Here is a 50,410-nt window from a genome sequence, read left to right as displayed (position 1 = left end):
GCTCAATCCGCTGCTGCTCGCCTACCACGACCGCTCCGACGGGGGCCTGTTCGCGGCGGCGTGCGAGATGGCCTTTGCCGGCCGTTGCGGGGTCACGCTGAACCTCGACGCAATCGCCTTCGACGCCGCGGCGGACGACGTGGACGCGTTCAAGCGCAATTCCGACGAGCAGCTCGCGGGCCGCATGAAGGACCTCGCGCTCGGGGCGCTGTTCTCCGAGGAGCTCGGCGCGCTGCTGCAGGTCCGCGCCGCCGACCGGGACAAGGCGATGGCGCTCCTGCGGGGGGCCGGGCTGGGCGACCATTCGCATGTCATCGGCAGCGTCAACGCGAGCGACGAGATCCGGCTCGTGCGCAATGCGCGGGCCGTGTACGCCAAGCCGAGGGTCGAGCTGCAGCGGGCGTGGAGCGAGACGACCTGGCGCATGCAGTCGCTGCGCGACAACCCCGAGAGCGCGCAGCAGGAATACGACCGCATCCTCGACGTCAAGGATCCTGGATTGTCGGTGTCGCTCTCCTTTTCCCCCTCATCTGTTCTTATTGGAAAAGGCGCGCGACCACGCGTCGCCATCCTGCGGGAGCAGGGCGTCAACGGCCAGGTGGAAATGGCGGCGGCCTTCGACCGCGCCGGCTTCACCGCGGTGGACGTGCACATGTCCGACCTCATCGCTGGCCGCGTGCGGCTGGACGGCTTCAAGGGCCTGGCGGCCTGCGGTGGCTTCAGCTACGGCGACGTGCTGGGCGCGGGCCGCGGCTGGGCCACGTCCATCCTCGAGCGGCCGGACCTGCGCGAGCAGTTCGCGCGCTTCTTCGAGCGCAGCGACAGCTTCAGCCTCGGCGTCTGCAACGGCTGCCAGATGCTGGCGCAGCTCAAGGGCCTGGTGCCCGGCGCCGAGCACTGGCCGCGCTTCCTGCGCAACCGCAGCGAGCAGTACGAAGCCCGCCTGGCCCAGGTCGAGGTGCAGGACTCGCCCTCGATCCTGTTCGCCGGCATGGCCGGCTCGCGGATCCCGGTGGTGGTGGCGCACGGCGAAGGCCAGGCGCGCTTCGACGCGCCGGAGCACGCCGGCCTGGCCCAGGTCGCGCTGCGCTTCGTCGATGGCCATGGCCAGCCGACCGAAGCCTACCCGGCCAACCCGAACGGCTCGCCCGCCGGCATCACCGGCCTGACCAGCCGCGACGGCCGCGCCACCCTGATGATGCCGCACCCCGAGCGCGTGTTCCGCAGCCTGCAGATGAGCTGGCATCCGGCCGGCTGGGGCGAGGATTCGCCGTGGATGCGGATCTTCCGCAACGCCCGGGCCTGGGTGGCCTGAGCCGGAACGGGGTGCGCCTTGCGCGCACCCCGTGCCGCGATCAGCTGAAGTCGGCGTCCAGCACGATCCGGTAGCGCGCCTTCCCAGCGCGCAGGTGGTCCAGCGCCTCGTTCACGCGACGCATCGGGAAGTGCTCGGTCTTGGGCAGCACGCCGTGCAGGTCGGCGAAGCGGAGCATCGTGTCGATCGCCGCGCGCGAGCCGGTGGGCGAGCCCGACACCGATTTCTGCCCCATGATCAGCGAGAAGGCCGGCACCGGGATCGGCTCCAGCACGGCACCAACCACATGCAGCCGCCCCTCGGGGGCCAGCGCCGCCAGCAGGCCGTTCCAGTCCAGCGACGCGTTCACGGTGTCGATGATCAGATCGAACTGGCCGGCCAGCTTTGCCAGCGCGTCGGCATCGCCGGTGGACACCACCCGGTGCGCGCCGAACGCGCGCGCTTCCTCGGCCTTGGAGGCGCTGGTGGTGAAGGCCGTGACCTCGCAGCCCCAGGCCTTGCAGAACTTCAGCGCCAGGTGGCCCAGCCCGCCGATGCCGACCACGCCGACCCGCGCCGTCGGCGCGATCTTCAGTTCGTGCAGCGGCGCGAAGACCGTGATGCCGCCGCACAGCAGCGGGCCGGCCTCGCGCGGGTCCAGCCCGGCCGGCAGCGGCATCACCCAGACCCAATGGGCGCGCACTCGGTCGGCGAAGGCGCCGTGCCGGCCGGCCAGGGTCGGCTGCACCGACACGCACAGGTTGTGGCGCCCGGCCAGGCACTGCGGGCAGTGCAGGCAGCTGCGGGCGTTCCAGCCAAGGCCGACGCGCTGGCCGATCGCCACGCCCTTCGCCTGCGGGCCCATCGCCACCACGCGGCCCACGGCCTCGTGGCCGGGCACGAACGGGTACTGGGTGAAGCCCCACGCGTTGTCCAGCAGGGACAGGTCGGAGTGGCAGATGCCGCAGTGCTCCACGGCGATCTCGACGTCCTCGGGCCCGAGCGGGCCGGGATCGTACTCGAGGGGCTGCAGCGGGGCGCCGGCGGTGGGCGCGGCCCAGGCACGGATCAGGGTCATGGCGGATCCTCGGGAGGGACAGGGTCGTTCACGATACGCCGGCCCGCGTGAGGGGCGCGCCGGGGCGCCCCGACCTGCTAAATTCCGGGGGCAGTCCTGCATGGAGGCGCCGTGGCATCGGTCATCAACGAAACGACGGAAACCGCCGACACCCGCATCGCCGCGGCCCTGTCCGCCCGCGGCCGGCTGAAGGAAGCCGACCTCGCCCGCGCCCAGCGCCTGCAGGCCGAGGCCGGCGGTTCGCTGGCCGCGCTGCTGGTGCGCCTGGGCATGGTGTCCGAGCGCGACATGGCGGAAGCCGCCGCCGAGGTGATGGGCCTGCCGCTGCTGGCCGCCAAGGATTGCCCCGACGCGCCGCCCCCGGGCGTGGCGCTGTCGCTGCGCTTCCTCAAGCAGCTGGCGGTGTGCCCGGTGGGCGAGGGCGAGGACTACGTCGAGCTGCTGGTCGCCGACCCGCAGGATCCCTACGCCGCCGAGGCCGTGGCGCTCGCCACCGGCCGCGCGGTGCGGGTGAAGGTCGGCCTGCGCGCCGAGATCGCCGACCTGGTCGAGCGCTACTACGGCTCCGGCCGCTCGGCCATGGGCACGATCGTCGAGAACCTCGGCGATGAATCGGGCGGCGACGAAGCCGACGTCGAGCAGCTGCGCGACCTGGCCTCCGAAGCGCCCGTCATCCGGCTCGTCAACCTGGTGATCCAGCGTGCGGTGGAACTGCGCGCCTCCGACATCCACATCGAGCCCTTCGAGAACCGCCTGAAGGTGCGCTACCGCGTCGACGGCGTGCTCGAGGAGTCCGAATCGCCGCCGGCCAACCTCACCGCCGCGGTGATCTCGCGCATCAAGATCATGGCCAAGCTCAACATCGCCGAGCGCCGGCTGCCGCAGGACGGCCGCATCATGGTGCGCGTGCAGGGCAAGGAGCTCGACCTGCGCGTGAGCACGGTGCCCACCGCGCACGGCGAGTCGGTGGTGATGCGCCTGCTCGACCGCGAATCCGTGGTGCTCGACTTCAAGGCGCTGGGCTTCACCGACGAATTCCTCGGCCAGTTCATGAAGGTGCTCGAGCAGCCGCACGGCATCCTGCTGGTCACCGGCCCCACCGGCTCGGGCAAGACCACAACGCTGTACGCGGCGCTCAGCCAGCTCAACACGCCCGACGTGAAGATCATCACCGTCGAGGACCCGGTCGAATACCAGATCGAGGGCATCAACCAGATCCAGGCCAAGCCGCAGATCGGCCTCGACTTCGCCCACGCGCTGCGCAGCATCGTCCGCCAGGACCCCGACATCATCATGATCGGCGAGATGCGCGACCTGGAAACCTCGCGCATCGCGATCCAGTCGGCGCTCACCGGCCACCTGGTGCTGAGCACGCTGCACACCAACAACGCCGCCGGCGGCATCACCCGCATGATGGACATGGGCGTCGAGGACTACCTGCTCACCTCCACCGTGAACGGCATCCTGGCCCAGCGCCTGGTGCGCCGTATCGAGCCCACCCACGCCGAGAAATACGAAGCGCTGCCGGAAGTGGTGGAGGAGTTCGGCCTGCGTCGGTTCCAGCCCGAGGGCACGATCTACCTCTACCGCCCGAAGCCTTCGGCGCTCACGCCCACCGGCTACCTCGGCCGCACCACCATCATGGAATTCCTGGTGATGGACGACACCCTGCGCCGGCTGGTGATGAAGCACGCCGGCATGGGCGAGCTGGAGGACGCGGCGCGCGAGCGCGGCATGCGCACCATGTACGAGGACGGCCTGGTGAAGGCGATGCAGGGCCTGACCACGATCGAAGAGGTCCTGCGCGTCACGCAGGAGGGCTAGGGCGATGGCGCTGTTCCGCTACAAGGCCCTGTCGGCCGCCGGCGAATCGCTCGACGGCCAGATGGAGGCGGCCAGCGCCGAGGAAGTGATCGTGCGCCTGCAGGACCAGGGCCACCTGCCGGTGGAGGCGCGCCGCGCCGACGCCGGCGGCGGCGAGGGCCTGGACGCGCTGTTCAAGCGCAAGGAATTCGGCGAGCCGCAGGTGCTGCAGTTCACCCAGCAGCTGGCGACGCTGCTGGGTGCCGGCCAGCCGCTCGACCGCGCGCTCGGCATCCTGCTCGAGCTGCCCGATTCGCCCGAGGCGCGCCGCGTGGTCGAGCGCGTGCGCGAGGCGGTGCGCGGCGGTGCGCCGCTGTCCACCGCGCTCGAGCAGCAGCACGGCATCTTCTCGCGCCTGTACGTGAACCTGGTGCGTGCCGGCGAGGCCGGCGGCAACCTGCACGAAAGCCTGCGCCGCCTCGCCGACTACCTCGAGCGGAGCGCCGCGCTGCGCGCGCGCGTGCTCAACGCGATGATCTACCCGGCCATCCTCACGGTGCTGGTGTTCGCCTCCATCGCCTTCCTGATGGCCTTCGTGGTGCCGCAGTTCCAGGCCCTGTTCGAAAGCATGAACGCCGACCTGCCCTGGTACTCGCTGGCGGTGCTCAAGACCAGCCTGTTCATCCGCGCCTGGTGGTGGGCCCTGCTGCTGGTCGCGCTGGGCGCGGCGGGCTGGGGCGCGATCAAGTTCGGCGACCCGGCCGTGCGCCGCGCGATCGATGCGCGCGTGCTGCGCCACAAGTTCCCCGGCGACCTGGTCGCCAAGCTCGACACCGCGCGGCTGGCGCGCACGCTGGGCACGCTGGTGCGCAACGGCGTGCCGCTGCTGGGCGCGCTGAACCTCTCGCGCCCGGTGCTGTCCAACCGGGTGCTGGCCGAGGCGGTGGAAGCCGCGGCCGAGGACGTGAAGACCGGCAGCGGTCTGGGCTACGCGCTGGGCCGCCAGAAGGTGTTCCCGCGCCTCGCCGTGCACATGATCCAGGTCGGCGAGGAGTCGGGCGAACTCGACGCGATGCTGCTCAAGGCCGCCGACACCTTCGACCAGGAGACCGCCAACGCGCTCGACCGCCTGCTCGCCGCGCTGGTGCCGGCGCTGACCGTGCTGATGACCCTCGTGGTCGGCGCGGTCATGCTGTCGGTGCTGCTGCCGATCTACGACCTCACCAATTCCATCTGACCAGGAACCGACGATGCGACGCCAACCCGCTTCCCCCCGACACGCCCGCGGCATGAGCCTGATCGAGCTGATGATCGTGATCGTCCTGATCGGCTCGGTGCTCGCGCTGATCGCCAGCCGCGTCATGGGCGGCCAGGACCGCGCCAACGTGCGCATCGCCGAGACCCAGCTGGTGACGCTGGCCGGCAAGATCGACCAGTTCCGCATGGACACCGGCAAGCTGCCCGACTCGCTCGACCAGCTCGTCACCTCCACCGGCGCCACCAACTGGCTCGGCCCCTACGCGCGCGCCGAAGAGCTGAACGACCCCTGGGGCACGCCGATCGAGTTCAAGCGCCCGGGCGCCAACGGCCCGTTCGAGCTGGTGAGCCTGGGCGCCGATGCCCAGGCCGGCGGCGAGAGCGTCAACCAGGACATCCGCCGGCCCTGAGCGCCGGCCCCTGGCGCCGCCGATGATGCGCCCGCGCGGTTTCTCGCTGGTGGAGCTGGTGGTGGTGATGGTGCTCATCGCCGCCCTGGCCGCGCTCGGCCTGGCCGCCATCGGCACCGGCCTGCCGGGCCAGCAGCTGCGCGGGGCCGCGCGCGAGCTTGCCGCGGAGCTGCGATTCACCCGCGCGCAGGCGATCGCCACCGGGCGCGAGCAGGTCTTCCGCATTGATGTCGGCGAGAAGCGCTGGCAGGGCGCGGGCGAGCGCAGCGGCGAACTCCCCGGCGAGATCGCGCTGGAGGTCACCGGCGCCCGCGAGGAGCTGGAAACGCCGCAGGTGGTCGCGATTCGTTTCTTCCCTGAAGGCGCCGCCACCGGCGGCCGGCTCGTGCTGCGCAACGGCGAGGCCGCCTGGCGCGTGGACGTGGCCTGGCTCACCGGCGAAGTGCGCCTGCGCCGCGGCGAGGGCGAGCCATGAGGCGCCAGCGCGGCTTCACCCTGCTCGAAGTGATCCTGGCGTTCGCACTGATGTCGGTGGGGCTCGGCATCCTGGTCGCCATCCTGAGCGGCGGGCTGGCCCAGGTGCGCACCGCCGGCGACGCCACCGAGGCGACGCTGCACGCGCAGTCGCTGATCGAGCAGCTGGGCGTGCTCGAACCGATCGAGCCCGGCCGGGAGCAGGGCGACTTCGACCGCGGCCGCTACCGCTGGGACCTGGAGATCACCGAGGCCGAGGATCCGGCGCCGCGCACCGAATCGCCCGAGGGCGTCGCGCCGATCGAATCGGTGGGCCTGCAGCCGGCCGGCGCGCCCGTGCTCTACCGCGTCCAGCTCGACGTGAGCTGGGGCGAGGACGACGTGCCGCGCACCCTGCGCTTCAGCACGCTGCGCGCGCGCTACCCGGCGCCGCCCGGAGGCTCGCCATGATCCGCGCGCGCGGCTTCAGCCTGATCGAAGTACTGCTGGCCACCACGCTGCTGGCCGTCGGCGTCGGCCTGGCCTTCGCCACCCTGCGCAACGCCACCGTCGCCACCAGCCGCGCCGAGGACATGGCCCAACGCAACGAGCGCCTGCGCGCGGTGCAGGCCTTCCTGCGGCGCCAGGTCGAGGACGCGCTGCCGCTGCCGATCGAACCCGACGACGGCACCGGCACGCCGGCCTTTTTCGAAGCCGCGGAGGACGAGCTCAAGCTGGTGGCGCCGATGCCGGGCTACCTCTCGCGCGGCGGCCCGCACCTGCAGACGTTCCGCCTGGTGCGCGAATCGGGCGGGCTGCGGCTGGAGTTCCAGCACCAGCAGCTCACGCCCGACGGCCCGCTGGAGAGCGAGCGCGAGCCGGAAGTGCTGCTCGACGGCATCGCCGAGGGCGGTTTCGCCTTCCGCACGCTGGACGACGACGGCAAGCCCGGCGCCTGGACCCCGCGCTGGGACACGCCGCAATCGATGCCGCGCCTGGTGCGGCTCGAGCTGCGCATGGCCGACGAACGCGCGCGCTTCCCGACCCTGGTCGCGGCGCCGCGCCAGGCCGCCTCGCTGGTGGCGGGCTGGGGCGGCGCGCCGATCGACGGCTACCCGCAGCCCGGGGAAACGCAATGAGCCGCGCCAGCCGGGGGGCCGCGCTGCTGCTGGTGCTGTGGATGCTGCTGCTGATGGCGGGGCTGATCGCGGTGTTCGCGCTCGGCACCCGCACCGAGGCGCTGCAGGGCAGCGCCCTGCGCCAGATCGCCGCGGCGCGCCTCGCCGCCGAGGCCGGCATCGAGCTGGCGGCGATGCGTCTGGTCGAGCCCGACCCGGCGGCGCGCTGGGTGCCCGATGGCCGCGCGCAGAAATTCAGCTTCGACGACCACCAGGTCGAGGTGCTGGTGCAGGACGAGGCCGCCAAGATGGACCTCAACGCCACCGATGCCGGCCAGCTGGCGGCGCTGATGGGCTGGCTGGGCGTCGAGCCCGAGCGCGCCGAGCGGCTGGCCGGCGTGATCCAGGACTGGCGCGATGCCGACAGCCTGCTGGCCGTGTCCGGCGGCGCCGAGGACCGCGACTATGCGGCGGCCGGGCTCGAGTACGGCGCCAAGGACCAACCTTTCACCACGCTGGGCGAACTCCAGCAACTGCTCGGCATGGACACCGCCACCTACCGGCTGCTGGTGCCGCACGTCACCATCCACACCGCGATGCCGCGGCCCGAGCCCGGCTTCGCCCAGCGGCCGGTGCTGCAGGCGATGGGCCTGAGCCCGGCCCAGGCGGCCGAGCTGGTGGCCCTGCGCGAGGCCTGGCGCCCGGGCCTGCCGCTGCCGCGCTTGCCCGACGGCAGCACCCTCGCCGTGGCGGGGTCGGGAACGTATAGTGTGGCCAGCCGCGCCACCCGTCCGGACGGCACCCTCGTCGAGGTCCACGCCACGCTGAGAATCGGCGCGGGGTCGGGCTTCGGACAACTGTATGCCCCGCTGGCCTGGCGGACGGGAGAACCTTACTGATGCCCGCCGCCGATCGCCTGTCCACCCTCATCGATCCCCTCAAGTTGCGGCTGGCGCGGAGCACGCTCCCGGCCCGGCTGCGCGAGGCCGCGCTGTCGACGCTGCCGGCGTCCTGGCGCGACCGGATCGCCGACGAGGCGCAGCGCCTGTGCCTGGCGCGCCACGGCGATGAACTCGCCCTGCTGGCCGCCGGCCACCGCGGCGACACCCGCCTGGGCGAGGTGCCGCTGGAGCCGTCGCTGCTGGACGAGCTGCGCGCGCGCGCCGACGCCAGCGGCACGCCGCGCTGGCTGCTGTTGCCCGCCGCCGGCGTGCTGCGCCGCGTGCTCACCCTGCCGGCCGCCGCCGAACCGCGCCTGCGCGAAGTGCTGGCCTTCGAGCTCGACCGGCAGACGCCGTTCTCCGCCGACCAGGTCAGCTTCGAGGGCCGCGTGTTGTCGCGCGACCTGGCCGCGCAGCAGCTGCGGGTCGAACTGCTGGTGCTGCCGCGCGCCCGGCTCGACGCCGAACTCGCGGCCATTGGCCCGCTGGCGCAAGGCCTGGCCGGCGTCGACGTGGTCGAGGCCGATGGCCGCCGCCTCGGCCTGAACCTTCTGCCCGACGCCGCCCGCGCGCGGGGCCGCGACCCGGTGCGCCGCCTGCACCTGGTACTGGCCGCGGTGGCCGTGGTCGGCCTGCTGGGCACGCTGTTGCTCACGCTGCACAACCGCAGCGAGCGCCGCGACGAACTGCGCGCCCTGGTCGCCACCGCCAACGACCAGGCCCGCGAGGCGCGCCTGCTGCGCAACCAGCTGGTCTCGTCCGCGCAGGCCGCGAACTTCCTGGCCGCCACCCGCGCCAGCCGCCCGACCATGCTCGAGGTGATGGACGAGCTGACCAAGCGCATCCCCGACGACACCTCGCTCGACAAGCTCGCGATCAACGGCGACCAGCTGGTGATGGTGGGACAGAGCCGCGCCGCGCCCGCGCTGGTGGCGCTGCTGCAGGCCTCGCCGCTGGTCACCGACCCCGCGCTCTCGGGCGTGGTGCAGTCGGACCCGCGCACCGGCCGCGACCGCTTCACGCTGACCGCGCGCGTGGTGAACGCCAGCGCCGGCGAGGAGGGCGACGATGCCGGCCGCTGAGCGCCTGAAGCTGCTGGGTGGCGCCGCGCTGGCCGCGGTGCTCGCCTATTTCGTGCTGCTGCACTGGTGGTGGACGGCGCCGATGCTCGCGATGGGCGACGAGATCGCCGAGCTGCGCGACCAGGAGCTGGCGCTGCGCGAGGAAATCGCCCAGCGGCCGGTGCTCGAGAGCGAGCTGGCGCGCGTGCGCGAGTTCGAGCAGGGCAACCCGGGCTTCCTGCCCGAGACCAACCGCCAGCTGGCCACCGCCGCGCTCGTGCAGCGGCTCGAGGCGGTGATCGCCGAGGCCAGCCCGCAGCCCGGCCGCTGCCAGATCACCGCGCGCACGCCGACCGATTCCCGCGTCGAGGAACCGTTCGTGCGCGCCACCGTGCAGGTGCGCCTGCGCTGCGGCATGGCCGAACTGGGCGCCGTGCTGCACGCGCTCGAGAGCGGCAGCCCGCAGCTGTTCGTCGACAACCTCGACCTGCTGTCGCGCCGCAGCTACCTGGCCGCGGGTCCGGACGGCGGCGGCATCGACGTCAGCTTCGATCTCTACGGTTACCTGACCACGCCCGCCGGGGGTGCGCCGTGATCGCGCGCCTGCGCCCGGCCGGCGCGTTGCTGGCGGCGGTGGCGGCCTGGGCCGTCGGCCTGCTGCTGCTCGCCCTGGCCGGCCTGGGGGGTCGCGTCGGCCTGCATCCGGGCAACGCCGCGCTGGCGCCGCCGGTGCCGCAGGTGCGCCTGGAGGCCGTCGGTTCGCGGCTCGGGCCGGCGCCGGACTACCTGGAAGTGGGCAACCGTCCGCTGCTGAGTCCCGAGCGGCGCCCGCCGGCGATCGCGACCGGCGAGGGCAGCGGCGACGCACCGCTGGACGCCGAGCTCACCAGCGTCCTGATCGCCGGCGACGTCCGGCTGGCGATCCTGCTGGCGCGCGACACCAACACCAGCCGGCGCGTGCGCGTCGGCGACGTCGTCGAAGGCACGGCCTGGCGCCTGGTCGAACTCGAGCCGCGCCGCGCCGTCTTCGAGGGTCCCGAGGGGCGCCGTGAACTCGCGCTGCGCGTCTACAGCGGCGTGGGCGGCGAGCCCGTCACCCAGGTCGCCGCGCCCGTGGTGCCGGGACGACCGCCGGCCGCGGCCCCGGCCTCCGGCGCGCCCGCGCCGGTTGCCGCCGCTCCGGGCGGCGCCGTGGCCGCGGCGCCGGGCCCCGCGCCGGTCGCCGAGCCCGCGCAAACCGCACCGGTGACGCCGGAACAGCAGGTGGAGGCCATCCGCCGACGCATCGAAGCCCGTCGCGCCCAGCGCGCCGCCGAGGCCGCCGCCGAGCAGGCGGCGCAGGACGGGACCAAACAGGTAGAGTGACCCGATGAAGAAAACCCCGTCCCTGGCCCCCGCCCTGGGCCTCGCCCTGATTGTTTTCCTCGCTGGCTGCGCCACCGCCGGCGCGCCGGTGATCCAGCGCGGCGCCGACCCACTGGCCAACGGCCCCGCGCAGGCCGAGGCCGCCCCGGACGCCGCGGCGGGCGGCGATGCCGCGTCCGGCAGCGGCGCGAGCATCACCCCCGGCACCGGCCAGGTCATCAACCAGCGCGTCGCGTCCGCGCCGCCGCCGGCGATCGAAGCGACGGGTGAAGCCACCTTCAACTTCGAAGGCGAGTCGGTGCACGCGGTGGTCAAGGCCATCCTCGGCGACCTGCTGCAGCAGAACTACGTGATCGCGCCCGGCGTGCAGGGCCAGGTGACGCTGGCCACGCCGCGGCCGGTGAACGCCGCGCAGGCGCTGGGCCTGCTCGAGATGGTGCTGGGCTGGAACAACGCACGGCTGATCTGGACCGACGGACGCTACAACGTGGTGCCCGCCGACCAGGCGCTGGCCGGCAACCTGTCGCCGCGCACCGGCGGCGTCGCCGACGCCCGCGGCTACGAGGTGCGCGCGGTGCCGCTGCAGTACATCTCGGCCGCCGAGATGAAGAAGGTGCTCGAGCCCTACGCCCGCCCGAACGCCGTGGTGAACGTGGACGCCGCGCGCAACATGATCGTCGTCGCCGGTACCCGCGGCGAGCTGCAGAACTACCTGCGCACGATCGAGATCTTCGACGTCGACTGGCTGGCCGGCATGTCGGTGGGCGTGTTCCCGCTGCAGTCGGCCGAGGCGACGCGGATGGTGGACGAGCTCAACGCGGTGTTCGGCGAGGGTGGCAGCACCCCGGTTTCGGGCATGTTCCGCTTCATGCCGCTGGAAGGACAGAACGCGGTGATGGTGATCACCCCGCAGGCGCGCTACCTGCGCGAGGCGCAGGTCTGGATCGAGCGGCTCGACGCCGGCGGCGGCGAAGGCGCGCGGCTCTACACCTACGAAGTGCTTTACATGAAGGCCGAGGACCTGGCCGACCAGCTGTCCCAGGTGTTCGGTGGCCAGGGCGGTGGTAGTGCCGGCGCCGACCGCGGCGGTTCGCCGTCGGTGATGCCGGGCCTGGAGCCGGTGCGCATCCGCTCGATCGACACGCCTGCCACCGACGCCGCCGATCCGAAGGCGCGCGCGGAAGGCGAGCGCGCCGCCAGCGCCGGCGCCAGCGCGGGCGGCAGCGCCGGTGCGTCCGGGGCCTCCGGCGGCGGCGACGGCATCGCGCTCGGCAGCGACGCCGACGTCTCCATCAGCGCCGTCGAGGAATCCAACGCCCTGCTGGTGCGGGCCACGCCCGGCCAGTGGGAATCGATCCGCCGCGCCATCGAGCGGCTGGACACCATGCCGCTGCAGGTGCACATCGAGGCGCAGGTGGTCGAAGTGCAGCTCACGGGCGAGCTGAGCTACGGCGTCAACTGGTTCTTCGAGAACGCGGTCGAGGACGCCGACCTGCCCAGCGCGCTGGGCCGCGGCATCTGGGGCGACATCGCCGGCAGCGTCGGCGCCGACGGCGTGGGCTGGACCTTCCTGGGCCGCAACGCCGCCGCGGTCATCACCGCGCTCGACACCGTCTCGAACGTGCGCCTGCTGTCCACGCCGTCGGTGGTGGTGCGCAACAACGCCGAGGCCAAGCTCGACGTCGGCACCAAGATCCCGGTCAACAGCACCAGCTTCAATCCGATCACCGGCGATCCGGGCGTGGGCAACGGCACCTTCACCCAGGTGCAGTACCTCGACACCGGCGTGATCCTGACCGTGACACCGCGCATCAGCCGGGACGGCACCGTGTTCATGGAGATCGAGCAGGAAGTCAGCTCGCCCGGCGCCGCGCGTCCCGATGACCCGACCGGCAACGTGCCCATCAACAAACGCAGCCTGATCACCGAAGCCGCGATCAAGAGCGGCGAGACGGTGATGCTGGCGGGCCTGATCACCGAAGGCACCACCGACGGCAGCAGCGGCATGCCCGGCCTGAGCCGGCTGCCGGTGATCGGTGGCCTGTTCGGCACCAAGACCCGCGATTCGAACCGGTCGGAAGTGATCATCCTGGTCACGCCGCGGGTGATCCGCGACCCGGCCGAGGCCCGCAAGCTGACGGACGAGTACGGCGAGCGCTTCCGCGCCCTGGAGCCGCTGGGCAAGCCGCGCGACGCCCAGTGAGTTCGTGATGGGCCCGGTCGTTTCCGCCGTCTTCCGCGAGCTGCTGCGCCGCGAGCTCGAGGAGCGCTACCGCGGCAGCGTGCTGGGCACCGCCTGGCTGCTGCTGCTGCCCGTGCTGCAGCTGGCGGTGCTGGCCTGGGTCTTCGGCCACCTGCTGCCGGCGCGCGCGCAGACCGGCGACCTGCCGTTCGTGGCCTTCCTGGCGCTGGGGATGTGGCCCTGGAACCTGTTCGCCAACGCCGCCAACCGCGGCGTCACCGCGCTCACGGACAACGCCGCGCTGATCGGCAAGGTCGCGGTGCCGCACCGGCTCTACGTGGACGTGCGCGTGGTCGCCTGCGCCCTCGTCGACCTGGCCGGGCTGGTGCTGGTGCTCGCGGTGCTGCTCGCCTTCGGCGTCGGCATCACGCTGGCCGGGCTGCCGGCGGCGCTGGCCGCGCTGGCGGTGATCGGCGTGCATGCGCTGGCGGCGGCGCGGCTGCTGGCGGTGCTGCAGGTCTTCCTGCGCGACATCGCCGCGGTGACCGGCCAGGTGCTGACGCTGGGCTTCTTCCTGACGCCGATCCTCTACGACCGCAGCCTGCTGCCGGCGGACGCGGCCTTCTGGCTGGGCCTGAACCCGATGGCCGCGCCGGTGGAGACCGTGCGCCGCGCGCTCACGGGGCAGGCCCCGGACTGGCTGGCCCTGGGCGGCTCGCTGGCGGTGGCGCTGGCGCTGCTGTGGCTGGCCAATGCGATGTTCCGCCGCGCGCGCAGCCACCTGGAGGATTTCCTGTGAGCGTCGCGCCGCTGGTGCGGGCGGACGGCCTGGCCAAGCGCTACCCGGTGCTGGGCCATCGCGGCGACCGGCTCGCCGCGCTCTGGGACGTGCTGCGCGGGCGTCCGCCCCGCCGCGTCGCCCAGGTGCTGCAGGACATCAGCTTCGAGGTGATGCCCGGCCAGTCGCTGGCCATCATCGGCGAGAACGGCGCCGGCAAGTCCACCCTGCTCAAGCTCGTCACCGGCGTGCTCACGCCGAGCGCGGGCACGGTCGAGACGCGCGGCAGCATCGGTGCGCTGCTCGAGCTCGGCGCCGGTTTCCATCCCGAGCTCAGCGGCCGCGACAACGTCCGCCTCGCGGCCGCGCTGCACGGCATCGATGCCGCCACGCTGGCGGAGAAACTGCCGGAGATCGAGGCCTTCGCCGACATCGGCCGCTACCTCGATGAGCCGGTGAAGCACTATTCGTCCGGCATGGTGGTGCGGCTGGGTTTCGCCGTGATCGCCGCGGTGCGGCCGGCGCTGCTGATTACCGACGAAGTGCTGGCGGTGGGCGACGAGAACTTCCAGCGCAAGTGCATCCGCTGGCTCGATGACTACCTGGCCGGCGGCGGCACGCTGCTGCTGGTGTCGCACAGCATCTACCACGTGCAGAAGCTCTGCCGCCGCGCGATCTGGCTCGACGGCGGGCGGATCGCCGCGCAGGGCGACGTGTTCGAGGTCAGCCAGCGCTACCTGGCCGCGCAGGAGGCGCGCCGCGCCGGCGAGCAGGCGGTCGGGGCGCCCGCGGCCGGCCTCCCCGAGTACCGGGTGGAATCGGTGGCCATCAACGGCGTGCCCGGCACCGGCGCGGTGGCCGTGGCGATGGGCGACGCGCTGGAGCAGGACGTGGTGATCCACAGCCGCGACGGCCTGCCGCCGGTGATGCTCAACGGCTGGGTCCGCGCCGACGGCACGCCGGTCTACGGCGTGAGTTCGGAAATGGACGCGGTGCCGGCGCAGCCGCTGGGCGACGGGCAGTTCCGCTTCCGCCTGGTGTTCGACCCGCTGACCCTGCTGCCCGGCAGCTACCGCCTGCGCACGAGCGCCCTCGATGGCGAGGGGCTGCGGCTGTTCGACACCGTCGATCGCGAGGTCACGGTCACCGGCGCCGCCCGCGAGTACGGGCTGGCGCGGCTGCCGCACGCCTGGCGCGGGGAGGGCGGATGAATGCCGTGCCGGTGGTGGTGGTGCCGATCCACAACGCGCTCGAGGCCCTCGACGCCTGCCTGGCTTCGCTCGACCGCACGCTGCCGCCCGGCAGCCCGGTGCTGCTGGCCGATGATGCCTCCACCGACCCGCGCATCGAACCGATGGCGCGCGGCTGGTGCGAGCGCAGCGCGCTGGCGGCCCGCTACGTGCGGCGCGCGCACAACCTGGGCTTCCCGGCGAACTGCAACGCGGCCTTCGCCGAGACCGGCGATGCCGACGTCGTGCTGCTCAACTCCGACACGGTGGTGACGACCGGCTGGCGCGACCAGCTGGTGCGCTGCGCCGCCAGCGACCCGCGGATCGCCACCATCACGCCGTGGTCCAACAACGCCGAGATCTGCTCCTGGCCGCGGTTCTGCGAGGACAACCCGGCGCCCGAGTTCCCGGACGCCATCGCCGAGGCCGCCGCCGGCCTGGCGCCGACCTACCCGGAGCTGCCGACGGCGGTGGGCTTCTGCATGTACGTGCGGCGGGCGGCGCTGCGCCAGATCGGCGACTTCGACGCGCAGACCTTCGGCCGCGGCTACGGCGAGGAGAATGACTTCTGCCTGCGCGCGGCGGCGATGGGCTGGCGCAACGTGCTGTGCGACACCGCCTACGTGGTGCACCACGGCGGCGCCTCGTTCGCGCCGCTGGACCTGGCGCCGGGCGGCGACAACCTGGCCCGGCTGCTGGCGCGCTGGCCCGACTACAACGAGCGCGTGGCCCGCTTCATCATGGCCGACCCGCTGGCGCCGCGGCGAATCGCGCTGGAGCAGCGGCTGCAGTCGCTGGCGGCCGCGGGCCCGCAACGCGACCTGTTCGGATAGCATTTGGCCATGGCCCACGTCCCCGTCCTCGAATTCACCGGCGAGCGCTACACGCCCGAGCGCGACCGCGAGATCGCGCAGGAGCACTGGCACCGCTACGCCTTCGCCCGGCCGCTGGCGTCCGGGCGCCGGGTGCTGGATGCCGCCTGCGGCGAGGGCTACGGCAGCGCGATGATGGCCGCGGCCGGCGCCTCGGTGCTCGGCATCGACATCGGCGCGGACGTGGTGGCGCACGCGCGGGCGCGCTACGCCGCGGTGCCGGGCGTGGCCTTCGAACAGGCCGACGTGACCGCGCTCGACCACCTGCCCGACGCCAGCTTCGACCTGGTGCTCAGCTTCGAAACCCTCGAGCACGTGCACGAACAGGAGCGCATGCTCGACGGCTTCGCGCGCCTGCTGGCGCCCGGCGGCCTGCTGCTGGTGTCCACGCCCGACCGCCACACCTACACCGACCTCACCGGCGTCGAGAATCCGCACCACGTGCGCGAACTGTACCGGCCGGAGTTCGAGGCGATGGTGGCCGCGCGCTTCCCGGCGCGCCGGCTGTTCGGCCAGAAGCTGCTGTTCACGTCGCTGATGTGGGCGCTGGACGACCGCGTGTCGCCGCCGCAGCTGGCCAGCCTCGACGGCCAGGCGATCCGTCCCGGCATCACCAATGCGCCGATGTATTACGTCGCCGCCTGCGCCCGCGAGCCGTCGACGCTGGATGCGCTGCCCGCGCTGTCCGTGCTGGGCGACCAGGCGGAGGGCGTGTACGAGGAATACCGGCGCGAAGTGGCCAACTACCGCCGCGCGATGGCCCATATCGCCCACCTGGAGGCGGAGATCCAGCGCCTGAAGTCGCCGGCGTGAACACCTCGCGCGAATGGCCGGCGCTGGGCACCACCGGGCTGCGTGATTTCAGCGCGCGCGACATCGGCGTGGTGGTGGTCACCTACGCCAGCGCGTCCACCATCGAGGCCTGCCTGTTCCGGCTGCTGGCCAGCCGCGACGTGGCGCGGGTGGTGGTGATCGACAATGCCTCGCCGGACGACACCGCGGCCATCGTCGAGCGCCTGGCGCGCCGCGACGCCCGCCTGGGCCTGGTCCGCAACCCGGAGAACCGCGGTTTCGCCGAGGCCTGCAACCAGGGCGCGACGGCGATCTCGCAGCCATGGGTGGCGTTCGTGAACCCCGATGCCTACGTCGAGCGCGACACGCTGTCGCGGCTGGTCGCGCACGCGACCGCGCGCCCGGGCGCCGGCCTGCTCGGCGTCGAGCTGGTGAGCGAGGAGGGCGAGGTGGACCTGGCCTCGCGCCGGGCCGATCCCTCGCTGCGCGAGCAGGTGGGCAGCCTCGGCCGCCGCGATGCGCTCTACCTCGGCCACGATCCGGCCCAGGTGGTGCAGCCGGTGGACGCGGTGTCGGGCGCGCTGATGCTGATGCCGCTCGGCCTGTTCGTGCGCCTGGACGGCTTCGACGAGGGCTACCGCCTGCACGCCGAGGACCTGGACCTGTGCCGCCGCGTGCGCGAGGCCGGCTACGAGGTGGTGGTGGCCAACGACCTGCGCGTCACCCACGTCCGCGGCGTGTCCAGCCGCAGCAATCCGGTGTGGGTGGAGTGGCACAAGCACCGCGGGCTGTGGCGCTACTTCCGCAAGTTCGAGGCCGCCGACACGCCGGGCTGGCTGCAGGTGGCGCTGTGGCTGGCGGTTTGCGGCCACTTCGCGCTGGCGGCCCCGCGGGCCTGGTGGCGGTCGCGCCGGGCCGGCTGACGGCTATCCGGGCTGCGCGCGGCGGCGGTAGCATGGCCGCTGTCAGGGGGAGGGGCCAGGGCCGTGGGACTGCTGGGGAACGTGGACGCGATCTGGATCGCGCTGGGCCTGTTGGCGGCCATGCTGGTCGCGCACGAGATCTCGTTCCGGCGGGCCGGACGGGTGCGTCGTGAATCCGCCGGCGACGAAGACGAGCCCAGCACCGGCCTCGAGTCCGCGGTCTCGCTGCTGCTGGGCCTGCTGCTGGCCTTTTCCTTCTCGATGGCGGCCGGCCGTTACGAGCAGCGGCAGGACCTGGTGATCGCCGAGGCCAACGCCATCGGTACCGCCTGGCTGCGCTGCGACCTGCTGGCGCCGGACGCCGGGCAGGCCTGCCGCCGCGGCCTGCGCGAGTACACCGACCTCCGCCTCGCGATCTACGAAGCGCCCGACGATCCGGCCGTGCTCGCCGATCTGGTGGGCCGCAGCCAGCGCAGCCTCGACGCGCTCTGGCGGGTCGTGGCCGAACAGGCGGTGGCCGCGCCTTCGCCCAACGGTTCGCTGGCGGTGCAGGCGATGAACGACGTCATCGATCGCCACGGCGAACGCATCGCCGCCTACCGCCGGCACGTGCCCGACGAGGTGATCCTGATGCTGCTGGGGCTGTGCCTGGCCTGGGCGGCCTTCACCGGGCACGCGCAGGGCTGGATGGGGCGGCGCTACCGTCTGGGCTGGCCGGTGTTCGCGGTGCTGGTGGCGCTGGTGGTCTTCATCACCTTCGACTTCGACCGGCAGAAGCGCGGCTTCATCCGGCTCGACGCCACCCAGTCGCTCTACGACCTGCGCGATTCGATGGGCCCCTGAAACGGCGCGGGCCGCTTGCGCGGCCCGTCCGGGGTGCCCTGGCGCGCGCGCCCGGTTACTTGAGCGCCTTGTAGCGCAGGCGGTGCGGCTTCGCGCCTTCCTCGCCCAGGCGGCGCTTCTTGTCTTCCTCGTACTCGCGGTAGTTGCCCTGGTAGAACTCGACGTGCGAGTCGCCCTCGAAGGCGAGGATGTGGGTGGCGATGCGGTCGAGGAACCAGCGGTCATGCGAGATGACCAGGGCGCAGCCCGGGAACTCGAGCAGGGCGTCTTCCAGCGCGCGCAGGGTTTCGATGTCGAGGTCGTTGGACGGTTCGTCGAGCAGCAGCACGTTGCCGCCCTGCAGCAGGGTCTTGGCCATGTGCAGGCGGCCGCGCTCACCGCCGGACAGCGTGCCGACGAGCTTCTGCTGGTCGCTGCCCTTGAAGTTGAAGCGGCCGATGTAGGCGCGCGACTGGATCTCGACCTTGCCGATGGTGATGATGTCGCTGCCGCCGGACACCGCCTGCCAGACGTTCTTGTCGGCCTCGAGCGAATCGCGGCTCTGGTCGACGTAGGCGATCTTGACGGTGTGGCCGACGTTGACCTCGCCCTTGTCCGGCTTTTCCTGGCCCGTGATCATGCGGAACAGGGTCGACTTGCCCGCGCCGTTGGGACCGATGATTCCAACAATCGCGCCCGGCGGGATGGTGATGTTGAGGTCGTCGATCAGCAGGCGGTCGCCGAAGCTCTTCGAGACGTTCTTGAACTCGATCACCTTGTCGCCCAGGCGCTCGCCCGGCGGGATGAAGATCTCGTTGGTCTCGTTGCGCTTCTGGTACTCGACCGACTGCAGGTCTTCCAGGCGCTGCAGGCGGGCCTTGCCCTTGCTGCGGCCGCCCTTGGCGTTCTGGCGCGACCACTCCAGCTCCTTCTGCAGCGCCTTCTGGCGGCCCTTCTCGGCCGACTCTTCCTGCTTCAGGCGCTCGGTCTTCTGGGTCAGCCACTCGCTGTAGTTGCCCTTCCACGGAATGCCGCGGCCGCGGTCGAGCTCGAGGATCCACTCGGCGGCGTTGTCGAGGAAGTAGCGGTCGTGGGTGACGGCCACCACGGTGCCGGGGAAGCGGGTGAGGAACTGCTCCAGCCACTCGACCGACTCGGCGTCGAGGTGGTTGGTGGGTTCGTCGAGCAGCAGCATGTCCGGCTTGGACAGCAGCAGGCGGCAAAGCGCGACGCGGCGCTTCTCACCGCCGGAGAGCTGGCCGCAGATGGCGTCCCAGGGCGGCAGGCGCAGGGCGTCGGCGGCGATTTCCAGCTGCAGCTCCAGCGTGGCGGCGTCGCCGGTGGCCAGGATGGCCTCCAGGCGCTGCTGCTCGGCGGCCAGCTTGTCGAAGTCGGCGTCTTCTTCGGCGTAGGCGGCGTAGACCTTGTCCAGCAGCTCCTGCGCGTGCAGCAGGTCACCCACGCCTTCCTCCACGGCCTGGCGCACGGTGTGCTCCGGGTTCAGGCGCGGCTCCTGCTCGAGGTAGCCGACCTTGATGCCGGGCTGCGGCCGCGCCTCGCCGGTGAAATCGGTGTCCACGCCGGCCATGATGCGGAGCACGGTGGACTTGCCGGCGCCGTTGAGGCCCAGCAGGCCTATCTTCGCGCCCGGGTAGAACGACAGCGAGATGTCCTTGATGATCTGGCGCTTCGGCGGCACCGTCTTGCTGACGCCGATCATGGTGTAGATGTACTGCGACATGGCTCGCTCTCTCTGGCACAGGCCGCGGCGGCGCGGGGACGCGCCGGCCGGGCAGGGGTGGGGGCGCGCGGGTCCCGCGCAGCCGGTCCGGGTTTCGGAGGACCGCGAATTATAGGCCAAACAAATGAACCAGGTTCATTTGGCCCCGGTCAGGCCGCCCCGGACCCTGCGAGGCCCGGGCGCGGCCAAATGAACCTGGTTCATTTGTTTGCGGGGGGCGGGCGGGCCAAAAGAACCTGGTTCATTTTTTTGCGGCAAGTGCCTGCCGGGGCTACAATTTCGCGACCCCGCCGCCTGGAATGCCCCGAATGTTCGCCAAGGATATGCAGATCGCTGGTTATGACGACGCCCTGGACCAGGCCATCGCCCAGGAGCGCCAGCGGCAGGAGGACCACGTCGAGCTGATCGCCTCCGAGAACTACGCCAGCCCGCGCGTGCTCGAGGCCCAGGGCAGCGTGCTGACCAACAAGTACGCCGAGGGCTACCCGGGCAAGCGTTACTACGGCGGCTGCGAGTACGTGGACATCGCCGAGAAGCTGGCGATCGAGCGCGTGAAGCAGCTCTTCGGCGCCGACTACGCCAACGTCCAGCCGCACTCGGGCTCCTCGGCCAACATCGCCGTCTACATGGCCCTGCTGCAGCCGGGCGACACCGTGCTGGGCATGAGCCTGGCCCACGGCGGCCACCTCACCCACGGCGCCAAGGTCAACTTCTCCGGCAAGACCTACCACGCCGTGCAGTACGGCGTGGACGAGAACGGCCTGATCGATTACGACGAAGTGCAGCGCCTGGCCACCGAGCACAAACCGAAGATGGTGGTCGCGGGCTTCAGCGCGTATTCGCAGGTCGTCGAATGGGCGCGCATGGCTGAAATCGCGAAGTCCGTCGGCGCCTACTTCTTCGTGGACATGGCGCACGTCGCCGGCCTGGTCGCCGCCGGCCTGTACCCGAACCCGGTGCCGCATGCCGACGTCGTCACCTCCACCACCCACAAGACCCTGCGCGGCCCGCGCGGCGGCATCATCCTGGCCCGGGCCAACGAGGAGCTGGAGAAGAAGTTCCAGTCGCTGGTGTTCCCCGGCACCCAGGGCGGCCCGCTGATGCACGTGATCGCCGCCAAGGCGGTGGCCTTCAAGGAAGCGCTGGAGCCCGGCTTCAAGGACTACCAGGCGCAGGTGATCAAGAACGCCCAGGCGATGGCGAAGACGATCATGGGCCGCGGCTACAAGGTTGTTTCCGGCGGCACCGAGAACCACCTCATGCTGATCGACCTGATCGGCCGCGACGTCAGCGGCAAGGACGCCGAGGCCGCGCTGGGCGCCGCCCACATCACCGTGAACAAGAACTCGGTGCCGAACGACCCGCGCTCGCCCTTCGTCACCTCGGGCCTGCGCATCGGTACGCCCGCGGTCACCACGCGCGGCTACCGCGAGGCCGAGTGCGTGGCGCTGGCGAACTGGATCTGCGACGTGCTCGACGCGCCGGCGGACGCCTCGGTGATTGCGCGCGTGCGGGACGCCGTGACGGCGCAGTGCCGCGCCTTCCCGGTTTACGGCTGAAAGCCAGGAGGTAGTGAGCAGGAGGCAGGAGTTAGTGAAAGCATGCTAGCCCCGGTCACTGCGTTACTAACTCCTGACTTCTAATCACTACCTCCTCAGAAAAGTTCCCCAGGACAAACCCGGCTACCGCCCATGCACTGCCCCTTCTGCCAGCACGAAGACACCCGCGTGATCGACTCGCGCGTGTCCGAGGATGGGTCCACCATCCGGCGGCGGCGCGAGTGCGAGCAGTGCAACGAGCGCTTCAACACCTTCGAAGTGGCCGAGCTGAAGCTGCCGGCGATCGTCAAGAGCGACGGCCGCCGCGAGGCCTTCGACGAACGCAAGCTGCGCACCAGCTTCGACCGCGCGCTGCAGAAGCGCCCGGTATCGTCCGAGCAGATCGACGCCGCCGTGCGCAACGTCATGCATGCGCTGCGGCTGACCGGCGAGCGCGAGCTGCCCTCGCTGCGCGTCGGTGAGTTCGTGATGGCCGAGCTCAAGCCGCTCGACCAGGTGGCCTACGTGCGCTTCGCCTCGGTGTACCGGAAGTTCGAGGACGTGCAGGCCTTCCGCGAGGAAATCGAGCGACTCGAGCGCGACCTGCCGGGCCTCGAGGGCCTGCAGCTGCCCCTGCTGGACGCGGTGGTGGGCAAGGCCAAGCGTTGACGGCCGTGGCCATCCGCTTCCTCGCCGACGTGCCCGGCCACGCCGACACGCTCGCGGCCTGGCACCACGCGCAGTGGTCGCCTCTTTACGATGACTGGACGCTGGAGCAGACGCAGGCGGAGCTGCGCGACCACGCCACCCGCCGCGCGCGGCCGACCACGCTGGTGGCGCTCGAGGGCGAGAGGCTGCTGGGTTCGGTGAGCCTGGTGGATGAGGACGCCCCCGAACTGCGCGACCAGGGCGATGCCTGGCTGGCGAGTCTCTACGTGGTGCCTGAAGCGCGCGGCACCGGTCTCGGCAAGCAGTTGGTCCGGGCGCTGGTGGGTTTCGCGGCGGGGCAGGGCGTCGAGCGGCTCTGGCTGTTCACGCCCGACCACGCCGGCTTCTACGAACGCCTCGGCTGGCGCCCGCAGGGCCAGGCGATGCTGCGCGGCACGCGCGTGCAATTGATGGATATCCTTCCCGAATGACCGAATTCTCCGCCCGCGACCACGCCCACATGGCCCGCGCCCTGCAGCTGGCCGGACGCGCCGCCTTCACCACCCAGCCCAATCCGATGGTCGGCTGCGTCATCGCGGATGGCGACGCGGTGCTGGGCGAGGGCTGGCACGTGCGCGCGGGCGAGCCGCACGCCGAAGTGCACGCGCTGCGCGCAGCCGCCGGCCGCGCCCGCGGCGCCACCGCCTACGTCACGCTCGAGCCCTGCGCCCACCACGGCCGCACGCCGCCCTGCGCCGACGCGCTGGTGGCGGCCGGCGTCACCCGCGTCGTCGCCGCCTGCCGCGATCCCTACCACCAGGTGTCCGGCCAGGGCTTCGCCAAGTTGCAGGCCGCGGGCATCACGGTCGAGTACGGCCTGATGGAAGCCGCTGCCCGCCACCTCAACCGCGGCTTCTTCTCGCGGATGGAGCGCGGCCGCCCGTGGGTGCGGGTGAAGCTGGGGATGAGCCTGGACGGCCGCACCGCGCTGGCCAGCGGCGAATCGAAGTGGATCACCTCCGAGGCCGCGCGCGCCGACGTGATGCGCTGGCGCGCGCGCGCCGGCGCGCTGATGACCGGCATCGCCACCGTGCTGGCCGACGATCCCCGCCTGACCGTGCGGCTGCCCGAAGGCGACGACTTCGTGCCGCCGCTGCGCGTGGTGCTGGACGAGCGCGGCCGGCTGCCCGCGCTGTCGCAGGTGCTCACCGACGGGCTCGCGCCGACCCTGGTGGTGCACGGCGACGACGTGGTGCCCGACTACGACGACGAGGTGCGCGCCTTCGCCGTGCGCCGCGTCAACGGCGGACTCGATCTGTCGGCCGTGCTGTCCCAGCTGGCCCAGCGCGGCGTCAACGAACTGCAGGTCGAAGCCGGCGCCACCCTGAGCGGCGCGTTGCTCAAGGCCGGCCTGGTCGACGAACTGCTGCTGTACGTGGCGCCCGTGCTGCTCGGCGAACGCGCCCGCCCGCTCTTCGCCGGCATCGATCCGGCCACGATGGCCGAGCGCATCGGCCTGAGGCTGGTCGAAACCCGCCAGGTCGGCCCCGACCTCCGGCTGTTGCTCGCACCCTGAGGCACGTGGCCAGGCTCACTTTCCGGGCCCGCAGGTGAACCTGGGCCCGTCCCATGCGCTTGTCGGGGCGCAACCCAGCGTTCCCGGTGGACCGCCGCCCGCTGACGCCGTTTTCGCCCCCGGGCCTTACAATGGCGGCCCTTTTCCGGGTTTTTCGCCATGTTCACTGGCTTGATCCAATCCGTCGGCCGCCTGCTGGCCCGCGAGGTCCGCGGCGGCGACCAGCGCCTGCGCATCGGCTGGGGCGGCCTGCCGTCCGGTGACATCGCGCTGGGCGAGTCCATCGCCGTCAGTGGCTGCTGCCTCACGGTCGTCGAATGGGACGCCGAGGGTTGGTACGCCGACGTGTCGAACGAGACGTTGGCGCTGACTACGCTGGGCGCGCTGCCCGTCGGCGCCGCGGTGAACCTCGAGCGCTCGCTGCTGCCCACCGACCGGCTCGGCGGCCACCTGGTCTCGGGCCACGTCGATGCCGTTGGCACCGTGGAGAAAGTCTGGGACGACGGCCGCAGCCAGCGCTGGCGCTTCGCCGCGCCGAAGTCCGTGCTGCGCTATGTCGCCAACAAGGGCTCGATCGCCGTGGACGGCACCAGCCTGACCGTCAATGCCGTCGATGACGCCGGCTTCGAAGTGAACCTGGTGCCACACACCGTCGCCCACACCGCCTTCGGCGAAACCGCCGTCGGCGCCGCCGTCAACCTCGAGGTCGATACCGTGGCCCGCTACGTCGAGCGCCTGCTGGCGACTCGCGAGGAATCGAAATGAGCTTCGCCACCGTCCCCGAGCTGCTCGAGGAAATCCGCCAGGGCCGCATGGTCGTGATCGTCGACGACGAGGACCGCGAGAACGAAGGCGACCTGATCATGGCCGCCGAGCTGGTGAAGCCCAGCGACATCAACTTCATGGTCACGCACGCGCGCGGCCTGGTCTGCCTCTCGCTCACGCGCGAACGCTGCCGCCAGCTGGGCCTGGGCCCGATGGTGCGCGACAACAACTCGCCCTACCACACCAATTTCACCGTCAGCATCGAGGCGGCGGAAGGCGTCACCACCGGCATCAGCGCCTACGACCGCGCGCACACCATCCGCACCGCGGTGCGCCCGGACGCGAAGGCCGAGCACCTCACCCAGCCCGGCCACATCTTCCCGCTGATGGCCCAGCCCGGCGGCGTGCTCACGCGCAGCGGCCACACCGAGGCGGCGAGCGACCTGGCCCTGCTGGCGGGCCTGGAGCCGGCCGGCGTGCTGGTCGAGATCCTCAACCCCGATGGCTCGATGGCACGCCGCCCCGAGCTCGAGGCGTTCGCGAAGGAGCACGGGCTGAAGATCGGCTCGATCGAGGAGCTGATCCGCCATCGCCTCGAAACCGAGCACACGGTCGAGCGCGTCGACGAGCGCGCGATCGAGACCGCGCACGGCCCGTTCCAGCTGCTCACCTACCGCGACCGCGTCACGCACGACCTGCACTTCGCCCTGGTGCACGGCCAGCCGAAGGCCGCGACGCCGACCCTGGTGCGCGTGCACGTCAAGAACCCGCTGTCGGACGTGCTGCAGTGGCGGCGCGCGGACTTCGGCGTCAGCGTCAACGATGCCTTGGCGGCGGTGGCGAAGGCGGGCGAGGGCGTGGTGGTGGTGCTGGCCGAGCCGGTGTCGCCCGACGACCTGCTGGCGCGCATCACCGAAGCCGACGCCGCCGATACGCCCAAGACCCGCGAATGGCGCCGCAACGGCGCGGGCGCGCAGATCCTGGCCGACCTGGGCCTGGGCAAGCTGCGCGTGCTGGGCACGCCGCGGCGGCAGGTGGGCCTGGCCGGCTACGGCCTCGAAGTCGTCGAGTACGTCGCGCCCTGATCGCGGCATGCCCGGGCCGCCTCGCGATGCAGCGATGACGGTCCGCGAAGGCTGAGCCGCAATCGCGGATTTTCCCGACGCGGCGTCGGGTCGGATGCGTGCGCGCCCGACGGCCACCCCCGGCGAGACTCCTCGCCAACGCCCGGGGGAACGCATGGACCAGCGCCTGTTCCGCGAGGAAGTCCTGCAAGCACGGCAGTCCCGCGGACGCGGCGGCATCGTGCTCGCGCAGTCGGTTCCGCTGTGGCTGATGACGGCGCTGGCCGCGGCCTGTGCCCTGGCCGTGGTCCTGTTCCTGGCGCTGGCGGACTACACGCGGCGCACGCGCGTGAGCGGGCAACTCGTGCCCAGCCGGGGGCTGGCCACCGTGCTGGCGCCGGTGGATGGTGTCCTTTCGGACGTGCGCGTGGCGGAAGGCGAGCACGTTGCCGCGGGCGACGTGCTGGCGGTCGTGGCCGCGCCCCGCGCCACGCTCGCCGGCGGCGACACGGCGCGGGCGGTGCAGGCGGCCATGGCGCGACGCCAGCGGGGCATCGCCCTGGGCAACGCCTCGCAGCGCGCCCTGCTGGTCGCGCAGCGGGACGGGCTGCTCGGGCAGAAGGCCCTGCTTGACGCCGAATCGGCGACGCTGGCGGCCGCGCTGGCGACGCGGCGCGCGCAGCTCGAACTGGGCACCCAGGCGCTGGCGCGCTTCCGGCAGCTGCGTGACCGCCAGTTCGTCACCGAACTGCAGGTCCAGCAGCAGGCGTCGGCCGCGCTGGAGCAGGCGGCGGCGGTGCAGTCGCTCGAGCGCGAGGCCCTGGCCCTGCGCCGCCAGATCGCGCGGCTGGACCAGGAACTCGCGGAGATCCCGGCGCGCCTGGCCCAGCTCGAGGCAGCCGGTGCGCACGATGACGCGGCGCTGTCGCAGGAGGCGCTGGAAGCGCAGTCGCGCGCGCAGTCGGTGCTCCATGCCCCGATCGACGGCGTGGTCACCGCGCGGCTGGGGCAGCCCGGGCAGTCGGTGCAGGCGGGGCAGCCCGTGCTGGGCCTGATGCCGGTGGGCGGCGCGCTGGAGGCGCACCTGCTCGTCCCCAGTCGCGCCGTCGGCTTCATCGCGCCCGGTGACGCGGTGCTGCTGCGCTACCAGGCATTCCCGTACCAGAAGTTCGGCCACCAGGCGGGCCACGTGCTGCGCGTTTCGCGCAGCGCGCTCGGCGCCTCGGAGCTGGTGGCGCTGGGCGGCGGCCAGCCCGCGGAGCCGGTCTATCGCGTCGTCGTGGCGCTGCAGCGACCGACGGTGCGGGCCTTCGGCCGTGACGAGGCGCTGAAGCCGGGCATGCTGCTGGACGCCGACATCCTCGGCGAGCAGCGCGCGCTGTGGGAGTGGGCCCTCGCGCCGCTGTTCGCGCTCGATGGCCGCCTCGGTCGCGGGGCGACCCCGTGAGGCCGGTCCGGCAATCGCAGGCGGCCGAGTGCGGGCTGGCCTGCCTGGCGATGATCGCGGCCCACCACGGCCACGGCACCGACCTTCGCGCGCTGCGGCAGCGCTTCCCGCTGTCGCTCAAGGGCGCGACGCTGGCGCGCCTGGTCGAAATCGCGCAGGCGCTGGGCTTCCAGGCGCGGGCGCTGCGCCTCGAGCTGGACGAGCTCGGCAAGCTGGGCTTGCCGTGCATCCTGCACTGGGACCTCGATCATTTCGTCGTGCTGGAGAAAGCGGGCAGGCGCCGGGTGCGCGTGTGCGACCCGGCTTTCGGCGCGCGCGTGCTGGCCTTGGAGGAAGTCTCCCGCCACTTCACCGGCGTGGCGCTGGAGCTCGTGCCCGGCGCCGGCTTCGAGACCCGCCCGCGGCCCGCTTCGGTGCCGCTGTCGGCGCTGGCCGGTCCCGTGCAGGGTCTGTGGCCGGCGCTGGCGCAGCTATTGCTGCTGTCGGTGGCGCTGCAGGTGTTCGTGCTGCTGGCGCCGTTCTTCATGCAGTGGGTGGTGGACCAGGCCCTGGTCGCGGGCGACCGCGACCTGCTGGCCGTGCTGGCCCTCGGCTTCGGGCTGGCCTTGCTGCTGCAGGTGGCCATCGGCCTGGTGCGCGGCTGGGCGGTGGCCAGCCTGTCGAGCCGCGTGGGGCTGCAGTGGACCGGCAACGTGTTCGCGCACGCGCTGCGCCTGCCGCTGGAGTACTTCGAGACGCGCCATCTGGGCGACGTCGTGTCCCGCATGGGTTCGGTGCAGGCCATCCAGCGCACGCTGACCGCCGGCTTCATCGAGACGCTGGTGGATGGCCTGATGGCCGCGGCGACGCTGGCGATGATGCTGGTCTACAGCCCGGAACTCGCGCTGGTCACGCTGGGCGCGGTGCTGCTGTACCTGGCCCTGCGCGCCCTGTCGTACGGACCGCTGCGCAACGCCACCGAGAAGCAGCTGGTGGCGGCGGCGCGGCAACACTCGCACCTGCTCGAATCGCTGCGCGGCATGCAGAGCCTCAAGGTGGCCGGGCAGGAGGCCCGTTGCCAGGCGCGCCAAACCGACCTGCGGGTGGACACGGTGAACCAGGAGCTGCGTCTGGCGCGGCTGGGCCTGGGCTTCAGCACCGCCAGCCAGGCCATCTTCGGCATCGAGCGCATCGCGGTGGTCTGGCTCGGGGCCCGGCTGGCGATGGACAGCGTCTTCTCGGCCGGCATGTTGATCGCCTACCTGGCCTACAAGGACCAGTTCGCGATGCGCGTGTCGGGCCTGGTCGACCAGTGGATCGCGTTCCGCATGCTGCGCCTGCACGGCGAGCGCCTCGCGGACATCGTGCTGGCCGCGCCCGAACCGGGGCTGGCGGACGCCTTCGAGGCCGCGCCGCCCGCGGAGGCCCGGCTCGACGTCCGGGGACTCGGGTTCCGTTACGCGGAGGGCGAGCCGTGGGTGCTCCGGGACTGCCACTTCACGATCGCGCCCGGGGAGTCGGTGGCGATCATCGGCGCCTCGGGCAGCGGCAAGACCACGCTGGTGAAATTGCTGCTGGGCCTGCTGGCGCCCACCGAAGGCGGCATCCGCGTCGGTGGCCTCGGCCTTGGGCGCCTGGGGATGCGCAACTACCGGGCCATGGTCGGCGCGGTGATGCAGGACGACCAGCTGTTCGCCGGTTCCGTCGCGGAGAACATCGCTTTCGGCGACGACGCGATCGACGCCGCGCGGGTCGAGGCCGCCGCGCGCCTCGCCGCGGTCCACGACGAGATCGTCGCGATGCCGATGGGCTACCACAGCCTCATCGGCGACCTCGGCAGCACGCTCTCCGGCGGCCAGAAGCAGCGGGTGCTGCTGGCGCGCGCGCTGTACCGGAAGCCGAGGATCCTGTTCCTGGACGAGGCCACCAGCCACCTCGACGTCGATCGCGAGCGCCGGGTGAACGCGGCGATCCGGGGCCTGAAGCTGACGCGCGTGATCATCGCCCACCGGCCCGAGACCATCGCCTCCGCCGACCGCGTGCTGGTCATGGACGGCGGGCGGATCGTCCGGGAATTCCGGCCCCGGCGCCCCGCGCCTGGAGCCGCTAAGCCCACACCGCCCGCGCCGGCGGCGGTGGCCGAGGCCTGAACCGCCCCGGCGGCCGGGGCCTGGCCCGCGCCCCGGCGCCCCGGCCCGCGGGGTAAACTAGCCCCCTTTTCCCGGCAAGCACCCCTCGATGAGCCACTACGAAGGCGACGTCCAGAGCCCTGGCGCGGCTCGCTACGCGATCCTCGCCAGCCGCTGGAACCCGCGCATCACCGATGCCCTGGTCGATGGCGCGCGCAAGGCCTTCGCCGCCAACGGCGTGCCGGAGTCCAGCGTGGACGTGATCCGCGTGCCCGGCGCCTGGGAGCTGCCGGTCGCCGCCGCCAACGCCATCGACCGACTGGGCTATGCCGGCATCGTCGCGCTCGGCTGCGTGGTGCGCGGCGACACCCGCCACTTCGAGCAGGTGTCCGACGAGTGCGCCCGCGGCCTGATGCGCGTCGCCCTCGACACCGGCGTGCCGGTGGCCAACGGCGTGCTGGCCGTGGACGACTACGCCCACGCCGAGGCCCGCGCCGGCGGCAACCACGGCAACAAGGGCGAGGAAGCCGCCCTGGTCATCATCGAGATGGCGAACCTGATCGGAAAACTCGCATGAAACATTCCCGCCCCGACGGCGTCGACCCGCACGCGCGCTCGCGCGCCCGCCGCCGCGCGCTGCAGGCGATCTATGCCTGGCAGATGTCGCACACCGCCATCAACAAGGTCATCGACCAGTTCCAGAACGAGCAGGACATGGAAGTGGCCGATACCGAGTACTTCGAGGACCTGGTGCGCGGCGTCGAGGCCAACCTCGGTACGCTCGACCAGGCGCTGTCCGCCTACCTCGACCGCGACATCGCCCAGGTCGATCCGATCGAGCGCGCGGTGCTGCGCATCGCCGCCTACGAACTGCGCCATCGCATCGACGTGCCCTATCGCGTGGTGATCAACGAAGCCATCGAGACCACCAAGCGCTTCGGCTCCGAGCACGGCCACACCTTCGTCAACGGCGTGCTCGACCATGCCGCCGCCGCCTGGCGCCCGGCCGAGGCGCAGGCCCCGCGTCGCGGCTGATGCCGGGCGAATTCGACCTGATCGACCGCATCCGCGCCCGCGCGGGGCGCCGGCCCGACGTGGTGCTGGGCATCGGTGACGATGCCGCGGTGCTGCGCGTGCCGCCCGGGCACGACCTGGTGGTGACCAGCGACACCCTGGTGGCCGGCGTGCATTTCCCCGCCGAAACCGGCGCCGCCGACCTCGGCTGGAAGGCGCTGGCGGTGAACCTGAGCGACCTCGCGGCGATGGCCGCCGCGCCGGCCTGGTGCACGCTGGCGCTGACGCTGCCCGACGCCGACGCTGGCTTCGTCGATGCTTTCCTCGATGGCTTCCTTGAACTGGCCGACGAACATGGCGTCAGCCTGGTCGGCGGCGACACCACCGGCGGCCCGCTGTCGATCACCGTCACCGCGCACGGGCTGGTGCCGGCGGGTGAAGCGCTGCGCCGCGACGGCGCGCGCGCCGGCGACGAGGTCTGGGTCACCGGCACGCTAGGCGATGCGGCCGGCGCCTTGGCGCAGTGGCGCGCTGGCGGGCCGTTCTCGGCCAAGTTGCGGTATCGCCTCGACCGGCCGACGCCGCGCGTCGCGGCCGGGCTGGCGCTGCGTGGCCTGGCCACGGCCGGCATCGACCTCAGCGACGGCCTCGCCGCCGACCTGGGCCACGTGCTGCGCGCCAGCGGCGTGGGCGCGCGCATCGACCTCGGCCGCCTGCCCACCTCGCGCACGCTGGCCGATCATTTCGACGAAGCGCAGCGCTGGCCGCTGCAGCTCTGCGGCGGCGACGACTACGAGCTGTGCTTCACCGCGCCGGCCTCGGCGGCGTTCGCGATCGAACAGGCGCTGGCGGCGTGCGGCGTGACGGCCACCGTGGTTGGCCAGGTGCAGGCGGGCGCGGGCCTTGCCTGCGTGACGCCGGAGGGCGAGGACTACGCGCCGGCGCAGGCCGGCTTCCAGCATTTCCAGGGAGTGCACTGATGGCCGTGCTGCCCGTCGGCACCCGCCGGCGCCTGATGAAGCATCCGCTGGGCTGGGTCGCGGCGGGCTTCGGCGCCGGCTTCGCGCCGCGCGCACCGGGCACCGTCGGCAGCCTGGCGGCGCTGCTGCCGTGGTGGTTCTTCCTGCGCGACCTGCCGCTGCCGGCCTACCTTGCGGTGCTGCTCGCCGGCTTCGGCATCGGCGTGTGGGCGTCGCACTGGGCGATCCGCGAGACGAAGATCGAAGACCCGTCGCTGGTGGTGTGGGATGAGTACGTCGGCATGTGGATCGCACTGCTGATGCTGCCCGCGGGCTGGGCGTGGGTGCTGGCGGCGTTCGTGCTGTTCCGCGCCTTCGACATCGCCAAGCCCTGGCCCGTGGGCTGGGCCGACCGGAAGCTGCACGGCGGCTTCGGCGCCATGCTCGACGATGCGCTGGCCGGGCTGTGGGCGCTGGGCCTGCTGCAGCTGGCGGCCTTCCTCCTGCGCTGACCACGCGCGTAGGAAAAATCCCACCTGTCGAAGGTGTCGCGGCTGATGCCCGCGGCACGGGCGGTCGTGGGACAACGTGGCCTTGTTCCTTTCGGCTGATAAGGCAATGCGGACCGTGCGTCGGGGCAGTCAACGCAGGCAGGCGGGAAGCCAGCACCCGCGGGTGCGGCGTCGGACCACGTTGCGACGCGTCGTTGGCGGGCATTCGCCGCGCCCCGCCTCGGGTGTGATGGGGTTGCCTGCAGCACGCAGGCATGACTGGAGTCACCCATGAACACGATCTCCCTTTCGCAGATGCAACACGTCGGCGGCGGCAACGCCGAAACCCTGCTCAAGGTGGCGGCCTTCCTGTGGAGCCACCGCGAGACCCTCTCCAACATCGCGTCCGAAGCGGCCCTGGAAATGGCCGACCTCGACGCCGAATGCGGCAAGCCCTGAGGAGCGCGCCATGAAGACACTCGAACTGCAGCAATGCGCGCTTGTCGCCGGCGGTGAAGGCGGCAGCGCCGAAAGTGCGGCCGGCAGCGCCATCGGCAAGGCCCTGCACGGCCTGGGCTCGAAGGAAGGCGCCATCGGCGGCCTGATCTCGCCGGTCGGCGCGATCATCGGCGCCATCATCCACTTCAACAACAACCACTGACGTGGCCCGCGGTCCGGCGGCCCGCCACGCGGTCGCCGGATCCGGCCGGCGTCCAATACCGGAGACAGACATGGACGAGACCACGCAACCCTCTCGCCGGCCCGCGCTGCTGGCCGGCATCGTCGTCGCCCTGCTGGTGCTGGGCTGGCTGGGCCGGGGTTCGCTCTGGCAGGTCGCGCAGGCCGCGTCGGTGGAAATGACGCGCTTGGCGGCGGAGTGTCGCCAGCCCTGAGCGGCCGCGGCATCCGCTCGCGCTGCGGTGCGCGCCGCGGGCAGCGCGCAGCGGGCCGCCGCGCATCCCGCGTCAGGCGGGCGGCAGTACCTTGCCGGGGTTGAGGATCCCGTCCGGGTCGAACTGCGACTTGATCGCACGCATCATCGCCACGGTTTCCGGCGTCAGCGAGCGCACCAGCAGGTCGCGCTTCGCCAGCCCGATGCCGTGTTCGCCCGATACCTGGCCGCCCAGCGCGATCACCGCGTCGAACACCGCTTCCAGCGCGGCCTCGGCACGCGCGGATTGGTCGGCATTGGCGGGGTCGTAGAGGATGTTCACGTGCAGGTTGCCGTTGCCGGCGTGGCCGAAACTGACGATGGCCAGCCGGTGCCCGGCGGCGGCGCGGCGCACGGCGGCCACCAGGTCGGGGATGCGCGACACCGGCACCACCACGTCCTCGTTGATCTTGCCGGGCGCCAGCGTACGCAGGGCCGGGGACAGCGCCTTGCGCGCGGCCCAGAGCTTTTCGCGCGCGGCCTCGTCGGGGGCGCTGGCGACCTCGAGGCAACCGGGCCCGGCCGCGGCCGCCGACAGCGCGGCCACGGCGGCGTCGAGCACGGCCTCGTCGCCGTCGGCTTCGATCATCAGCAGCGCCCCGGCGGGCGGCAGGTCGGCGCCGCCGACCTCGCGCGCGAGGCGCACGCAGTCGCCGTCCATGAACTCAAGCATGGAGGGCGTGACCGGCTGCGCCATCAGGCGCGCCACCGCGGCGGCGGCGCTTTCCACGTCGGCGTACAGCGCGCGCAGTGCACGCCGCCGGGGCGCGATCGGCGTGAGCTTCAGCGTCGCCTCGACGATCAATGCCAACGTGCCCTCCGACCCGATCAGCAGGCGCGACAGGTCGTAGCCGCTGGCGCCCTTGGTGGTGCCGGCGCCGAAGCGCACGAGCTCGCCGGTGCCGGTCACCGCCACCAGCGCCAGCACGTTGTCGCGGGTCGCGCCGTACTTCACCGCGCGCGGCCCGCCGGCGTTGCAGGCCAGGTTGCCGCCGACGCTGCAGAAGCCAGCGCTGGTCGGGTCCGGCGGCCAGAACAGGCCGTGCGGCGCCAGCGCCGCCTGCAGGTCGCCGTTGAGCAGGCCCGGTTCGACCACCGCCACGCGATCGCCCGGGCGGATGTCGAGCACGCGGTTCATGCGCTCGAACGACAGCACCAGCGCATCCTCGCCCGGCACGCTGGCGCCGGTGGTGTTGGTGCCGCGCCCGCGCGCCACGATCGGCATCTTCAACTCGCGACACCGCCGCACGATCGCCTGCACTTGCGCCGTCGTGGTGGGCAAGGCCACCGCCAGCGGCAAACCCTGCCGGCGGGAGTTGTCGTAGCCGTAGGCCAGGCGCTCGGCGGCGTCGAGCATCAGGCCGCCCGGACCCAACAGCTGGCGAAGGGCGTCGACGGTTCCCGGGGCGAGTTCGCGCGGCATGGGCGGATTCTAGCCCGGCCGGTGCGCCGATCCGCGGCGGCGGATCGCGTCCGTTCGGTGCCCGGCCACGGAATGCCGAAGGTCGTCGGTTGCCTGGCGGCTACACATCGTCCAGCGTGAAGGCACCGCGCTGCCAGTCCAGGGCGAGCTGATCGGGCCCGTCGCCCGCCGAAACCACGTCTAGCCGGCAGGGCGTCAGCGCCAGCGCGGGCCGGGCGGCCAGCCAGGCGAGGGCCGCGCGCACCATGCGCTGCCGCTTGCGCCGATCGACCGAAGCGAAGCCGTCGCCGTAGCGCCCGTTCCGGCGCAGTCGCACCTCGACGAACACGATGGTTTCGCCGTCGCGCATCACCAGGTCGAGTTCGCCGACCTTGAAGCGGGCGTTGCGCGCCAGCAGCTGCAGGCCGGCGGCTTCGAGGTGGCGCAGGGCCGCGGCTTCCGCCGCGGCGCCGAGGGCTTGCCGGTCAGGGCGCGCCGGCATCGGGCAGCAGCGCGCCGTCCAGCGCGGGACGCGAACGGCCGCCGCTGAACACCGCCCAGGCCGGACGGCGCTGCACCAGGCCGAAGCCATCGACCTGCAGCTCGCCGGTGGCGCCGCGCAGCTGCGCGGCCGGATCGCGCGCGAGCATGTCGGCGTAGGCCGAGAGCTTCCACGCATCCAGGCCGAACGCGAACAGACGCGCGCCGCCGCCCTGTGCACTCGGCAGCGAGCGGCCCAGCGACTCCGCGTCCGGCAGCCCGCCGCGCAGGCCGAGCAGCCACGGCAGCTCGGGATACTCGATGCCGTCGAGCTCCACGTCCATGCGCAGGTTGGCGCCCGAGAGGATCAGCGAGGTGGCGACGCGCGCCACGCCGATCATCCCGGCGGAATCCATCTGGCTGGCGAGCAGCCGCGCCTGCGCCGCGCGCAGCGGCTGGAACACGCCGTCGGGGCGGCCACCGGCCAGCGCCTGCTGCAGCGCCGGCACGTAGTCGGGGTTGGCGTCGCTCACGACCACCTCGGCGATCACCTCGCCCCCGCCGGCGCGCAGCCGTTCGCGGAAGCTGGCCAGGGCGCGGTTCGCGCTTTCATCGGCCTGGGTCACCACCAGGATGCGGCGCATGCCGCGTTCGAGCAGGCGCTCGGCCGCGGCCACGCCTTCGTCCTCGGGCGCGAGCGCGAAGGTGGTGCTGCCCGGCGGCGGCGCGATGCTGCCGCGGTTGAGGGCGACCACCGGCAGCGCGAGCTCCGGCAGCGAGAACAGCGCGTCGACCTGGTCGCGGCCCAGCGGCCCCACGATCATCTGCGCACCGTCCGCCTGGGCCTGCAGCAGCGCACCGCGCACGCCCTCGGGGCCGGCGGTGTCGTAGAAGCGAAGCTCCGGGCGCCGGCGGTTCTCGCCGTAGTACCCGGCCAGCAGGCCATCGCGCACGCTCTGGCCGGCGGCCGCCAGCGGGCCGCTGAGCGGCAGCAGCGCGGCGAGGCGCTCGGGCGGACGGTAGCCATCGCGATCGGCCGGCGGCAGCGCGTCCATGCCCGGGGCCGAGGCGCTGCGGTCGTAGGGGCGCGGCAGCGGCAGGCCACGCTGGGTCAGCGCGCGCCCCGCGTAGAGGTAAAGCGGGTGCCCGACGGGCAGCGCCGCGCTGCCGGCGGCAAGCGTGTCGTCGGGCAGGGCGCGCAGCAGTTCGTCGATGCGGCGAAGGTTCTCGGTGCGCGCGGTGCGGTCCAGCGACTCGTTCATCCAGGCGCGCTCGCCGGCGGCCTCGAAGCCGCGCCCGGCGGCCTCGAGCGAGGCCGCGCGCGCGGCGTGCCAGCGTGCCTGCATGGGCGACGGCACCGAATCGCGCGACTGCGCCAGCCGCGCCAGCGCCGGGGCGTGGCGGCCGGCGGCAACGTCGAGCTCGGAGGCCAGCAGGTCGTGCAGGAAGGCGTCGCGGCCTTCGAGCCGGCGCCGGTTGGACTGCGCCAGCGACTGCGCCGCGGCGCCCGGGTCGCCCGCCAGCCAGTACTGGTCGGCGGCGCGCAGCCAGCTGCGATTGCGGGCGCTGCCGCGCGCGGCGCCGGCTTCGGCGGCGTAGGCGCGGGCGGCCTCGAGGTGCCGGCCTTCCTCGGCCAGGCGCGCCGCCGGGGTGGCCGCGGCGGGCTCACCCATCGGCGTGGAGGGCGTGACGGCCACGCTGGCGCAGCCGGAAACCAGGGCAAGGGCCAACAGCAGGAAAGCGGATCGCAGCATGGTCGGGGGTCCGGGTGGATGAAGCCGCTAAGATGATACCCCGGTGCACAAGGAGGGCGCGGTCATGGCAACGACCCGGGCGGGGACGCTTTACGTGGTGGCGACGCCGATCGGCAACCTCGGCGACCTGGGCGCGCGGGCGCGCGAGGTGCTGGGCGCCGTGGATGCGATCTGCGCCGAGGACACCCGCCACACCCGGCAGCTGCTGGTGGCGCTGGGCATCGAGCGCCCGCTGCTGGCCCTGCACGAGCACAACGAGGGCGAAATCGCCTGGAAGCTGGTCGAGCGCCTGCGCGGCGGCGAGTGCCTGGCGCTGGTCTCCGACGCCGGCACGCCGCTGGTCAGCGACCCGGGCTATCGGCTCGTGCGCGAGGTGCGCGCCGCGGGCCTGGCGGTCAGCCCGGTGCCCGGCGCCTGCGCCGCGATCGCCGCGCTGTCGGTGGCCGGCATCCCCAGCGACCGCTTCTGCTTCGAGGGTTTCCTGCCGGCGAAAGCCTCGGCGCGGCGCGAGCGCCTGGCGGCGCTGGCGCGGGAAACGCGCACCCTCGTCTTCTACGAAAGCTCACACCGCATCGAGGAAAGCCTCGTGGATCTCGTCGCGGCGTTCGGCGGCGATCGCGAAGCCGTCCTCGCACGCGAACTGACGAAATTGTTCGAGACGGTGCTGGGCGACACGCTCGAAACCATCGCTGCGAAAGTCGCGGCCGACGACAACCAGCGCAAGGGCGAATTCGTGCTCGTCGTCCGCGGCTGCGAGGACGACACCGCCGCGCGGCTGCTCGAGGGCCAGCGCCTGTACGCCAAGCTCGCCGAGCACCTCAAGCCGTCAGTGGCGGCGAAGTTGGCGGCGGATATCAGCGGTGCGCCGCGGAAGGAGCTTTATGGCGGAGGCGGGGAGGCGGGGAGCTAGAAAATAGTGAAGAGGAGATAGGAAATAGTGAAGGCAAAAGCTCGCGAGCCCCTGCTTTCACTATCTCCTATCTCCTTTTCACTATTTCCTTTTCACTCTTTCCCGGCTCTGGTTTCCACGCCGCCAATCCCCCGGCCCCGCCCGCATCGTGAGACAATCCCGCCCGGCGGAGTCGGCCGAGGCAGTCGCGTCGCAGCAATGCGCCGAGGAAAGTCCGGGCTCCACAGAGCAGGGTGCCAGGTAACGCCTGGGCGGCGTGAGCCGACGGAAAGTGCAACAGAAAACAAACCGCCGAACGGCCCGCAAGGGTGCGTGGTAAGGGCGAAACGGTGGGGTAAGAGCCCACCGCCCGGGGGGACAACGCCCCGGGGCACGGCAAACCCCACCCGGAGCAAGACCAAATAGGGGTGCTATGGCATGGCTCGTGCCGCACCCGGGTTGGTTGCTTGAGGCCTGCGGCGACGCAGGTCCCAGAGGAATGACTGTCCACGACAGAACCCGGCTTAATGGCCGGCTCCGCCACTTCCTCCCCCGTTCCACCCCCGTTTGCGCAGATTCCCCCCGGGCCCGGCCCTGGGGCGGGCGGTCATGGCGCCTGCCGGGCGCCGGGGCCGGTTTCGTGGATCGGCTCACAGGTTTGGATCAAATCCATGTGAAACAACACTTGCCCAACGGTTCTTAAACAAGACTCTCAAGTTTCGCGCAAAGTCTTGATCCGCCTAGCGAATTTCCCCTGTTTTTGTCCTTGACAGCCCCCGGGGGCAGGACTAACGTGGGCTTCCGAGGGAAATCCGGGTTTTTAGTGGGTTTCGGTGGATAAGGGCTGATCCGAACTGATGTTCCAGGGCGAAACCGCAATCACGATCGACGACAAGGGCCGTCTGGCGATTCCCACCGCCTACCGGGACCTGGTCGCGCGCGCTTGCGCCAATCGCCTGGTGGTCACCTACAACCCCTACGAAGCCGGCTGCCTGTGGCTGTACCCGGAGGCGGCCTGGGAAAAGGTCCGCGACCAGGTCAACGCCCTGCCCAACGCCAAGCGCGTGCACCGCAACCTGCAGCTGAAGCTGGTCGGCGCCGCCACCGTGGTCGAGCCCGACGGCAGCGGCCGCGTGCTGCTGCCGGCCAGCCACCGCAACGCGGCGGGCATCGAGAAGAAAGCGGTGCTGCTGGGCATGGGCGGCAAGTTCGAATTGTGGAGCGAGCAGGCGCACCTCGCGCAGATCCGTCAAACCATCGGGGAAGACGAGATCAGCGAGGACATGCTCGACCTCAGGCTGTGACGGACATGGCCGGGATGCGGGAAGGCACGCAGCCCAGCCATCTCCCGGTGATGTTCGGGCAGGCCCTGGACGGGCTGCAGGTGCGCAGGGATGGCAGGTATCTGGATGGCACGTTCGGGCGTGGTGGCCACGCACGCGGCGTGCTCGACCGGCTGGGGCCGGATGGACGGCTGTTGGTGATGGACAAGGACCCGGAAGCGATCGCCACCGCCCACGCGCTTGCCAGCGCGGACGCGCGCGTCCGCGTGCGCCGCGGCTCCTTCGCCGGCCTGGCCCACTGGGATGAAACGGCCGAAGGCCTCGACGGCGTGTTCATGGACCTGGGCGTGTCCTCGCCGCAGCTCGACGTCGCCGAGCGCGGCTTCAGCTTTTCCAAGGACGGCCCGCTGGACATGCGCATGGACCCGGAGTCGGGCGAGAACGCCGCGAACTGGCTGGCCCGCGCCGACGAGCGCGAGATCGCCGACGTGCTCTGGACCTACGGCGAGGAAAAGCTCAGCCGCAAGATCGCCCGCACCATCGTGGCCCGCCGCGACGAGACGCCGCTGCTGCGCACCGCCCAGCTGGCCGAGCTGATCGCTTCGGTGGTCGGTCGCGGCGACAGCAAGATCCATCCCGCCACCCGCAGCTTCCAGGCCATCCGCATCTTCATCAACCGCGAGCTCGAGGACCTCGAGCGCGGGCTGGACGCGGCGCTGGAGCGCCTCCAGCCCGGCGGTCGCCTGGTCGTGATCAGCTTCCACTCGCTGGAAGACCGCATCGTCAAGCAGTTCATCGCCCGCCACGCCAAGGCGCCCCCGGGCAACCGCCGCATGCCGGTGGAGCAGGATTTCACCCCGGTGCTGCGCGACGTGAGCGGCGCCCTGCGCGCCGGATCCGATGAGACCGCCACCAACCCGCGTGCCCGCAGCGCGGTGATGCGCGTGGCCGAGAAGCTGCCGGCCGCGGGGGCGAGTGCATGAGCCCGCGCCTGTTCGCCCTGCTGCTGATGGTGGTCGCGGTGCTCTCGAGCGCAGTCGCGGTGGTGTACTCGCGCCACCTGCATCGCCAGGCCTACATCGCGCTGTCCACGCTCGAGCACGAGCGCGACGAGCTCAACATCGAGTTCGGCCGCCTGCAGCTCGAGCAGGCCACCTGGTCCGAAGCCAACCGCATCGAGCAGGTCGCCGGCACCCGCATCGGCATGAAGTACCCGACCGAGGCCGACATCGTGGTGCTGCAGCCATGAAGATCCAGCGCAGCAGCTACAGCCTGCGCCACCGCCTGGTGGCGGTCGGCGTCGTGATGGGCCTGTTCGGCGCGGTCCTGGTGGCGCGCGCGGCGCACCTGCAGCTGATCAACCCCGAGTTCTACCAGCAGCAGGGCGACGCCCGCTTCCTGCGCGAAGTGCCGATCCCGACCTCGCGCGGCATGATCACCGACCGCAACGGCGAGCCGCTGGCGGTGTCGTCGCCGGTCGAGTCGGTGTGGGTGAATCCGCAGGAGCTGCTGCAGCACCCGGAACGCCTGCCGGCGCTGGCCGATGCGCTGGGCATCCCGCGCGAGGTGCTGCTGCAGCGCGTGACCCAGCGCGCGCACAAGGAATTCCTGTACCTGCGCCGGCACATGAACCCGGACCTGGCCGCGGAAGTCACCGACCTTGGCATCCCGGGCGTGTACTCGCAGCGCGAGTTCCGCCGCTTCTACCCGCACGGCGAGGTGATGGCGCACGTGCTGGGCTTCACCAACATCGACGACCACGGCCAGGAAGGCCTGGAGCTGGCCTTCGAGGACTGGCTGACCGGCACCGAGGGCGCCCAGCAGGTGATCCGCGACCGCCGCGGCCGCGTGGTCGAGAACGTGGACCTGATCAAGGCCGCGGAGCCCGGCCGCGACCTGATGCTGTCGATCGACCGCCGCATCCAGTACCTGGCCTACCGCGAACTGAAGGCGGCGCTGATCGAGCATGGCGCCAGCGCCGGTTCTATCGTGGTGCTGGACGTGCCGACCGGCGAGATCCTCGCCATGGTCAACCAGCCTTCCTACAACCCGAATGCGCGCGAATCGGCCACCACCGACGCCCAGCGCAACCGCGCGGTCACCGACGTGGTCGAGCCGGGTTCGGTGATGAAGACGCTGACCTTCGCGGCGGCGCTCGAGAGCGGCAAGTTCACCCCGGAAACCCCGATCGAAACCGCGCCGGGCTACATGACCCTGGCCGGCGGCCACCAGATCCGCGACTTCCGCAACTACGGCACGCTGACCCTCACCGGCGTGCTGACCAAGAGCTCCAACCTCGGCGCCACCCTGGTGGCGCAGCAGCTGAGCAACGAGCACCAGTTCGACATCTACCACCGCTTCGGCCTCGGCCAGCCCACCGGCAGCGGCTTCCCGGGCGAGTCCGCGGGCGTGCTGCGCGGGCCGAACGTCTGGGGCCCGGCGGAGAAGGCGACCATCAGCTACGGCTACGGCCTGTCGGTGACGCCGCTGCAGCTGGCGCGCGCCTACGCCGCGATCGGCAACGGCGGCCGCATCAACCAGGCCACTTTCGTCAAGGGCGCCAACGCCGAGAGCGAGCAGGTGGTCGACCCGGCCATCGCGGCGCAGCTGATGCAGATGATGGAAACCGTGACCGGCCCGGAAGGCACGGCGCGCCGCGCCGCGGTGCTGGGCTACCGCGTCGCCGGCAAGACCGGGACCTCGCGCAAGGCCAGCGGCGGTGGTTACGCCGCCAAGCGCTACGCGGCCGTGTTCGTCGGCCTGGTGCCGGCCAGCAACCCGCGCTTCGCGATGGCCGTGGTGATCCACGACCCGCAGGGCGAGGAGTACGGCGGCGGCGCGGTGTCGGCGCCCATCTTCCACAACGTGATGGACGGCGCGCTGCGCCTGATGGACGTGCCGCCGGACAACATCGAGCAGTGGTTCGCCGAGCAGGCGCGCAAGACCGCGCCGCGCGCCGCGGTGGCGGCCGCACCGGTGCCTCCGCCGGCCGCGCTGCCGGTCGGCGGCGATGACGCGGGGGCGCTGCGATGAGCCGCGCCATGCCGCTGCACGACTTGCTGCAGGGCGAGCCGGCGCTGCCGGCGTTGTTCAATCCCGTGCTGCGCGGCCTCACCGCCGACAGCCGCGCGCTGCGCGCGGGCGACGCCTTCATCGCCCTGGCCGGTGGCACCACCCACGGCCTGCGCCATGCCGGCCAGGCGCGCGCGGCCGGCGCCAGCGTCATCCTGTTCGAGCCGCCGGCGCCCGCGGGCGAGCCGGCCGGCGACGACGCCGTGGCCGTGCCGGGCCTGCGCGCGCGCCAGGGTGAACTGGCCGACCGCTTCTACGGCGCGCCCTCGCGCGCCCTGGCCGTGGCCGGCGTCACCGGCACCAACGGCAAGACCTCGACCGTGCAGCTGCTGGCGCAGGCGCTGACCCTCGGCGGCGGCGTCGCCGGCAGCATCGGCACCCTCGGCGCCGGCCTGCACGGCCAGCTGGTCGCCGGCGAGCGCACCACGCCCGACGTGATCGCCGTGCACCGCCTGCTGGCCGAGATGCGCGACGCCGGCGCGACCCACGTGGCGATGGAAGTGTCCTCGCACGCGCTCGAGCAGGGCCGGGTGGATGCGGTGGCGTTCCGCATCGCCGTGTTCACCAACCTCACCCGCGACCACCTCGATTTCCACGGCAGCATGGAGGCCTACGGCGCCGCCAAGGCGCGCCTGTTCGACTGGCCGACGCTGCAGGCGGTGGTGGTGAACCTCGACGACGCCTTCGGGGCCGGCCTGCTCGCGCGCGCACCCGCGGCGGCCCGCCGCATCGGCCTGAGCTCGCGCGGCCACGCCGGCGCGACGCTGCGCGCCGAGCACGTGGCGCTGGCGCCGGAAGGCCTGCGCTTCGACCTCGTGGAAGGCGACGCCCGCCTGCCGGTGGCCTCGGCGCTGCTCGGCCGCTTCAACGTCGACAACCTGCTGGCCGTGGCCGGCGCGCTGCGCGCGCTCGACTGGCCGCTGGCGGCGGTCGCCGCGATGCTGCCGCGGCTGGCGCCGGTGGACGGCCGCATGAGCCGCGTCGGTGGCCGCGACGGCCAGCCGCTGGTGGTGGTCGACTACGCGCACACGCCCGATGCGCTCGAGCAGGCGCTGGCCAGCCTGCGCGCGCACACGCCGGGCCGCCTGACCTGCGTGTTCGGCTGCGGAGGCGAGCGCGACGCCGGCAAGCGCCCGCAGATGGCCGCCATCGCCGAGTCCGGCGCCGACCGCGTGATCGTCACCGACGACAACCCGCGCCGCGAGGATGGCGATGCCATCGTGGCGCAGATCCTCGCGGGGTTCCGCGACCGCGCCAGCGTGCAGGTGGAGCGCGACCGCGCCCGCGCCATCGCCGCCGCACTCGCCGGCGCCGGTGCCGGCGACGTGGTGCTGGTGGCCGGCAAGGGCCACGAGCCCTACCAGGAAGTGCAGGGCGTGAAGCACCCCTTCGACGACCTCAGGGTCGCGCGCGCCGCGCTGGAGGCCCGCGCATGAGGCCGGTGCTGTTGTCGCAGGTCGCGCGCTGGGTCGAAGGCCGGCACCTCGGCGCCGACGTCGAAGTGACTTCGGTCGGCACCGATACCCGCACCCTGGCGCCGGGAAGCCTGTTCGTCGCGCTGCGCGGCGAGCGCCACGACGGCCACGACCACGTACAGCAGGCGCTCGAGCGCGGCGCCGCGGCGCTGCTGGTCCAGCGCGAAGTCGATTGCCCGCTGCCGCAGGTGCTGTGCGCCGACACCCAGGACGCGCTGGGCGAACTGGCCGCCGGCGTGCAGCAGGGCCGTCCGGCCGTAGTGGTCGCGCTCACCGGCAGCAACGGCAAGACCTCGGTCAAGACCCTGGTGCTGTCCATCCTGTCGCGTGCCGGCAAGGCCTTCGCCAACCCGGGCAACTTCAACAACGAGATCGGCCTGCCGCTGGCGGTGCTCGAGGCCCCGGAAGACGCGCGCTTCGCCATCTACGAGATGGGCGCCGGCCAGCCGGGCGACATCGCCTACCTGGCCTCGATCGCGCCGCCGCAGGTGTCGCTGGTGAACAACATCATGCCGGCCCACCTCGAGCGCATGGGCAGCCTGCTGGGCATCGCCGAGACCAAGGGCGCGATCTACGAGGCGCTGCCCGACGACGGCATCGCCGTGGTGAACGCCGACGACGCCTTCGCGCCCTTCTTCATGCAGCGCATCGGCGCGCGCCGGGTGCTGCGCTTTGGCCTGGAGAACGACGCCGACGTGCGCGCCACCGCGCTCTCCGGCGATGCCGACGGCAGCCGCTTCCGCCTGCACACGCCGGCCGGCGACGTGGACGTCGCGCTGCCGCTGGCGGGCCGCCACAACGTGATGAACGCGCTCGCCGCCGCGGCGCTGGCGCTGGGCGCGGGCGCGTCGCTCGACGACATCGCCACCGGCCTGGCGCAGGCCGCGCCGGTGCCGGGCCGGCAGATCCCGCACCGACTGGCCAGCGGCGCCGTGCTGGTGGATGACAGCTACAACGCCAACCCGGGCTCGGTGGCCGCGGCCATCGCCGCGCTGGCGGGCGCAGGCGGCGAAGCCTGGCTGGTGCTGGGCGACATGAAGGAGCTGGGCGAGGGCGCCGAACTGCTGCACGCCGACATCGGTGCCCAGGCGCGTCGCGCCGGCATCGCGCGGTTGTGGACGGTTGGCGAACTCAGCGCCCACGCCAGCCGTGCGTTCGGCGATGGCGCCCGCCATTTCGCCGACCAGGCCGCGCTGGTCGCGGCGCTGTCGCCGGCGCTGCGCGCGGCCGGTGCCGGCCTGCGCTGCGTGGTCAAGGGGTCGCGCTCGAGCGCGATGGACAAGGTAATGGCCGCGCTGCTGGCCGCCGACCGGCAGGGAGACGCCGACCATGCTGCTTGAACTCGCCCGCTGGCTGCACGAAATGGGCTGGATGCCGCCGCTGTTCGGCTACATCACGTTCCGCGGCATCCTCGGCGCGCTGACCGCGCTGCTGCTGTCGCTGTGGCTGGGCCCGCACGTGATCGCGCGCCTGGCCCAGCTCAAGGGTGGCCAGCCGATCCGCACCGACGGCCCGCAGAGCCACTTCTCCAAGGCCGGCACGCCGACCATGGGCGGCACCCTGATCCTGCTCACGGTCTCGCTGTCCACGCTGATGTGGGCGGACCTGCGCAACAAGTACGTGTGGGTGCTGCTGGCGGTGATGCTGGCCTTCGGCGCCATCGGCTGGCTCGACGACTGGATCAAGATCGTCAGGCGCGACCCGAACGGCCTGAAGTCGCGGCACAAGTACGCGCTGCAGTCGATCTTCGGCCTGGCGGCGGCGCTGTACCTGTACTTCACCGCCGACAACGCCAACGCGACCACGCTGTTCCTGCCGCTGCTCAAGGACTTCGCGATCCCGCTGGGCGCGATGTTCGTGGTCATCGCCTATTTCTGGATCGTCGGCTTCTCGAACGCGGTGAACCTGACCGACGGCCTCGACGGCCTGGCGATCATGCCGACCGTGCTGGTCGCGGCCGCGCTGGGCATCTTCGCCTACGCCTCGGGCAACGCGGTGTTCTCGCAGTACCTGCAGATCCCGGCGATCCCGGGCGCGGGCGAGATCACCATCGTCTGCGCGGCGATCGCCGGCGCGGGCCTGGGCTTCCTCTGGTTCAACACCTACCCGGCGATGGTGTTCATGGGCGACATCGGCGCGCTGGCGCTGGGCGCGGTGCTCGGCACCATCGCGGTGATCGTGCGCCAGGAAGCGATCCTGGTGCTGATGGGCGGCATCTTCGTGGTCGAGACGCTGTCGGTGATGATCCAGGTCGCCAGCTTCAAGCTCACCGGCAAGCGCGTGTTCCGCATGGCGCCCATCCACCACCACTTCGAGCTCAAGGGCTGGCCGGAGCCGCGCGTGATCGTGCGCTTCTGGATCATCTCGGTGATGCTCGTCCTCGTCGGTCTCGCGACCCTGAAGGTGCGCTGAGATGATCCCGACCGACCGCAGCCACCAGGCCACCCGCCTCGACGCCATCACCGGGCGCTACGACCCGGTGCTGCTGCTGTTGACGCTGGCCCTGGTCGGCCTCGGCGTGGTGATGGTGGCCTCGAGCTCGATCGCGATCGCCGAGGGCCTCGACGTCGGCCCGTTCTATTTCCTCGTCCGCCACGTCGTGTTCCTGGTCATCGGCGGTGGCCTGGCCTGGGCGCTGATGCGGGTCGAACTCAAGCTGGTCGAGAAGTACAGCCACCTGCTGCTGGCGATGTGCTTCGTGCTGCTGCTAATGGTGTTCCTGCCGGGCATCGGCCACACGGTGAACGGCGCCCAGCGCTGGCTGAACCTCGGCATCTCGAAGTTCCAGGCGGTCGAGGCGGTGAAGCTGATGTTCATCATCTGGCTGGCCAGCTACCTGGTGCGCTACCGCGACGAGATCGCCCAGCAGTGGATGGCGCTGATCAAGCCGCTGGCCATGGCCGGCATCATCGTGGTGCTGCTGCTCCTGCAGCCGGACTTCGGTTCGGCGGCGCTGATGCTGGCGATCACCGGCGGCATGGTCTGGCTGGGCGGCGCGCGCATCCGCAACCTGGTGATCCCGGCGCTGGTGGCGCTGCCGCTGCTGGCGCTGGTGGCGATCGCCGAACCCTATCGCGTGCGCCGCCTCACCTCGTTCCGCGATCCGTGGGCGGATCCGTTCAACGACGGCTTCCAGCTCACGCAGGCGCTGATCGCGATCGGCCGCGGCGAGTGGTTCGGCGTCGGCCTGGGCGGCAGCGTGCAGAAGCTCTTCTACCTGCCCGAGGCGCACACCGACTTCATTTTCTCGGTGACCGCCGAGGAGCTGGGCTTCGTCGGTTCCTTCGGCATCATCGCGCTGTTCGCCGCCTTCACCTGGCGCGCCTTCGACATCGGCTTCCGCGCGGTGAACATGCGCCGCCACTTCGCCGGCTTTTGCGCCTTCGGCGTCGGCCTGTGGGTGAGCCTGCAGTCCTTCGTCTCGATCGGCGTGAACCTGGGCCTGCTGCCGACCAAGGGCCTCACGCTGCCGCTGATTTCGTCCGGCGGCTCGAGCGTGCTGACCACCTGCATGGCGATCGGCCTGCTGCTGCGCGTGAGCTACGAGCTCGACCGCGCCGAGCGGCAGGTGGCGCGCCTGCGCAGCGGCGATGGCCTGCCCGAGCCGGGCGAGGCTTCGATCGACGCCGCGCCGCCGACGCAGTCGCCGGCCGCGCTGGCACCGGCCGTGGGCCCGCGCGGCTCGCGCCACCGCATCGAACCGAAGTTCGGAGCCGTCGCATGAGCGGCCCCGTGCTGATCCTCGCCGGCGGCACCGGCGGCCACATCTTCCCCGGCCTGGCCGTGGCCCAGGCGCTGCGCGCGCGCGACGTGCCGGTGCTCTGGCTCGGCGCCGCCGGCGGCATGGAAACGCGGCTGGTCCCGCAGGCCGGCGTGCCGCTGGAGACCATCGCCATCCGCGGCCTGCGCGGCAAGGGCGTGGCGACGCTGCTCAAGGCGCCGTTCGTGCTGCTGCGGGCGTGCCTGCAGGCGCTGGCCGTGGTGCGCGCCGCGAAGCCGCGCGCCGTGCTCAGCTTCGGGGGCTATGCCGCGGGACCGGGCGGGCTGTGCGCCTGGCTGCTGCGCCGCCCGCTGCTGGTGCACGAGCAGAACCGCGCGCCGGGCCTGACCAACCGCCTGCTGGCGCGGGTCGCGGGCAAGGTGCTGTGCGGCTTCCCGGGCAGCTTCCCCGGCCGCGACACCATCGACGTTGGCAACCCCGTTCGCCCGGCGATCGCCGCCGTGCCGCCGCCGGCCGAGCGCTTCGCCCACCGCGACGGCCCGGTGCGCCTGCTGGTGCTTGGCGGCAGCCAGGGCGCCTATGCGCTGAACACCGCGCTCCCGGCCTTGCTGGCGAAGCTGCCGGAAGCGCAGCGGCCGACCGTGCGCCACCAGTGCGGCGAGCGCCATGCCGAGGCCTCGCGCCAGGTGTATGCGCAGGCCGGCGTGGCCGCCAGCGTGGAGCCGTTCATCGCCGACATGGCCGAGGCCTACGCCTGGGCCGACCTTGTTGTGTGCCGCGCCGGTGCGCTGACGCTGGCGGAGCTGTGCGCGGCCGGCGTCGGCTCGCTGCTGGTGCCGTTCCCGAACGCGGTGGACGACCACCAGACCCGCAATGCCGAGTACCTGGTCGAGCGCGGCGCCGCCCGCTTGTTGCCGGAAGGCGAGGGCTTCGACGTGCGCCTGCTCGAAGCGCTGTCCGCGCTGCTCGCCGATGCGCCCGCGCGGCTGGCGATGGCCATGTCCGCGCGCGCCGCCGCCCGCCCTGACGCCGCCGAGCGCGTCGCCGACCTCGTGCTGAAGGAGGCCCGCGCATGATCCGCCGTCGACTGCAGGACACCGGCGACCTGGCCCGCGCCTTCCCGCGCGTGCACTTCATCGGCATCGGGGGCGTCGGCATGAGCGGCATCGCCGAGGTGCTGGTGACGCTGGGTTACCAGGTCTCGGGCTCGGACCAGAATGATTCCGCCGCCACCCGCCGCCTGCTGGCGATGGGCGCCGCCATCCACCGCGGCCACGCCGCCGGGAACATCGCCGGCGCCGACGTGGTGGTGGTGTCGAGCGCGATCCGCGCCGACAACCCGGAGCTGGTCGCCGCGCGCGCCGAGCGCATCCCGGTGGTCCCGCGCGCGGAGATGCTGGCCGAGCTGATGCGCTTCAAGCGCGGCATCGCCATCGCCGGCACCCATGGCAAGACCACCACCACCTCGCTGGTCGCCAGCGTGCTGAGCGAGGGTGGCCTCGACCCGACCTTCGTGATCGGCGGCCAGCTGCTGTCGGCCGGCGCCAACGCGCGCCTCGGCGGCGGCCAGTGGCTGGTGGCCGAGGCGGACGAGAGCGACGGCAGCTTCCTGCGCCTGAACCCGCTGGTGGCCGTGGTCACCAACATCGACGCCGACCACCTCGAGAACTACGGCGGCGACTTCGAGCGCGTCAAGGCGGCGTTCAACGAATTCCTGCACCGCCTGCCGTTCTACGGCCTGGCCGTGCTGTGCGTGGACGACGCGGAGGTGGCCGCGCTGGCCGCGGAAACGCCGCGCCACCTGGTCAGCTACGGCATCGACCAGCCGGCCGACGTGTACGCCCGCGACGTGCGCCAGGACGGCGCCTGCATGCGCTTCACCCTGCACCTGCCGGAAAGCGCGCCGCAGGCCGTGACCCTGAACCTGCCGGGCCGCCACAACGTGCTCAACGCGCTGGCCGCCGCCGCCATCGGCTGGCAGCTGGGCGTCGAGCCCGCCGCGATCGCGTCGGCGCTGGAGAAGTTCCAGGGCATCGGCCGCCGCTTCAACCTCAAGGGCGAGCTCGACTTCGGCCGCGGCAAGGCGCTGCTGGTGGACGACTACGGCCACCACCCCAAGGAGTTGGAAGCGGTGTTCGCCGCCGCGCGCGGCGGCTGGCCGCAGCGTCGCCTGGTGGTGGCCTTCCAGCCGCACCGCTACAGCCGCACCCGCGACCTGTTCGACGACTTCGCCGCGGTGCTGTCGAGCGCCGACGCCGTGCTGCTCACCGACGTATACCCGGCCGGCGAATCGCCCATCGCCGGCGCCGACGCCAAGTCGCTGGCGCGCGCGATCCGCGCCCGCGGCCGCATCGACCCGGTGCTGGCCGGCGCCGCGCGCGAACTGCCGGCCGTGCTCGCCGACGTGCTGCACGACGGCGACCTGCTGCTGGTGATGGGCGCGGGCGACATCGGCCACGTCGCCGCCGACCTGGCCCTGCACGGACTGAATGGAGAACCCAAGGCATGACGCCGATCCCCGCCGCGCGCGTGACTGATCCGAAGGCCTTCGGCCGCGTCGCCGTCCTGATGGGCGGCACCAGCGCCGAGCGCGAGGTGTCGCTCGAATCCGGCCGCAACGTGCTCGAGGCCCTGCGCGCCCGCGGCATCGACGCGCAGCCGGTGGACGGCATCCCGGCCCTGCTCGAGGCGCTGCTGGCCAAGCGCTTCGACCGCGTGTTCAACATCCTGCACGGCAACAAGGGCGGCGGTGAAGACGGCACCCTGCAGGGCCTGCTCGAAGCGCTGCGCGTGCCTTACACCGGCTCGGGCGTGCTGGGCTCGGCGCTGGGCATGGACAAGATCCGCACCAAGCAGGTCTGGCTGTCGCTGGGCCTGCCGACGCCGCGCTATGCGCGCCTGGCGCCGGGCGCCAACGTGGTCGACGCCGCGCGCGCGCTGGGCCTGCCGGTGATCGTCAAGCCGTCCTGCGAAGGCTCGAGCGTCGGCGTCTCGCGCGTGTTCGACGAGGCCGGCCTGGCCGCCGCGGTCGACCTCGCCGCGCGCTACCCGGGCGAGCTGCTGATGGAGCAGATGATCGTCGGCGGCGAGTTCACGGTCGGCATCCTCGGCGACGTGGCCTTGCCGAGCATCCGCATCGTGCCGGCCGGCGAGTACTACGACTACCACGCCAAGTACGTGGCCGAGGACACGCAGTACCTGTGCCCGGGCCTGGACGGCGAGGCCGAGGCCGCGATCCGCGCGCTGGCGCTGGCCGCCTTCCGCGCCGCCGGTTGCACCGGCTGGGGCCGCGTCGACGTGATGCGCGATGCGGCCGGCAACAACTACCTGCTCGAAGTGAACACCGCGCCCGGCATGACCAGCCACTCGTTGGTGCCCAAGGCCGCGGGCCAGGTCGGCATCGGCTTCGAGGAGCTGTGCTGGCGCGTGCTCGAGACCAGCCTGCCGCCGGGGGACGCCACGCCGTGAACGCCCTGCTGCGCATCATCGCCTGGACCTTCGCCATCGCCCTGGTGGCGCTGCCCGTGGTCGCCGTGCTCAACGGCTGGATCGCCGGCGAGCGCTGGCCGATGCGCAAGCTCGCGGTGACCGGTGAGTTCGCGCAGGTGGACGAGGCGGCGGTGCGCGAGGCGGTGCTGCCGCTGGTGCAGCGCGGCTTCTTCGCGGTCGACCTG

Annotated in this window: 51 protein-coding genes and 1 other RNA gene (1 of these 52 running past the window's edge); 47 read left to right on the top strand and 5 right to left on the bottom strand. The window is 72.3% G+C overall.

The features are described 5' to 3' along the window. Window positions 1-1,315 (top strand): phosphoribosylformylglycinamidine synthase subunit PurQ (locus VFV21_RS05085; RefSeq protein ID WP_329668397.1); only part of this gene is annotated, 1,315 nt, incomplete at its 5' end. Window positions 1,316-1,355: 40 nt separating this feature from the next. Here VFV21_RS05085 and ahr read toward each other — a convergent pair. Further along, window positions 1,356-2,372, bottom strand: coding sequence for an NADPH-dependent aldehyde reductase Ahr (gene ahr / locus VFV21_RS05080; RefSeq protein ID WP_329668396.1), 1,017 nt, complete (start codon window positions 2,370-2,372; stop codon window positions 1,356-1,358). A 111-nt stretch (window positions 2,373-2,483) separates the two neighbouring features. On the opposite strand from ahr, the gene gspE reads away from it, so the two are divergent. From gspE to VFV21_RS04995, 17 genes are all read left to right on the top strand, one after another. Further along, window positions 2,484-4,196, top strand: coding sequence for a type II secretion system ATPase GspE (gspE, locus tag VFV21_RS05075; RefSeq protein ID WP_329668395.1), 1,713 nt, complete (start codon window positions 2,484-2,486; stop codon window positions 4,194-4,196). Window positions 4,197-4,200: 4 nt separating this feature from the next. Next, a complete protein-coding gene (locus VFV21_RS05070) occupies window positions 4,201-5,412 on the top strand; it encodes a type II secretion system F family protein (RefSeq protein WP_329668394.1) in 1,212 nt (403 codons plus the stop codon). Between the two features lie 13 nt (window positions 5,413-5,425). Continuing rightward, a complete protein-coding gene (gspG, locus tag VFV21_RS05065; RefSeq protein WP_329668393.1) occupies window positions 5,426-5,842 on the top strand; it encodes a type II secretion system major pseudopilin GspG in 417 nt (138 codons plus the stop codon). A gap of 22 nt (window positions 5,843-5,864) precedes the next feature. Continuing rightward, window positions 5,865-6,317: a type II secretion system protein XpsH gene (xpsH, locus tag VFV21_RS05060; protein WP_329668392.1), complete on the top strand. Its 453-nt coding sequence runs from the start codon at window positions 5,865-5,867 to the stop codon at window positions 6,315-6,317. After that, a complete protein-coding gene (locus VFV21_RS05055) occupies window positions 6,314-6,766 on the top strand; it encodes a type II secretion system protein (RefSeq protein WP_329668391.1) in 453 nt (150 codons plus the stop codon). The genes xpsH and VFV21_RS05055 overlap by 4 nt, the downstream gene beginning before the upstream one ends. Further along, on the top strand, window positions 6,763-7,434 hold the full coding sequence (locus VFV21_RS05050) for a type II secretion system protein GspJ (RefSeq protein ID WP_329668390.1): 672 nt from the start codon (window positions 6,763-6,765) through the stop codon (window positions 7,432-7,434). Before VFV21_RS05055 ends, VFV21_RS05050 begins: the two co-directional genes overlap by 4 nt. Further along, a complete protein-coding gene (locus VFV21_RS05045) occupies window positions 7,431-8,312 on the top strand; it encodes a type II secretion system minor pseudopilin GspK (RefSeq protein WP_329668389.1) in 882 nt (293 codons plus the stop codon). Before VFV21_RS05050 ends, VFV21_RS05045 begins: the two co-directional genes overlap by 4 nt. After that, window positions 8,312-9,436 (top strand): PilN domain-containing protein, encoded by a 1,125-nt coding sequence (locus tag VFV21_RS05040; RefSeq protein ID WP_329668388.1) that lies wholly within the window; start codon window positions 8,312-8,314, stop codon window positions 9,434-9,436. Before VFV21_RS05045 ends, VFV21_RS05040 begins: the two co-directional genes overlap by 1 nt. Then, window positions 9,423-10,010, top strand: a complete 588-nt coding sequence (gene gspM / locus VFV21_RS05035; RefSeq protein WP_329668387.1) for a type II secretion system protein GspM — start codon at window positions 9,423-9,425, stop codon at window positions 10,008-10,010. Before VFV21_RS05040 ends, gspM begins: the two co-directional genes overlap by 14 nt. Then, window positions 10,007-10,780, top strand: coding sequence for a hypothetical protein (locus tag VFV21_RS05030; RefSeq protein ID WP_329668386.1), 774 nt, complete (start codon window positions 10,007-10,009; stop codon window positions 10,778-10,780). Before gspM ends, VFV21_RS05030 begins: the two co-directional genes overlap by 4 nt. A 4-nt stretch (window positions 10,781-10,784) precedes the next feature. Next, window positions 10,785-12,983, top strand: coding sequence for a type II secretion system secretin GspD (gspD, locus tag VFV21_RS05025; protein ID WP_329668385.1), 2,199 nt, complete (start codon window positions 10,785-10,787; stop codon window positions 12,981-12,983). A gap of 7 nt (window positions 12,984-12,990) precedes the next feature. After that, window positions 12,991-13,761, top strand: a complete 771-nt coding sequence (locus VFV21_RS05020; protein ID WP_329668384.1) for an ABC transporter permease — start codon at window positions 12,991-12,993, stop codon at window positions 13,759-13,761. After that, the gene (locus tag VFV21_RS05015; protein ID WP_329668383.1) at window positions 13,758-14,951 is read left to right on the top strand and encodes an ABC transporter ATP-binding protein; all 1,194 of its coding nucleotides are present in this window, start codon (window positions 13,758-13,760) and stop codon (window positions 14,949-14,951) included. Before VFV21_RS05020 ends, VFV21_RS05015 begins: the two co-directional genes overlap by 4 nt. Then, window positions 14,948-15,802, top strand: a complete 855-nt coding sequence (locus VFV21_RS05010) for a glycosyltransferase family 2 protein (protein ID WP_329668382.1) — start codon at window positions 14,948-14,950, stop codon at window positions 15,800-15,802. Before VFV21_RS05015 ends, VFV21_RS05010 begins: the two co-directional genes overlap by 4 nt. Before the next feature lie 9 nt (window positions 15,803-15,811). Further along, on the top strand, window positions 15,812-16,654 hold the full coding sequence (locus VFV21_RS05005; protein ID WP_329668381.1) for a class I SAM-dependent methyltransferase: 843 nt from the start codon (window positions 15,812-15,814) through the stop codon (window positions 16,652-16,654). Window positions 16,655-16,716: 62 nt separating this feature from the next. Beyond that, window positions 16,717-17,556 (top strand): glycosyltransferase family 2 protein, encoded by an 840-nt coding sequence (locus tag VFV21_RS05000; protein ID WP_329668401.1) that lies wholly within the window; start codon window positions 16,717-16,719, stop codon window positions 17,554-17,556. A 63-nt stretch (window positions 17,557-17,619) separates the two neighbouring features. Next, window positions 17,620-18,399, top strand: coding sequence for a hypothetical protein (locus VFV21_RS04995; RefSeq protein WP_329668380.1), 780 nt, complete (start codon window positions 17,620-17,622; stop codon window positions 18,397-18,399). A gap of 55 nt (window positions 18,400-18,454) precedes the next feature. Here the strand turns inward: VFV21_RS04995 and ettA are convergent, their stop codons facing one another. Next, on the bottom strand, window positions 18,455-20,119 hold the full coding sequence (gene ettA / locus VFV21_RS04990; protein ID WP_329668379.1) for an energy-dependent translational throttle protein EttA: 1,665 nt from the start codon (window positions 20,117-20,119) through the stop codon (window positions 18,455-18,457). Window positions 20,120-20,427: 308 nt separating this feature from the next. Between ettA and glyA the strand changes: the two genes are divergently transcribed. The 15 genes from glyA to VFV21_RS04915 all read left to right on the top strand — a co-directional run bounded on the left by glyA (window position 20,428) and on the right by VFV21_RS04915 (window position 32,622). After that, window positions 20,428-21,678: a serine hydroxymethyltransferase gene (gene glyA / locus VFV21_RS04985; protein ID WP_329668378.1), complete on the top strand. Its 1,251-nt coding sequence runs from the start codon at window positions 20,428-20,430 to the stop codon at window positions 21,676-21,678. Between the two features lie 132 nt (window positions 21,679-21,810). Next, a complete protein-coding gene (nrdR, locus tag VFV21_RS04980; protein ID WP_329668377.1) occupies window positions 21,811-22,326 on the top strand; it encodes a transcriptional regulator NrdR in 516 nt (171 codons plus the stop codon). Window positions 22,327-22,331: 5 nt separating this feature from the next. Beyond that, window positions 22,332-22,796, top strand: coding sequence for a GNAT family N-acetyltransferase (locus tag VFV21_RS04975; protein ID WP_329668376.1), 465 nt, complete (start codon window positions 22,332-22,334; stop codon window positions 22,794-22,796). After that, a complete protein-coding gene (ribD, locus tag VFV21_RS04970) occupies window positions 22,793-23,881 on the top strand; it encodes a bifunctional diaminohydroxyphosphoribosylaminopyrimidine deaminase/5-amino-6-(5-phosphoribosylamino)uracil reductase RibD (protein ID WP_329668375.1) in 1,089 nt (362 codons plus the stop codon). The genes VFV21_RS04975 and ribD overlap by 4 nt, the downstream gene beginning before the upstream one ends. Before the next feature lie 159 nt (window positions 23,882-24,040). Beyond that, window positions 24,041-24,646, top strand: coding sequence for a riboflavin synthase (locus tag VFV21_RS04965; RefSeq protein WP_329668374.1), 606 nt, complete (start codon window positions 24,041-24,043; stop codon window positions 24,644-24,646). Further along, window positions 24,643-25,731, top strand: coding sequence for a 3,4-dihydroxy-2-butanone-4-phosphate synthase (gene ribB, locus VFV21_RS04960; RefSeq protein ID WP_329668373.1), 1,089 nt, complete (start codon window positions 24,643-24,645; stop codon window positions 25,729-25,731). Before VFV21_RS04965 ends, ribB begins: the two co-directional genes overlap by 4 nt. 154 nt (window positions 25,732-25,885) lie before the next feature. Next, the gene (locus tag VFV21_RS04955; RefSeq protein ID WP_329668372.1) at window positions 25,886-27,157 is read left to right on the top strand and encodes an HlyD family secretion protein; all 1,272 of its coding nucleotides are present in this window, start codon (window positions 25,886-25,888) and stop codon (window positions 27,155-27,157) included. Further along, window positions 27,154-29,286 (top strand): peptidase domain-containing ABC transporter, encoded by a 2,133-nt coding sequence (locus tag VFV21_RS04950; RefSeq protein WP_329668371.1) that lies wholly within the window; start codon window positions 27,154-27,156, stop codon window positions 29,284-29,286. Before VFV21_RS04955 ends, VFV21_RS04950 begins: the two co-directional genes overlap by 4 nt. 88 nt (window positions 29,287-29,374) lie before the next feature. Continuing rightward, window positions 29,375-29,842: a 6,7-dimethyl-8-ribityllumazine synthase gene (gene ribH, locus VFV21_RS04945; RefSeq protein ID WP_329668370.1), complete on the top strand. Its 468-nt coding sequence runs from the start codon at window positions 29,375-29,377 to the stop codon at window positions 29,840-29,842. Next, window positions 29,839-30,300, top strand: coding sequence for a transcription antitermination factor NusB (nusB, locus tag VFV21_RS04940; protein ID WP_034210794.1), 462 nt, complete (start codon window positions 29,839-29,841; stop codon window positions 30,298-30,300). The genes ribH and nusB overlap by 4 nt, the downstream gene beginning before the upstream one ends. Continuing rightward, window positions 30,300-31,259 (top strand): thiamine-phosphate kinase, encoded by a 960-nt coding sequence (thiL, locus tag VFV21_RS04935; RefSeq protein WP_329668369.1) that lies wholly within the window; start codon window positions 30,300-30,302, stop codon window positions 31,257-31,259. The genes nusB and thiL overlap by 1 nt, the downstream gene beginning before the upstream one ends. Beyond that, the gene (locus VFV21_RS04930; protein ID WP_329668368.1) at window positions 31,259-31,750 is read left to right on the top strand and encodes a phosphatidylglycerophosphatase A; all 492 of its coding nucleotides are present in this window, start codon (window positions 31,259-31,261) and stop codon (window positions 31,748-31,750) included. Before thiL ends, VFV21_RS04930 begins: the two co-directional genes overlap by 1 nt. 270 nt (window positions 31,751-32,020) lie before the next feature. Further along, window positions 32,021-32,188: a hypothetical protein gene (locus tag VFV21_RS04925; protein ID WP_329668367.1), complete on the top strand. Its 168-nt coding sequence runs from the start codon at window positions 32,021-32,023 to the stop codon at window positions 32,186-32,188. 10 nt (window positions 32,189-32,198) lie between these two features. Next, entirely contained in the window at window positions 32,199-32,390 is a 192-nt protein-coding gene (locus tag VFV21_RS04920) for a hypothetical protein (RefSeq protein WP_329668366.1), read from the top strand. Window positions 32,391-32,460: 70 nt separating this feature from the next. Further along, complete coding sequence (locus VFV21_RS04915) at window positions 32,461-32,622, top strand: hypothetical protein (protein ID WP_329668365.1); 162 nt, start codon at window positions 32,461-32,463, stop codon at window positions 32,620-32,622. Between the two features lie 72 nt (window positions 32,623-32,694). Here the strand turns inward: VFV21_RS04915 and VFV21_RS04910 are convergent, their stop codons facing one another. The 3 genes from VFV21_RS04910 to VFV21_RS04900 all read right to left on the bottom strand — a co-directional run bounded on the left by VFV21_RS04910 (window position 32,695) and on the right by VFV21_RS04900 (window position 36,296). Further along, the gene (locus VFV21_RS04910; RefSeq protein ID WP_329668364.1) at window positions 32,695-34,083 is read right to left on the bottom strand and encodes an FAD-binding oxidoreductase; all 1,389 of its coding nucleotides are present in this window, start codon (window positions 34,081-34,083) and stop codon (window positions 32,695-32,697) included. A gap of 100 nt (window positions 34,084-34,183) precedes the next feature. Beyond that, entirely contained in the window at window positions 34,184-34,564 is a 381-nt protein-coding gene (locus VFV21_RS04905; protein WP_329668363.1) for a YraN family protein, read from the bottom strand. Further along, window positions 34,548-36,296, bottom strand: a complete 1,749-nt coding sequence (locus tag VFV21_RS04900; RefSeq protein ID WP_329668362.1) for a penicillin-binding protein activator — start codon at window positions 36,294-36,296, stop codon at window positions 34,548-34,550. The genes VFV21_RS04905 and VFV21_RS04900 overlap by 17 nt, the downstream gene beginning before the upstream one ends. Before the next feature lie 64 nt (window positions 36,297-36,360). On the opposite strand from VFV21_RS04900, the gene rsmI reads away from it, so the two are divergent. From rsmI to VFV21_RS04830, 14 genes are all read left to right on the top strand, one after another. Beyond that, window positions 36,361-37,206: a 16S rRNA (cytidine(1402)-2'-O)-methyltransferase gene (gene rsmI, locus VFV21_RS04895; RefSeq protein ID WP_329668361.1), complete on the top strand. Its 846-nt coding sequence runs from the start codon at window positions 36,361-36,363 to the stop codon at window positions 37,204-37,206. Window positions 37,207-37,374: 168 nt separating this feature from the next. Beyond that, an RNA gene (gene rnpB, locus VFV21_RS04890) (RNase P RNA component class A) lies at window positions 37,375-37,728 on the top strand. Window positions 37,729-38,042: 314 nt separating this feature from the next. Then, window positions 38,043-38,489, top strand: a complete 447-nt coding sequence (gene mraZ, locus VFV21_RS04885; protein WP_034210803.1) for a division/cell wall cluster transcriptional repressor MraZ — start codon at window positions 38,043-38,045, stop codon at window positions 38,487-38,489. A gap of 14 nt (window positions 38,490-38,503) precedes the next feature. Next, complete coding sequence (rsmH, locus tag VFV21_RS04880; RefSeq protein WP_329668400.1) at window positions 38,504-39,451, top strand: 16S rRNA (cytosine(1402)-N(4))-methyltransferase RsmH; 948 nt, start codon at window positions 38,504-38,506, stop codon at window positions 39,449-39,451. Next, window positions 39,448-39,717, top strand: a complete 270-nt coding sequence (ftsL, locus tag VFV21_RS04875) for a cell division protein FtsL (protein ID WP_034210806.1) — start codon at window positions 39,448-39,450, stop codon at window positions 39,715-39,717. Before rsmH ends, ftsL begins: the two co-directional genes overlap by 4 nt. Then, window positions 39,714-41,501, top strand: a complete 1,788-nt coding sequence (locus VFV21_RS04870) for a peptidoglycan D,D-transpeptidase FtsI family protein (protein ID WP_329668360.1) — start codon at window positions 39,714-39,716, stop codon at window positions 41,499-41,501. Before ftsL ends, VFV21_RS04870 begins: the two co-directional genes overlap by 4 nt. Continuing rightward, window positions 41,498-42,976 (top strand): UDP-N-acetylmuramoyl-L-alanyl-D-glutamate--2,6-diaminopimelate ligase, encoded by a 1,479-nt coding sequence (locus VFV21_RS04865; protein ID WP_329668359.1) that lies wholly within the window; start codon window positions 41,498-41,500, stop codon window positions 42,974-42,976. Before VFV21_RS04870 ends, VFV21_RS04865 begins: the two co-directional genes overlap by 4 nt. Further along, window positions 42,973-44,355 carry a UDP-N-acetylmuramoyl-tripeptide--D-alanyl-D-alanine ligase gene (locus VFV21_RS04860; RefSeq protein ID WP_329668358.1) on the top strand — a complete coding sequence of 461 codons (1,383 nt, stop codon included), beginning with the start codon at window positions 42,973-42,975 and terminating at the stop codon, window positions 44,353-44,355. Before VFV21_RS04865 ends, VFV21_RS04860 begins: the two co-directional genes overlap by 4 nt. Continuing rightward, entirely contained in the window at window positions 44,345-45,427 is a 1,083-nt protein-coding gene (gene mraY / locus VFV21_RS04855; RefSeq protein ID WP_329668357.1) for a phospho-N-acetylmuramoyl-pentapeptide-transferase, read from the top strand. Before VFV21_RS04860 ends, mraY begins: the two co-directional genes overlap by 11 nt. A 1-nt stretch (window position 45,428) precedes the next feature. Further along, window positions 45,429-46,739, top strand: coding sequence for a putative lipid II flippase FtsW (gene ftsW / locus VFV21_RS04850; protein ID WP_329668356.1), 1,311 nt, complete (start codon window positions 45,429-45,431; stop codon window positions 46,737-46,739). Beyond that, the gene (gene murG, locus VFV21_RS04845; RefSeq protein WP_329668355.1) at window positions 46,736-47,812 is read left to right on the top strand and encodes an undecaprenyldiphospho-muramoylpentapeptide beta-N-acetylglucosaminyltransferase; all 1,077 of its coding nucleotides are present in this window, start codon (window positions 46,736-46,738) and stop codon (window positions 47,810-47,812) included. Before ftsW ends, murG begins: the two co-directional genes overlap by 4 nt. Further along, window positions 47,812-49,245: a UDP-N-acetylmuramate--L-alanine ligase gene (gene murC / locus VFV21_RS04840; protein ID WP_329668399.1), complete on the top strand. Its 1,434-nt coding sequence runs from the start codon at window positions 47,812-47,814 to the stop codon at window positions 49,243-49,245. The genes murG and murC overlap by 1 nt, the downstream gene beginning before the upstream one ends. After that, the gene (locus tag VFV21_RS04835; RefSeq protein ID WP_329668354.1) at window positions 49,242-50,204 is read left to right on the top strand and encodes a D-alanine--D-alanine ligase; all 963 of its coding nucleotides are present in this window, start codon (window positions 49,242-49,244) and stop codon (window positions 50,202-50,204) included. Before murC ends, VFV21_RS04835 begins: the two co-directional genes overlap by 4 nt. Next, window positions 50,201-50,410: the 5' end (the start) of a cell division protein FtsQ/DivIB gene (locus VFV21_RS04830; protein ID WP_329668353.1), read on the top strand. 558 nt of this gene lie beyond the right edge of the window; the window shows 210 of its 768 coding nt (coding positions 1-210); the start codon lies at window positions 50,201-50,203; the stop codon falls past the right edge of the window. The genes VFV21_RS04835 and VFV21_RS04830 overlap by 4 nt, the downstream gene beginning before the upstream one ends.

The organism is Arenimonas sp. (assembly GCF_036275555.1).
In the GTDB taxonomy this organism is placed as follows: Bacteria; Pseudomonadota; Gammaproteobacteria; order Xanthomonadales; family Xanthomonadaceae; genus Arenimonas.
This window is presented reverse-complemented; position numbering and strand designations above follow the sequence as displayed.

Excerpts from the sequence above, each read along its gene's own strand:
- ahr (WP_329668396.1), bottom strand. The coding sequence starts at position 2,372 with ATGACCCTGATCCGTGCCTGGGCCGCGCCCACCGCCGGCGCCCCGCTG.
- VFV21_RS05070 (WP_329668394.1), top strand. The coding sequence starts at position 4,201 with ATGGCGCTGTTCCGCTACAAGGCCCTGTCGGCCGCCGGCGAATCGCTC.
- gspG (WP_329668393.1), top strand. The coding sequence starts at position 5,426 with ATGCGACGCCAACCCGCTTCCCCCCGACACGCCCGCGGCATGAGCCTG.
- xpsH (WP_329668392.1), top strand. The coding sequence starts at position 5,865 with ATGATGCGCCCGCGCGGTTTCTCGCTGGTGGAGCTGGTGGTGGTGATG.
- VFV21_RS05055 (WP_329668391.1), top strand. The coding sequence starts at position 6,314 with ATGAGGCGCCAGCGCGGCTTCACCCTGCTCGAAGTGATCCTGGCGTTC.
- VFV21_RS05050 (WP_329668390.1), top strand. The coding sequence starts at position 6,763 with ATGATCCGCGCGCGCGGCTTCAGCCTGATCGAAGTACTGCTGGCCACC.
- VFV21_RS05045 (WP_329668389.1), top strand. The coding sequence starts at position 7,431 with ATGAGCCGCGCCAGCCGGGGGGCCGCGCTGCTGCTGGTGCTGTGGATG.
- VFV21_RS05040 (WP_329668388.1), top strand. The coding sequence starts at position 8,312 with ATGCCCGCCGCCGATCGCCTGTCCACCCTCATCGATCCCCTCAAGTTG.
- gspM (WP_329668387.1), top strand. The coding sequence starts at position 9,423 with ATGCCGGCCGCTGAGCGCCTGAAGCTGCTGGGTGGCGCCGCGCTGGCC.
- gspD (WP_329668385.1), top strand. The coding sequence starts at position 10,785 with ATGAAGAAAACCCCGTCCCTGGCCCCCGCCCTGGGCCTCGCCCTGATT.
- VFV21_RS05020 (WP_329668384.1), top strand. The coding sequence starts at position 12,991 with ATGGGCCCGGTCGTTTCCGCCGTCTTCCGCGAGCTGCTGCGCCGCGAG.
- VFV21_RS05010 (WP_329668382.1), top strand. The coding sequence starts at position 14,948 with ATGAATGCCGTGCCGGTGGTGGTGGTGCCGATCCACAACGCGCTCGAG.
- VFV21_RS05005 (WP_329668381.1), top strand. The coding sequence starts at position 15,812 with ATGGCCCACGTCCCCGTCCTCGAATTCACCGGCGAGCGCTACACGCCC.
- ettA (WP_329668379.1), bottom strand. The coding sequence starts at position 20,119 with ATGTCGCAGTACATCTACACCATGATCGGCGTCAGCAAGACGGTGCCG.
- glyA (WP_329668378.1), top strand. The coding sequence starts at position 20,428 with ATGTTCGCCAAGGATATGCAGATCGCTGGTTATGACGACGCCCTGGAC.
- nrdR (WP_329668377.1), top strand. The coding sequence starts at position 21,811 with ATGCACTGCCCCTTCTGCCAGCACGAAGACACCCGCGTGATCGACTCG.
- ribD (WP_329668375.1), top strand. The coding sequence starts at position 22,793 with ATGACCGAATTCTCCGCCCGCGACCACGCCCACATGGCCCGCGCCCTG.
- VFV21_RS04965 (WP_329668374.1), top strand. The coding sequence starts at position 24,041 with ATGTTCACTGGCTTGATCCAATCCGTCGGCCGCCTGCTGGCCCGCGAG.
- ribB (WP_329668373.1), top strand. The coding sequence starts at position 24,643 with ATGAGCTTCGCCACCGTCCCCGAGCTGCTCGAGGAAATCCGCCAGGGC.
- VFV21_RS04955 (WP_329668372.1), top strand. The coding sequence starts at position 25,886 with ATGGACCAGCGCCTGTTCCGCGAGGAAGTCCTGCAAGCACGGCAGTCC.
- ribH (WP_329668370.1), top strand. The coding sequence starts at position 29,375 with ATGAGCCACTACGAAGGCGACGTCCAGAGCCCTGGCGCGGCTCGCTAC.
- nusB (WP_034210794.1), top strand. The coding sequence starts at position 29,839 with ATGAAACATTCCCGCCCCGACGGCGTCGACCCGCACGCGCGCTCGCGC.
- thiL (WP_329668369.1), top strand. The coding sequence starts at position 30,300 with ATGCCGGGCGAATTCGACCTGATCGACCGCATCCGCGCCCGCGCGGGG.
- VFV21_RS04930 (WP_329668368.1), top strand. The coding sequence starts at position 31,259 with ATGGCCGTGCTGCCCGTCGGCACCCGCCGGCGCCTGATGAAGCATCCG.
- VFV21_RS04925 (WP_329668367.1), top strand. The coding sequence starts at position 32,021 with ATGAACACGATCTCCCTTTCGCAGATGCAACACGTCGGCGGCGGCAAC.
- VFV21_RS04920 (WP_329668366.1), top strand. The coding sequence starts at position 32,199 with ATGAAGACACTCGAACTGCAGCAATGCGCGCTTGTCGCCGGCGGTGAA.
- VFV21_RS04915 (WP_329668365.1), top strand. The coding sequence starts at position 32,461 with ATGGACGAGACCACGCAACCCTCTCGCCGGCCCGCGCTGCTGGCCGGC.
- VFV21_RS04910 (WP_329668364.1), bottom strand. The coding sequence starts at position 34,083 with ATGCCGCGCGAACTCGCCCCGGGAACCGTCGACGCCCTTCGCCAGCTG.
- VFV21_RS04905 (WP_329668363.1), bottom strand. The coding sequence starts at position 34,564 with ATGCCGGCGCGCCCTGACCGGCAAGCCCTCGGCGCCGCGGCGGAAGCC.
- VFV21_RS04900 (WP_329668362.1), bottom strand. The coding sequence starts at position 36,296 with ATGCTGCGATCCGCTTTCCTGCTGTTGGCCCTTGCCCTGGTTTCCGGC.
- rsmI (WP_329668361.1), top strand. The coding sequence starts at position 36,361 with ATGGCAACGACCCGGGCGGGGACGCTTTACGTGGTGGCGACGCCGATC.
- mraZ (WP_034210803.1), top strand. The coding sequence starts at position 38,043 with ATGTTCCAGGGCGAAACCGCAATCACGATCGACGACAAGGGCCGTCTG.
- rsmH (WP_329668400.1), top strand. The coding sequence starts at position 38,504 with ATGCGGGAAGGCACGCAGCCCAGCCATCTCCCGGTGATGTTCGGGCAG.
- ftsL (WP_034210806.1), top strand. The coding sequence starts at position 39,448 with ATGAGCCCGCGCCTGTTCGCCCTGCTGCTGATGGTGGTCGCGGTGCTC.
- VFV21_RS04870 (WP_329668360.1), top strand. The coding sequence starts at position 39,714 with ATGAAGATCCAGCGCAGCAGCTACAGCCTGCGCCACCGCCTGGTGGCG.
- VFV21_RS04865 (WP_329668359.1), top strand. The coding sequence starts at position 41,498 with ATGAGCCGCGCCATGCCGCTGCACGACTTGCTGCAGGGCGAGCCGGCG.
- VFV21_RS04860 (WP_329668358.1), top strand. The coding sequence starts at position 42,973 with ATGAGGCCGGTGCTGTTGTCGCAGGTCGCGCGCTGGGTCGAAGGCCGG.
- mraY (WP_329668357.1), top strand. The coding sequence starts at position 44,345 with ATGCTGCTTGAACTCGCCCGCTGGCTGCACGAAATGGGCTGGATGCCG.
- ftsW (WP_329668356.1), top strand. The coding sequence starts at position 45,429 with ATGATCCCGACCGACCGCAGCCACCAGGCCACCCGCCTCGACGCCATC.
- murG (WP_329668355.1), top strand. The coding sequence starts at position 46,736 with ATGAGCGGCCCCGTGCTGATCCTCGCCGGCGGCACCGGCGGCCACATC.
- VFV21_RS04835 (WP_329668354.1), top strand. The coding sequence starts at position 49,242 with ATGACGCCGATCCCCGCCGCGCGCGTGACTGATCCGAAGGCCTTCGGC.